This is a genomic window from Flaviflexus equikiangi (assembly GCF_014069875.1).
Classification (GTDB): domain Bacteria; phylum Actinomycetota; class Actinomycetes; order Actinomycetales; family Actinomycetaceae; genus Flaviflexus; species Flaviflexus equikiangi.
In genome coordinates, this window is the sequence record NZ_CP059676.1 from 284,289 (window position 1) to 341,959 (window position 57,671).

Consider the following 57,671-nt stretch of genomic DNA (forward strand, 5'->3'; position numbering starts at 1 on the left):
ATGTCCGAACCCAAGATCAGCCCGGTGGGCATCGAATAAAGTGTTGGCACGGTAGGCTTCCACGAGCTCGGTATCGGTGATTGGATTGGCCAGCCACCGGTAGTAGGGCTGACGGGCAAGCTTTAAGACCCGGCACGTGACCGTAACGGGGATCCCGTCCTCGGCGAGCTCGCTCACGAGCAGGTAGTGAATCGCTCTGGGTTTGGTGGAGATTCTGATGTGCCCAGGCTTTAACGGAGTTGGTCTGTTGGAATCTTGGTAGCAGCGCCACCAAGAAGGAGGCCGGCTATGAGCTGTTGCCCGAAACCATTCAGACGCAAGGTCCTCGACCTATTTGCTGACGGTATGCCTGTGAAGCCTGTCGCAGAGGACCAGGGCCTCAGTTAGCAGACTATCTATAACTGGCGCAGACAGAGTCTCAATGACCGAGGTGAGCTTTCGGGTATGACCAGCACCAAGCAGGTTGAACTTGGCAGCGCGAAGCGTCGTATCCGTGAGCTGGAAGAGGAGGTGCGAGTCCTGGTTCGAGCGCGGGAGCTCTTAAAAGAGGTGCCTGACCCGAAAGGGTCTACGCGGCCAGCAAGGTGATGGCCGCGGAACGTCTCCCCGTTCAGCGGCCCCGCCACACAGGCTCTAGGATGGCGTTCTCTTCTTCGGTTGCGACCCGGAACGGAGGATCTGTCGGACTAGGTAGTGCTTTTCGCCCTTGTCCGCGCGTTGCACGGAGGCTAGCAACGATCGAGATGGTGATGATCGTTGCGACAACCGCGAGGGAGAGGGTTGTGGGAATATAGAAGATGTCGATCTTGAGCAGCATCTTGATACCAACCCAGATCAGTACCAAGGCGAGGCCGATCTTGAGGTAGATGAAGCGGTGGATCAGATCGGCCAGCAGGAAGTACATCGCCCGCAGGCCGAGGATCGCGAAGGCGTTAGCAGTGAAGACAAGGAACACTTCGTCAGTCACCGCAAAGATTGCCGGGATTGAGTCAACCGCGAAGACGATATCCGTGACCTCGACCAGTACAAGGACAGCGAGGAGTGGGGTAGCAAGGAGCACGCCTCCGCGGCGTACCAGGAGCTTCTGACCGTGGTAAGCCTTAGTCATTGGAACGAAGCGGTTGAATACTCGCAGAACGGCAGACTTCTCGGGATCCAGGTGTTCGTTGCGCTGGCGAATCATCCGGTAGCCGGTGTAGAGCAAGAATGCGGCAAAGACATAGAGGATCCAGGAGAAGTTCTGGATCAACACGGATCCGGCAGCGATGAAGATGACACGGAAGACGAGGGCGCCCAAAACCCCGAGGAAGAGCACTCGGTGCTGGAACTCTCGAGGGACGGCAAAGTAGCTGAAGATGATTGCCCAGACGAAGACGTTGTCGACCGCGAGCGACTTCTCAATGAGGTAGCCGGCGAAATACTGTTGGCCGAATTCTGCACCCCACGCCATCCAGACGATGACTCCGAAGGCGACCCCGAAGGCAACCCAGATGCCGGACCATACGGCTGCCTCCCGCACACCGATCACATGGGCGTGGCGGTGGGAAAATAGATCAATCGCGAGCATGACGACAATGAAGACGAGCACTGCGGCCCAAACCGACACAGGAACATCCATGATAAGACCTTTCCGATCATTCGATCGGAGGTCTCTCCCGGCCCTGTCAAAGGACCCGCTCGCCGGAACTCCCGTAGGTGGAGCCGTAGTGACGACGAGACGTTGGTGGGATACTCCCCTCCTTGGGGATAAATGAAACCTAATTTGGAGTTTGACGCAAGACCTCATTTTGCATCTGTATCGTCACGTCCCCACGCTGCGACGGTGCGATACTCGAACGGTAAAGTCTTGGCAGAGATGCAGTGGCACGTAATTCAGCATGCCCCACTTGAGGTACTACCATTCGGCTTGAGATTGCTCCCATCCATGCAGGTCCGAGCCAATTCGTTCACCTCAACACTGACAAGTTCTGGAGATTTGCACTGGGGCCTAAGCTTCAGAAGGTCGACCCGCGATTATGGCTACCTATCGGGGCATTGACGGTGATTGGTGACAGAGAAGTTTCTATTATGTGAGCATGCGTTTTCGCATCTTTCTGGCCACCGTGCTCGGGTATGGTGTGGTCATGGCGAAACACTCCTGGCCGTATCGCGACGTGACGGCTTTATACCGATTAACGGTTTCGCGCTATATGCCACAGAACGCGTTGATGATTCTGAACCTTGTTGAGGTGACGGAGTTCTCGCTAGAGAGTCAGAGCGGCGTCAGATCCTATCGATAGTCCTGTCTCTTCTGCTCATTGGACATAGTGCACTCACTTTGTTGATGTCTGCATCGTCCCCCAACGAGCTGCTATTGCCAGCGATTCCGCAAGAACGTTTAACCCTGTCACACTGCTAAAGCTATGGAGGAACCCGTATGAAGGGGAACGTCAAAGACATCTACACCGTTTTCGACGGCACTGACAAGGAGCTAATCATCCCGGTGTATCAGCGCAACTACGACTGGGGTGAAAAGCAGTGCGAACGTCTTTTCGACGATCTTGTCGATGTTGTTAAGAAGGATCGACCAAAGCACTTTTTCGGAGCAGTGGTTGGAAAACCTGAGACGGGATTTTCGTGGGTGGTCATCGATGGTCAACAGCGTTTGACGACCACCAGCTTGCTCATGTTAGCGCTGTCGAACTCGCTATCGCGCGGCATAGTCGAAGCGGATGACCCAGAACTCTCCGCCAAGATCCGACGAAACTATCTTGAAGGTTCCGGCTCGTTCATATCGAAGGAGTCGAAGATCAAGCTCAAGCCGGTTAAGCACGATTTAGAGGCATATCGAGCGCTTCTGGCGGACGAGGAGCCGGTCGAGAAATCGTCGGTGACGATAAATTATCGCTACTTCATGCAGAGAATCGCCGAGAGAGAGCTGACCGGGGATGAACTGTGGGATGCAATTCGGCGACTGGAGGCGATGATTCTTGATTTGGAAGCGCACGATGACCCGCAACGTATTTTCGAGTCACTGAACTCGACAGGTAAGGAGCTCAAAGAGTCTGACAAGATCCGAAACCTGGTCCTTATGGGGATGCCTTCCAAAGAACAAGATCACCTCTACGAACATTTCTGGAACCGTATGGAGCACAATGTCCATTTCGACACGGACTCTTTTGTCCGCTTGTTCCTTGTTTCAAAGACGCGCAAGACTCCGCGTCTCGACACAGTCTACGAGGCCTTCAAGGAATACCTCGAGCTTTCAGATATGCCCGTCAGCGATCTACTGGACTCAATGCGGAGCTTCTCCGAGTACTTCCGGGACCTGAATTCTGCCACGACTGGCATTGCGCGCGCCGATGCTCGCTTGCGTCGATACAACCTTTTGCGGCACGAAGTCACCATGCCAGCCCTCATGCCGCTTCTTGGAGATTTCAGGGCGGGGCAGATCAGTGCGGATGACTTCGCTGACACAATAGAACTTGTTGACGCGTATCTCTTCCGCCGTTTAGTGGTAGGAGTTCCGTCGAATGCGCTGAACAAGATCTTCGCGACGCTCTACAGTGATGCTCGGCGCTTGCGAACAGAGGGTGCGAAGATTGCTGACGTTATCGCCTACCTGCTACTCCGGCGTGCAGACACGTCAGGCAGATTCCCAACTGATGAAGAGTTTCGGGAAGCATTCTCCACGCGAAGCTTCTTTAGCTTCACGGCGAACAATCGACGGTACCTCTTCGAATGTTTGGAAAACACTTGGTCGAAGGATAACCGGGCCATTGCCACCGCCCTCGAACGAGGAGATCTGAGTATCGAGCATATTATGCCGCAAACTTTGACGAAGGACTGGCGTGAAGAGCTTCGGCCAGATCCAGAAAGAGTCCACCAGACCTGGCTGCATCGCATCGGAAACCTCACGGTCACGGGTTACAATTCCGAGTATTCCAACGCATCTTTCACGGCGAAGAAGACCGTCGAAGCTGGATTTGACAGCTCCCCATATCGGCTCAATGAATACATCAAGCAGACGTCCACCTGGACGGAAGCCGATATTCGCCATCGCAACGAGGCCCTAACGAGTGTTGCGCTCAGCTATTGGCCAATGATCGACACGGAATTTGAGCCTGTTCGAGAGCCTTTGCCGACGTTGCCAATGGGCGATGACATTTCATTCACAAACCGCGTAATCGTCTCATTTGAGTATGACGGTACGACCACCACCGTCAAGAGTTTCAAGGACTTAACCCGACTGGTGATCCGCCAGCTAATGGCGGGAAATCGGGAGTCGATTTACGAGTATGCGGCGGGCGGTGGCCTCGGTTTCACGCTTGGCAAAACAGGCAGTAATCGATACCAGGAAGAACTGGCACCTGAGTTGTGGGTGGCGGTTAGCAATTCGACCAATGAGAAAATGAGTATCCTCCGCGCATTGTTCAATCATCTGAACTTCGATACCGACGACTTGGTCTTTACCTTGCGCCCGTACCAGGATGATGAACTTGAACCTGCCGCCGAGAACCCCTATGGGGAACTGTTGAAGTTCCTTCCCCTCATCGAGTCACTGGAGGGCACCCAAGCCACTGAGAGTGACATCGCCGATCTACGGACAGAGTTCGGAAGGGTGTTCACTGACTTCGAACTCGAGGGCTGGAGAGAAATCAAGGGCAGACGCGGCTATGAGCAACTTGCGGACGCAGGAAGCGTTGAGAGTTTCTCCGTGGAAGAAGCTCTCGCATCAATCATGATGACTAAAGAGATCGAGGACTTAACTCCCGGAATTTTCCATCAAACTATTGTTGAGGGCTCATTGGCGCGCTGGTTGAAGCGGATCGAAGATCTCACGGCTTCAAAAAGAGCGACTGGAGGCCGGAATATTGCCTCAATGTGGGAACAACTCCAACAAATCGTCGAAGAAATTCCCCGAGGTAAATGGGTTAGCTACGGCGATCTGGCGAAGGCGGTGAAATCAGCGCCGCAACCCGTTGGAAACTACATCGCTTCGAACCGCATGAAGAACGCACATCGAGTCTTGCGAACGGATGGAACGATTAGTGATGGATTCTCCTGGTTGGATGAGAACGAAACGCGTTCACCGCGCGATCTCCTGTCACAGGAAGGCATTGTGTTTGACGAGGCCGGTCGAGCGTCTGCTGCTCAGCGATGGTCGATTCCTGAGAAATAACATCGAAATTATGCCGATCGTCAGAGTCGCGACGCAAGCTGCCACATAGTCCAAGCTCAGACTGACAGAAGTGGTAGCCGATGAAGCTATTGGAAAGAGGGGGTCATCCGAGCAGTGCCCGGACGACCCCCTCGAGGTGTCGCGCAGAGGTGTGTTTATCCTTCGCGGCGACGTTGGATGGCTACTAGTGCGATGCCGGCGATGATCGCGATCGCGCCGACAACGCCCGAGGTCGACACGGAAGCACCAGCATTCGGCAGTGCGCTATTTGAATCTTCGCGATCAGCCTCGACCGTTGGCTTGGCCGACTCGGTCGAGTTTGACGGCTCCGACGGATCTGTCGGTTCAGCTGGTTCCGTGGGCTCGGCCGGCTTTGTCGGCTCTGTCGGTTCAGCGGGTTCTGTCGGTTCTGCTGGATCAGTCGGTTCGACCGGGCATTCCTCAGCCAGCGTGAAGGTCTTGGTGGCCTGCTCGCCTTCCTGCTGGAAGTTTCCGTTGTAGAGGAGGCCGTACTTCACGATGTAGGTGCTGCCAGGGGTGAGTTCATCGAAGGTTCCCTTGATGGGCAGTGCGTACGTGGCGCCGTTCTCGCCCTCAGGCAGTTCCTGAGCCGCGATTTCCTTGCCGGTGTAAGAGCCGTCTTCGTTGAAGAGGCGGAGCACGCGCGGGTAGAAGTAGGCTTCAGTGCGGCCGGGAATCCCGCCTGTTACCGCAACGGTGTCGCAGGTTTGTGGGGTTCCCTCAACGTAGCCGCCCCGGACCTGAGTGCACGCGTAAGCGGTTGGCCTGAGAGACCCATCGATCTGAATGGTGATGCCGTTTGAGCCATCGAGGCCCGTGAAGACGAGTGGATCGCCGAAGTTGGCGGGGCCTTCGTGAATGGTTGTGGTCTTGTCACCTGATGGCATATGCCGAGAAGTTGGTGTCGGCGGGGAAGTCGTTTGTTGAGGTGATGGTGAATGTCGTGCAGTTCGCACTCCAGTTTCCGGTGATCGAGGGCTGGGTGTCAGCGTGTGCCCTGCTGCTGAATCCCAGAGCAAAGATACTCACGGTCAGTAAGACGAGAGCGGATACGACGGTGAGGGCATGGTAGCTCCGTCGGCGGCTCATGCTTGCCTTGAGTCCTTTCTAAGCGATGGTTACTGAAGGAGCAATGAGAAATTAGCAGACCCTGACTTCTTTCGCATGCCGAAAGAAACGTGGCCTTGCCCATCGCGTCAATCGCCCGATTCCTCTCTCTGACCGTGCGTTTCGCCGCGACTGTGAACCGTTGGCACTGCGAAATGCCGTCCATACGGTGCTGTGGCGGAGAGAAAGCAAAGAGGGTGGCGCTCGTAGTGCTCTTCGATCGCGGATGATGCGCGCCAGCCGTGCGATTATCTCCCTCTGCTCGTCACCTGGAGAAGTTGCCAGGAAGAGTACAGGGTGTTCAATCCTCTGATGGTTCGTGTGCCTTAAGGTCAGTCTTCTTGGTAGTTCTTCGACAGAATCCAGAATCGGTGCAGCAAGTCATCATCGATATTGTCGTGCACGCCTTTGGCGTCATCGAGGCTTGTGGCGCCGTGAACCTCGGTGTGGAGCTCCTCCATCTGACGATCGAGGCTGCCAGCGATGGTCGCGGCGTTTTTGAGGTCCGTGGCGAGATGAGAAGGGACATCCCCGTCGTATTTGTAGAAGATCTTGTGTTCGAGGCTTGCCCAGAAGTCCATCGCGATCGTTCTGATCTGGATTTCGACCGTGACAGGTACCGGCCCGGTCGAAAGGAAGACGGGTATTTCGACAATGGCGTGGAGGCTTCGATAACCGTTGGGTTTCGGATCGGCGATGTAGTCCTTCATGGCGATCACGCGCACGTCTGACTGAGAGGTGAGTGCCTCGAGGACGCGGTACGTGTCGGAGATGAAGCTGCAGGTGATGCGGATGCCGGCGATGTCGGTGATGTTCTCCTTGATCGCGCTGAGCGACGGCTCGAGTCCGCGCCGGGAGACCTTGTCGAGAATGCTCTCGGGCGACTTCACCCGGGAGGAGACGTGCTCGATCGGGTTGTATCTGTGCAGGTGGAGGAACTCTGTTCGAAGGATCGATACCTTGGTGAGGATCTCATCGACGGCGAACTGGTGCTCCATGATGAGCCGCGTGAAGTCGTCTCGCATTTTGCGTGCGAAGGCGATCTGTGCGGGATCCGGATTGGGTTCGACTACTCTCGCAACGCTGCTTGATTTCACGCCGATTCTCTCTTCTTGTCCGACCGAACCTTCAGTCTATCGAGATGTCGTGGAAGAAGCCCGAACAATTCCTGACCGCAGGCATGGATAGGGCAGTCCATCACCCTATCGCCACAGGGACCACGGGAATCTCGAGCGCCTCCGCGATGCTCCCGCTAAACGGAGCACTCGCCCGCGCCCACTGCGATGTGCCTGTCACGGGAGAGGTGAGCATGTGTGTCAACGGTTCTGCGCGAAGGTGACGTTTTCTGTGCTTGTCTTTTCCTTGGGGGAAGCCTAGGGTAATGCCAAGACCTCAGAGGTCAGAGCACAAGGAAGTGTGGGTAGCAATGGTTCAGAAGAATCTTGATGAGTTGTTGGCGGGCGTTGCGCCCGCCGTGAGCATTCGCGCGGCAGACGTCGTCGAACGCCGAAAAGAAGAAGGCGACAGCGTTGTCTACGTTGTCCTCGATGACGACCCGACGGGGACGCAATCGGTTGCGGACCTGCCAGTCCTGACAACCTGGTCGAGGGACGACTTCGCGTGGGCGTTCTCCACGGGACGCCCCGCCGTCTATGTCATGATCAATTCCCGATCCCTCGCGCCTGCCGATGCGGAGCGAGTCAACAGGGAAGCGGTGACCGCCGCCCTCGCGGCCGCCGGTGAGGCCGGCATCGACATCGCATTCGTCTCACGATCGGATTCAACCCTGCGGGGCCACTTCCCGCTCGAACCGGCCACGATTCGCGCCGAGATCGAGGCCTCGAGCGGAGCCTCGATCAACGGCATCGTCGTCGTTCCCGCCTTCGGTGATGCTGGCCGCATCACCATCCACGGAACGCACTATGCCGGGTCGGCCGCGGCCGGCTTCACCCCCGTGGGGGAGACGGAGTTCGCGAAAGACGCAACCTTTGGCTACTCTTCTTCCTACCTTCCCGAGTGGGTGGCAGAGAAGACCGGCGGTGATATCCCGGCCGACGACGTGCTCGTCCTCGACATCAACACTCTCCGCACAGACAGCGCGGCAACACTCGATCTGCTCCTATCGGCCCAGGACGCAAGGGTCATCGTCGTCGACATCGTGACGGAGGAAGACCTTCTCCTCCTCTCGATGGCACTGATCGCGGCCGAGAAACAAGGCTCCCGGTTTATCTACCGGGTGGGCCCGCCCTTCGTTCGAGCGCGGATCGGACAGGATGTCCACGCTCCTCTCACAGAGGCTGAGATCGCCGCCGCACGAGGAGATCGCGATCTCGCGGTTGGCGGCCTCATCGTTGTCGGCTCCCACGTTGGCCTGACAACACGGCAGCTCAACACTCTGCGCGAAAGGCGGGCCCCCGCCGAGTTCGAGATCGATGTCCGCCAGGTCATCGATTCGGGCGGGGTGGAGGACTACATCGAGAAACTCGCAGCCGATGTCGCGGGCGCTCTCGATGACGGCAACGTTGTGCTGCGAACTTCGAGAACCCTCGTGACGGGAGCCGACGCAGACTCCTCCCTCGACATCTCCCGCCGCGTCTCGGCAAGCGTCGTCGATACCGTCAAGCGCGTCCTTGCCGCGAAGCCGCCCCGCTTCGTCGTGGCCAAGGGAGGCATCACCTCCTCCGACGTCGCCTCGAAGGGGCTTGAGATCCGCCGAGCTGTCGTTGTCGGCCCCATGCTCCCCGGCATCGTCTCCCTCTGGACGGGACAGGACGGACCCGCCGCCGGAATCCCCTACATCGTCTTCGCCGGAAACGTGGGCGATGACTCCTCGCTTGCCGACGTCGTCGACAAACTATCTGCTCAAAACTAACTGCGGTCTATCTATTCATCACTACCTGCGGTGCGACGACGCACCCATTCATTGACTCAAAGGAGAGAAAATGTCGACCACAATTGCCGTCCTCGGCCTCGGCGCGATGGGCCTGGAAATGGCGAGCTGGCTCGCCCAAACGTTCACTGTTATCGGTTACGACATCTCGGATGATCGGATGGCGCTCGCGGGGAGCAGAGGCGTGACCTGCGTTCAGTCCTCCCGCGAGGCCGTGACCGACGCGGACATGGTTCTTGTCGCCGTCCGCAACCGAGCACAGCTCGATGAGCTCCTGTTCGGCACGGAAGGCATCGCCTCCCACATGAAGGCGGGCTCCGCGATCATCTTGACCTCGACGATCGGCATCACCGCCGTCGAGGATGTGGCTGCGCAGCTGTCGGAGCTCACGATCGGCCTTGTCGATGCTCCCGTCTCGGGAGGTCCCGTGCGTGCGGGCAAGGGAGACCTGCTCGTGACGGTTGGCGCCTACGAGGCTGTCTACGAGCAGGCGAAGCCTGTTCTCGACGAGATGGCGTCGACTCTCGTGTGGGTGGGGAAGGCTCCCGGCAAGGGGCAGTGCATGAAGACCGTCAACCAGCTCCTGTGCGGCGTCCACATCGCTGCGGCCGCTGAGGCTCTTGCGCTTGCCGGCAAGCTCGGACTCGACCAGTCCGTCGCCCTTGACGCCCTCATGTCCGGCGCGGCCGCGTCCTTCATGCTCGGAGATCGTGGCCCGCGTGCGATCGAGACCTACCAGGGCGAGAACGCTGAGGTGAAGTCCCGCCTCGACATCTTCGTCAAGGACATGGGAATCGTGACCGATGCGGCGAAATCGGTGGGGATGGCCGTGCCGGTCGCCGCTGCCGCAGAACAGGAGTACCTGCTCGGCTACGCCAACGGCCAGGCCGCCATGGATGACTCCTCTGTCATCCGTGTCGTCGCCCCCGAACAGCCGGTGCAGCCATGAGTGCTGGTGCACTGCTCGGCATCGCCATCGGTGCCATTATCGTCCTCCTGCTGCTTGTCATCAGGATCAAGATGTCGGCCTTCGTCGCGATTCTCCTCGTGGCGTTCGGGACGGCTCTTGCCACGGGAATCCCTGCTGAAGAGATCGTCCCCACCCTCCAGACCGGCATGGGGAATACTCTCTCCTCTGTCATGATCGTCGTCGGCTTGGGCTCCATGCTCGGCAGGCTCATCGAAGCATCCGGAGGTGCGGATGCTCTCGCGACCCGCTTCACCGCCGTGCTGGGGGAGAAGCGGGTGATCGCGGCGGTCACTGCGGCGGCCTTCGTGCTCGGCATCCCCGTCTTCTTCGATGTCGCCTTCATCATCCTTGCCCCGATCGTCTTCGGCTTCGCCAGGATCGCACGGATCAACCCGCTGAAGATCGGCCTGCCTGTCGCGGGCGTCCTGCTCACGGTCCACGTAGCCCTCCCGCCACATCCCGGCCCCGTGGCCGCCGCCGGCATCACCAATGCCGATGTCGGCATGATGCTGATGGTGGGCCTCCCGCTGTGCGCCGTCACTGGCGTGATCGGCTACTTCGCGGCGAAGCGTGTCAACGTCGAAGCGATCTCCCTTCTCGAGTCGCCCGCCACGGCCGCTCCACGAGTCGAGACCGACACGTCTGCCTCGGCGACAACGACGCGCCGGGCAGCCATCGGGGCTGGCACTGTCCTCATCCTCATCCTCCTGCCGATTCTCCAGATCATGGCAGGGACGGTCGGAAACACGATACTCGAGGAAGGATCGACCGGCCAGCGGTGGCTGGGGATGGCGGGAGCATCCGCGATCGCACTCCTCACGGGTGTCATCGTCGCCTACCTCGTGATCGGGCACAAGATGGGGTGGTCGCTCGAGAAGAGGGGCTCGATCCTCGACTCGGCTCTCCCCGATGTTGCCGTCATCGTGTTCGTGACAGGTGCGGGCGGCGTCTTCGCCAACGTTCTCGTCCAGTCGGGCATTGGGGCCGCCCTGTCACAGACGCTCGCCGATCTCGACATGCCGATCATTCTCGCGGGCTTCCTCATCTCCCTCGCCCTGCGCGCCTCCCAGGGATCGGCAACCGTTGCGATCCTGACAGCGGCGGGCCTCATGGCTGAACCAATCGCCCAGGCAGGCTACTCGAGCCTCGAGACCGTCCTCGTCACTCTTGCCATCGCCTTCGGCGGACTCGGTCTGTCCCATATCAACGACTCGGGGTTCTGGATCGTCACAAAGTATCTCGGTCTCACCGTCAAGGACGGTCTGCGAACCTGGACAGTGCTCTCCACCGTCTTCGGCCTCACAGGCTTCCTGCTCACATGGGGTGTGTTCACCCTCGTCTGAGCCCGGCACCAGAGAAGCCCACACCGATATCCCCGCCAGCGGCGGGGATATCGGCATGCCGGGCGAGAACCTGGCAGCCGCTGTAGATTTGTGTCCCACAGGGAAGGGGCTGGTCATGGCGTTGGAGCGTGTTGAACCGGGACGGGGCGGTATCACCCGGAAGAGAGCAGGCCGAGGTTTCAGCTATGTCTCCGCAAACGGCCGGAAGATCACGTCGCGGGCGATCCTCTCCCGGATCGATAGCCTTGTCATCCCGCCCGCCTGGAATGATGTGTGGATCGCGTCGAAACCCAATGCCCACATTCAGGCCACCGGGGTGGATGAGGCTGGCCGGCGCCAGTATCTTTATCATCCGATGTGGCGGGAGATGAGGGACACGGAGAAGTTCACCCGGTCACTGGCCTTCGCCCAGACCCTCCCCACCATCCGCCGCACGATCACGAGGGATCTCAAGCGCGGCGATGGGCGAACGAGGGCCCTTGCCGCCGCCCTCAGGCTGATCGACCGTGCGGGCCTGCGGGTGGGCGGGCAGGAGTATGCGGAGGAGAACGGCTCCTTCGGGGCCTCCACGCTCCAACGCCGCCACGTCACGATCGAGGGCGACATTGTTCGGCTGCGGTTCAAGGGGAAGTCCGCAAACGACTGGGATGTTGTCCTCGACGACGAGCTTCTCCTCGAATTCTTCACAGACATTCCGAAGAGCCCTCGCAGCGCGCCCGCGATCTGCTATTCGATCAGAACAGGGCGGCGCAAGGAATGGCACGGGGTCTCTGCCTCCGATATCAACGCCTACCTGGGAGAAATCACGGGGCATGGTTTCACGGCGAAAGACTTCCGCACCTGGCAGGGAACCGTCGTGGCGGCACGTGCCCTCTGGACTGCCTCGAAGAGCGGATTGACCTCTCCGGAAGCGGAACGCGCAGCCATCAAGGAAGCGGCCGCTGCGCTGCACAATACCCCCGCGATCGCACGCGACTCCTACATCAACCCTCGAATATTCGAACTGTTCCAGATGGGGGAGGTTGCGAACTTCACGCGTCAGTCCGACAGGGCTGTCATCGCTCTGCTGGCCAACAATCCTGCAACGGCAGGCTAGTCCGAGACGCGAATCAGGTGAGACGAGAGATGGTTCGTCATCGATTGCCCCACCGCCGCCATCGCAAAGCTCGTCGTGAGGCGATCCCCCGAGAGGCGGTACTCCCGCTCGGTCGCCTCAACGATCTTCGCGGTTGCCGTGTTCATGACCTTGCCGCGTACCGCGAGAATGAGCTCCCCGCCCTCCATGACCATCGTGCCCTCGGCGAGCTCGGTCTGGCCCGTGGGCTGGGCAAGGGTGAACTCGATGATCCTGGGGGCTGGCAGCCGCAGGTAGCCCGTCTCCATGTGCATGGCCTGCCCTGAGAGGGACCATGTGCGCTGCTCGTACGCGAGGAACGGCTTACCCACGTTCGTGAACGTGAGCTCCTCCGTATATTCGAAGGAGGTGATCGTCGGGTACCGCCCGAAGGCCGCACCCCGCCACGTGCCGATCAGGGGGCGCAGCGGTTCCAGTTGTGCATGCAGGTCCATAGCTCCACTCTAATGGGCGGGGAGGGCGCTTCGCTCACCTGTCCTCCCGCCTGCCCGATGGCTCTTGAGGAATCTTGATCGCCCCGGCACTGCGGGGAGAGCGCACCCGACGGGGCGGCGGGGGGCTGGATACGCTGGTGGCCCCGCTGACTGCGGGGCCACCAGGCCCTATCGCTTCGTGACTGGGCTCGTGTCCGGGTGGATCACTGGCAGGGACTCATCGCCGGATCATTGTCGTGTTGACTGTGCCTTCTCCTCGCGAACCCGAGGTTCGCTCATGATTCCTCCGAGTTCTGAGGTCCGAACGTCGAGATGTCGTGCCGGAAGGCTCTCCTCCGAGCGTACTCGTGAACCTCGTCCAATGTTGCGATTTGTTGCCATGCTTCTTCCTGGAGGGTGGCGAAGATGGTCGGGTCGAGGCCCATCGTCTCCGCGTTGTCATGGAGGGCCTGCCAGCCGCCGAGCTTCCCCATGACTGCGCTTCGCATGAGTTCCGCCTCGAGGACGAGCGTCATGGGTGAGCGGGAGATGATCCGGTTGTTGAGCTTGACCCGCCCGGCGTGTTCGCCGAGCCAGGCCAGGGCCTGCCGGTAGGGCTTCCGTTTGAGCCCCAGATCGTCGATGATCTGTACGAGCAGTGCCCGTTCCCGGCGGATCTTGTCGGCAACCTCGGAGATCTGGGAGAAGACTGGGGTGTCCGCGAACGCTTCCTCCATGCGTTCGATCCGCTCGAGGCCGGCGGTCGCTCCCGTCAGGTGATCAGAGAGATAGAGCTCGATGAGCTTCCGATCAGCATTCTGGTCTGTGTGGCGGCCGAACTCTCCATCAGCCCCATCCTCTGTGCTGGACTGCCCAGCATTCGACTCTCCGCCGTGGCTGATCGGAGTGGAGGTGCCGGGAATCGTCGCATGGTCGCGATCGCGTGCCCGGAGGGGGATGGAGTGCCCGCCCGTGCCCTTGACCATCCCGTCGATGAGTTCGCGCAGAGCATCGGCCGCGGAGTGTCGGGGCTGCCAGCCCAGCTCCGTCTTGGCACGGCTGTTGTCCATCACCGGCACCGAGACGCCCATGTCCAGCCATCCCTCGTCCATCGCCACCATTCCCGTCTTGTGGCTGGCCGCGAGTGCGGTGCGAACGAGTGCCGTGGGAAGCCGCACGATGCGGGAGCGACCGAGAATGGTGGCAACGCTGTCGGCGGTGAGAGTGTCATCGGCGCAGATATTGAACGCTCCCGGGGCCCTCGTGACGACTGCGGCTGCGAAGGCGGTGCCGAGATCGTCTGCGTGGACCGCTTGGATCGTGTCGAGATCTTCTGGGAGCGGCAGGACTGGGGGAGTGCCCTTGCTGAGGAGATGGACGGGAACCTTGTCGCCGAAGAAGTACCTCTGGATTTCCGAGGATGCGAGAGCCTGGAAGATCAGGGCGGGTCTTATCCGTGTGACTGTGATCTGGGGGTAGGCGAGAGAGAAGTCGTCGAGGAACCGCTCCTGGGCGGCCTTGTCCACGCTGTAGTGGGAAGTGGGTATGCCCCCTGTCGGCCACGACTCATCGCGCGGCTCCCCGCCCGAATCGGGGGAGTACGAGGCGATCGAGGTGGCGACGATGAGATGGCCGACCCCGGCCTCGGCGGCCGACTGGGCAACGTGAGCGGTGCCCAGGACGTTGACTCTGCGCAGCAGGTCTCGCTGCGAGTTCGGCTGAATCAGCCAGGCAAGGTGGATGACAGTGTCGGCCCCGTCGAAAGCCGCCCGCAGGTCGGCTCTCGCCTCGTCCTCATCCACAGCCCCGCCGATATCGATCGAGGCCCAATCGCACGCGTTGTATGGAGCCTTCTCGACGTCAGGGGCCCGCCGTGCGATGGCGAGAATGGAATCGACCTCGCGGGTTTTGTGCAGGGCTGAGAGGACGGCCGTCCCTGCGTTCCCTGTCGCTCCGACAACTGCGACGTGCATATGCTCTCCTTCGGTTGATGGAAAAGTAACCCTAGTCACATCTTGGTGGGGAAGCGAGAGGTCGGGCACGTCGTGTGAGCGCACACGCTGCGACCGTGGGCAGGATGCTTAGACACGCGTGCTTCGCACCCGATCGTCCTCTCCCGTCTCCCTCATCTGCATCTGGCGCTGGCGCGCCTGCTCGACGCGGGCGGCCAGCTTCACCCGCACAGCCTCGTCGCTCAGGGCGCGGTCGCGCCGGCGCACGCGCTCCGTTCGGTCATACTCCCGGCGGTCGTCGATCTCTTGCGGTGCGCTCGGTGGCATGGAGACACGATCGAGGAGCCGGCGGTATGCGTCCTCTGTTGCTCCGGCCACGGTGCCCCACGAGTATCGAGTGCGGACGCGCTCGACTCCATTGGCTCCCAGCCCGCTGGCGAGCTCAGGGTCGTCGAGGAGGAGTGCGGCCGCCTTCGCAATCGCATTCGGGGCATGAGGGGGAACGAGAAGCCCCGTCACGCCATCGACCACACTGTCGGCAACTCCTCCCACTTTGGATGCGACGACGGGCACCCCGCATGCCATCGCCTCAAGGGGGACGATCCCGAACGGCTCATACCAGGGCGTGTAGGTGACGAGCGCCGCCGAGCGGATGATGGCGGGCATGGCGGAACGGGGGACCTGCCCGCGGAGGATCACCCGTTCTCTCAAGCCGAGCTCGTCTGCGACCTCTTTCAACCGCAGTGCCTCGGGATCGTCCCCTATCGAACCGGCGGACGATCCGCCCACGATGTGCAGGTCGACATCGTCATAGCCTTGGCGGGTGAGATGTGCGAGAGCGCTGATCGTGAGGTCGATGCCCTTCCTGGCCACGAGCCTGCCGACGGTGACGATGCGGCGGCGTCCCTGCGTGTCCTCCGGCGTGCAGTCCGGCCGGAAGAGTCGCAGATCCACCCCGCTGGGGATGACGACTGTCTTCGCGGCATCCACTCCCATCGCCTCGATCTCGCGCACCTCGTCGTTGCAGGTGGCCACGAGAAGGGCCGCGTCGAGAGCGACGGACGGTTCGAGCCGTGCCCGCTCCGGCGGGCTCGTGTCGAGTGCTCCCTGATGGCGGCGCTTCACGGTTCCAAGAGCGTGGAACGTGTGAACGAGCGGGACTCGCCCCAGTCCGCTGCCGTCCAATGCTTCACGGGCTGCAATGCCCGACGTCCAGAAATGGGAGTGCACGATATCGGGGAGCGCCTCGGGATGCTGCCCCCAATAGGCGGCGATGCCGCGGCCAAGGGCAGGCATGAAGGGAAGGAGAGCATCGCGCGGCACGTAGGCGCGGGGGCCGGCCTCGATGTTGACGATCGTGACGCCGTCACGCAGGAACACGACGGGCGGCAGGGCGTCGTCATCGCATCGGGTGAAGACCGTGACGCTGTGTCCGCGGTCGGCAAGGGCTGTCGCGAGCGCTGCAACGTGAACGTTCTGTGCGCCGGCATCGACGCCTCCGAGAGCGGCAAGCGGGCTCCCGTGCTCAGAAACCAGTGAAATCTTCATGGACGGGCTTTCCGAAACCCGATGCCCTTGTGGGGCTGAGGTCTCTGTGTTCGGGGCGCTGTGAGCGTCGTCGCTCCCCACCATCTGACTATCATTTCCCCGGAAAATCAAGTGCATTTTTAGTGAAAGCAGTGGTCAGAGCCTTGTTTGGGGTTGTCGGATCCGATGTAACTCCCGGTATCGTCCCATTCCCGAGAACCCAGAAGGTGTCCAGGATTCTCCCAGATTCGTAAAGTCGATGCTCGTCACTACGATGGTCATGACAGGAAGGGGAGACGTGGTGGATACTGCCATGACGGTCGAGGACTTTTCGCGAAACATCGATGCCGTTCGCACCCGCATCGACAACGCCGCTCTCAGAGCGGGCCGCGACCCGGCGGAGATCCGCCTCCTGCCCGTCTCGAAGACCGTCCCCGAGGACCGGCTGCGCCTCGCGATCGCCGCGGGCTGCCACGAGCTCGGGGAGAACAAGGTTCAAGAGGCGCGGCGCAAGCACGCAGCCCTCATCGATGAAGACGTTCGCTGGGCCATCATCGGCCACCTCCAGACCAACAAGGCGAAAGACGTCGCAGCTTTCGCAAGCGAGTTCCATGCGCTCGACTCCCTCCGCGTCGCGGAGGCGCTCGATCGTCGACTGCAGGCACTCGGCCGGAGCCTCGACGTGTACGTCCAAGTCAACACGTCCGGGGAGGAATCGAAGTACGGCCTCGAGCCCGACGAGCTCATGGGAGTCCTGTCCGAGCTGAAGAACTGCACCGCGCTCAACGTCCGTGGGCTCATGACTCTCGCGATCTTCACCGACAATCGCCGAGAGGTCCGTGCCTGCTTCTCGCGTCTGCGGACCCTCCGGGATCGAGCGAGAGAGACCGACCCCGATCTTCTGGGCGCTGAGCTGTCGATGGGAATGTCGGGAGACTTCGAGATCGCGATCGATGAGGGCGCGACCGTCGTGCGGGTCGGCCAGTCGATCTTCGGACGCCGCCCCACGGCAGACAGCGAGTACTGGCCCACATCCCCCTGAGGGCGTACCAGGCCCAGCCCCACCGATCTGACAGCTTCTCTCGGTCAGGCCCAGACACGACCTGGATATTGCCGTCCTTCGTCCACTCCAAGCGAATGTGCCAGGGTGAATCCTTGGGGAGGGACGAATGTGCGTGTCGTCGCCCCCGCCCGGGCCGTGCCTGTAACGTGAGCGGTGACACGTGAGTAACGTGGGCTGAACGATGCGAGAGCCACCGCATCGCCTGACAACAATGAGGTAGTCATGACTCAAGCAAAAAAGATAATGAACGATCCGGAGAACCTTGTCGACGAGACCCTTGATGGTCTGGTCGCAGTCTCCAACGGGCTGCTCGTGCGCGATCCAGGATCACGCGTCGTACGCAGTACGAAAATCGAGAAGGGCAAGGTCGGCCTCCTCGTCGGCGGCGGCTCCGGCCACGAACCCATGTACGGTGCCTTCGTCGGCCCCGGACTCGCCAACGCCTCCGTATCGGGAGACATCTTCGCCGCCCCCGCACCCCAGCACGTCCAGGAAGCCATCGAAGCGGCAGACGCCGGCGAAGGCGTCCTCATCGTCTACGGCAACTATGCCGGGGATGTCATGAACTTCGACATGGGTGCAGAGCTGGCAGAAGAGGACAGCGATATCGTCTCGAAGACCGTCCTCGTCCGCGACGACGTCGCAACCGATGACTACGAAGGACGCCGAGGCATCGGCGGAGCCTTCTACGTCGTCAAGGCGGCTGGCGCCGCCTGCGCCAAGGGGCTCTCCCTCGAGGAAGCCGCCGCGGTGACAGAGCGCGTCCAATACAACACCCGCACGATCGGTGTTGCCGTGCGTGCCGGCATCCTTCCCGACACGGGCAAGCGCACCTTCGAACTCGGCGATGACGAGATGGAGATCGGTTTGGGCATGCACGGGGAGGTTGGAGTCGAGCGCTCGAAGATGATGAGCGCGGACGAGCTGACCGAGAAGATGGTCGAGATGGTGACAACCGATCTGCCGTTCGAATCCGGAGACCGTGTCGCCGTCCTCATCAACAACCTCGGTGCAACGACCCAAATGGAGCTCCTCATCGTCTACCGCAAGGTCGCGGAGCTGCTCGAAGCGAAGGGCCTCACGGTCGAACGCACCGACATCGGCGCGCACTTCACGTCCCAGGACATGGCAGGCCTATCCCTCACGCTCCTCAAACTCACGGACGAGATCGCCGAACTCATCGACGCCCCCTGTGAGTCCGTCCCCTTCACCCAGGGCTGAGCGATGGCAATCACGGTCGAACAGCTGCGAGAGATCCTCTCGACAGCCTGCCAAGCCATTGTCGATGCGAAAGAGGAACTCGGGGAAGCTGACCGGGCCACCGGAGACGGCGACCACGGCACCGGCATGTCCCGCGGCTTCGGAGCCGGCCTCGACGCTTTGAAAGATGCTGAACTGGCCACCGTCGGAGACGTGTTCAAGACTGTCGGAACGGCCGTTCTCAACACGAGCGGAGGCGCCTCTGGCGCCGTATTCGGCACGATGTTCCGGGCACCCGCAAAAGCACTCTCGGGAGACACTCTCGACGATGCTGGCTATGCCGACGCTCTCGAGGTCGCGGCAGAGAAGGTTGAGGCCCGGGGCAAAGCATCACCGGGTCAGAAGACCATGCTCGACGCCCTCATCCCTGCCGCAGAAGCAGCTCGAGCAGCCGTCGGCCAGGGCCTCCCGGCCACAGCCAGGGCCGCTGCCGACGCAGCCGAGAAAGGCTCCGAAGCGACCAAGGACATGATTGCGAAGGTCGGTAAAGCCAAATCTCTCGGCGAACGCAGCCTCGGACACCGGGACCCCGGCTCGATCTCGGTCACCATCCTCCTCACCACCATCGCCGATGGCATCGAGAAGGCGGAAGGCGGAAACGCCTAACGGGACCCTTCGTGGGCGTCCAGTGGAGGGGTGGCGCTGCCACCCCTCCACTCACGGTTCGACGAGGACCTTGAGATTGTCTCCGCCCCGCGCGGCCTCGAAGGCGCGATCGGCCTCCGTGAGCGGGAATGCTGCCGTGATGAGAGGGGCAAAGAGGTCCGGCTCGGCGGCGAGAAGGGCTAGCGCTTCCTCATTGTCGGCAGACGTATTCGCCGTTGAACCCGTGACGAGAAGCTCGCCGTAGTGAATGAGATTCGCGTCCAGCAGTATCTCGCCCTTGCCCGATGGCAGGCCGGCGAAGAAGTTGATCCGGCCGCCCTTCGCGCAGGCCCGCAACGCCTCCGTGAAGACCTGGCCGACCGGGGTGGCGACGATGATGGCATCCGCCCCCGCACCATCCGTCCATTCCGCCACCTGCTCCGCCAGATCGCGCTCGCGGGGATTGATCGTATGATCCGCGCCTAAGTGTTCGGCAATGTTGCGTCGATGTGGGGATGTTTGGCTGACGATGACGCGGCCAACCCCGCGATGCTTGGCGACGAGGAGAGCGATGAGACCGATCGGGCCCGCCCCACATATCAGCAGCGTGTCATCCGGTGTGAGAGCGAGCGGGCGCAGCCCGCGGATCACGGCAGCAATCGGCTCTGTCAGGGAGGCGATCGGGAGGCTGAGATGCTCGGGCACAACCAGGACGTTGCCGTTCGCGACAGCGGCGGCCGGCACGAGCAGCTGCTCGGCGAATCCGCCGTCGAAGGTCAGGCCAACGGACTCATAGTTCTCACACAGGTTCCCGAGACCGCGCCGGCACGGCCGGCAGGTGCCGCAAGCAATATTCGGGGCGATTGCAACCGGTGTCCCGGGAGCGAAGCGATCATGGCCGCTGCGGTTCTCTCTCACCACGCCGACCGTCTCATGCCCTGGCACTCGGACCGTGCCGGGCGGGAAGAGGCGGTGCTCCCCGCGGGCAATCTTCAGATCGGTTCCGCAGATGCCAACGGCGGCAACGTCGATAACGATGTCTCCCTCGCCCGCCACCGGATCGGGGCGGTCAACAAACGCCAGCTTCCCATCGTCCTGGTATTCGTACGCCAGCATGGACGCCTCCACTTTCATTTCAGCCGTGCCGCGAGCTTGCGGCCCTTCACCAACCGTACCGCCGGAGCGAGTCAGAGAGCACGGCGGTGCGCCGCAGAGCGGGTCCACGGATAACGTCACGGCCACGTACCCTATCTCGGCCGTACTCCCGGGACGATTCCTTACAAAGTGGGACCTTTGGGACGTTAACCAGGAGTTTCCCTTCTTAGAGCTGGAGCAACTATAGGAAGGTGGGACGAAATGTCGGAAACACTCAGTCGTCGATCATTTGTGAAATGGTCAGGCGTGGCCGGGGGCAGTGCCGCCCTCGTGGCGACAGCAGCCCTGCTCGGCATGCCTCAGGCGCGCAGCGAGGCGGGCGATGGTGTCGCCGATGCTGAGGCGACGGTATGGTCCGCCTGCGTCGTGAACTGTGGATCCCGATGCCCGCTGAGGCTCCAGGTCAAAGACGGCACGGTCGTTCGGGTCCTTCCCGACAACACGGGCGATGACACGCTGTGGAATCGTCAGATCCGTGCGTGCGTGCGAGGCCGGAACATGCGGGAGAGGATCTACAACCCCGACCGCATCAAGAAGCCTCTCAAGCGAGTCGGTGCCAAGCGCAGCGACGGCGAGTTCGAAGAGATTTCCTGGGATGAGGCGATCGACCTCATCGCCGAGAAGCTCCAGTACACGTATGATACGTACGGCCCGGAGGCCGTCTACCAGCAGTATGGTTCCGGCGTGTGGAACGCGCACGTGGCCAACTCCGGCGGCTGGGCCCGCCTGCTCAACCTGCTCGGCGGCCACCTGAACTACTACGGCAACTACAGCTACCTGCAGATCTCGCAGTGCACACGGTACTTCTACGGCTCGCCCGATGAGCAGATCTCCAACTCCATCGAGGATGCGATCGAGAACTCGAAGCTGCTCGTGCTGTGGGGCAACAACCCGCTCGAGACGAGAATGTCCGGCGGCGGCAACACCTACACGGCCACGTTGGCGAAGAAGGCCGGGCTCAAGATCATCGTGGTCGATCCCCGATACTCGGACTCCGCATCGGTTCTCGCCGATGACTGGATCGCCCTGCGCCCCGGCACGGATGCCGCTCTCGTTGCCGGCATGGCGCACGTCATGATCACCGAGAACCTCCACGACCAGGATTTCCTGGACACGTACTGTGTGGGCTTCGACGAGAAGCACATGCCCGAGGGTGCACCGAAGAACGCCTCCTACCGCTCCTACGTGGAGGGCAAGGGAGAGGACGGCATCGAGAAGACGCCCGCGTGGGCGGCCGATATCACCGGCGTCCCAGCCTCAAAGATTCGCTCCTTCGCACGCGAAGTGGCGACGGCGAAGCCCGCCAACATTGCTCAGGGATGGGGCCCGCAGCGCCACGCCAACGGCGAGAACAGTGCGAACGCCATCTACCTCCTGGCCGCCCTGACAGGGAATGTCGGCATCCCCGGCGGCGGCACAGGCGGCCGTGAAGGCTACCTGTGGCCCTACACCCCGTGGATCGACGACGGCGTCAACCCGGTCACGACAGCGATCTCCTGCTACAAGTGGACGGACGCGATCTCGAGAGCCGAGGAGATGACAGCGACAAGGGACGGCGTCCAAGGGAAGGACCGCCTCGAAGTCGGCATCAAGTTCATGGTCGTCTACGGCTCGAACATGCTGGCCAGCCAGCACGGCGACATCAATCGCACGCGTGAGATCCTCGATGATGACTCGATGTGCGAGTTCATTGTCGGCATGGACAACCAGATGAATGCGTCGATGAAGATGTGCGACCTCGTGCTGCCTGATACGACGACCGCGGAACGGTGGGATATCGTTCCCTCCGAGTACACGGGAGACATGGCGTACGAGATCATGATCGCCCGAGCAATCGATCCTCTCTACGAGTCGCGCTCATCGATCGAAGTGACCGGCGCTATTGCCGAACGCATGGGAATCGGCGACGAGTTCGCGGAAGGGAAGAAGACGACGGAGGACTGGGCGCGTTGGGTCCAGGACACGGCCCGCGAGAACAATCCCGGTATGTTCCCCACCTTCGACGAACTCATCGAACAGGGCGTGTTCCGCTACACAAGCCCTGACGGTCCAACCGTTGCCCTGAAAGAGTTCCGGGACGATCCCGAAGCCAGTCCCCTCGCAACGCCCTCCGGCAAGATCGAGATCTACTCGAGCACGCTCGCGCAGATGGCGAAGGAATGGGAGTTCCCCAATCCGCTGCCGGGCGATGAGCTGACACCGATCCCCGCCTATGTGGAGACGTGGGAGGGTCAAGCGGAAGCACGCACCAACGAGAAGTACCCGCTGCAGTGCATCGGGCACCACTTCAAGGGACGCACCCACTCAACATACGGAAACCTTGAGTCCCTGCGAGATATTCACCATCAGCGTGTGTGGATCAATGATGCCGATGCTCGCAAGCGCGGCATCGTCTCCGATGACAGGGTGACCGTGTCCAACGATCGCGGCACGATCTCCCTGCCTGCCATGGTCACGCCCCGCATCGTCCCCGGTGTCATCTCCGTGCCACAGGGCGCCTGGATCGAGATCGACAAGGACGGAGTCGACCACGGCGGAGCGGTCAACATGCTGACCAGCCTCCATCCCACACCCCTCGCAAAGGGCAACGGACAGCACACCAACCTTGTCGAGGTGGCAAAGGCATAACCGGAAGAACGAGGTGCCTGGGGGCCGGTGAACAGCCGGCCCCCAGGTGAGCAACGCGCGTCGATGTCAGTACGCGCTTCAGGCGCACAGATAGGGGAAGAGGGATACTCTGGGACGATGATGAAGCGAGTCCTGGCGATGGTGGGGGCATCCCTCCTTCTTGTCAGTGCATGCCAAAACACAGGGGATAGTGAACCTCCCGCTTCCAATGCGCCCGAAGGTGGTACGACAGCCACCTGGCAGCTGCTGAGCGAGAATCTCGACGCAGAGTCGACTGCTCTCAAGATCGGGGTGATGAGAGTCGAGTGCGCCGGGGGTGAGACCGGCACCGTCCTCCCACCGACGATCACCTACAGCGATGAGCAGATCGTCATCGAAGCCCTGGTGGCGACACTGCCGGATGGTGCCTATACCTGCCAGAGCAACGATGTTGTGCCTCTCGAGATCACCCTCGAACAGCCCATCGGGGATCGGGAACTCATCGACGGCATCTGCCAGCCCGCCGGAGGAAACTGCACAGATGGTGGGGTGCGCTGGCCGCTACCCTAGTGTCGAATCGAGTGGCGAGATTCATGTCTGGCTATAAGGGGCATTGGCGCCACGCGAAGTAGCCGCACCGGCGCGATACCTGCGGAGCGCAGGACGCCGCAGAAACCGTAAAGAAAGTCACGGTCAACTATCTTTGCGCCACATCCTCAGTTCCTTCGCCTCGAAGGATCAGGGCGGCGTTCTCCACGGCGGGAATCATCGTGTCGGATGCTACCGAGGCGAGATCCTCCACCATCTCTTGGAGTAGACGCGGAACAATGGCGGATTCAGAGCCGTAGAAGTGTATTTCGCGCACCACCTCATCAAGCATCGTGCTGATGTTCTGCGGCCGGTGGACGACCCTCACGTGGCCGTCTTCGTCCGCGATATAAGGGCTCGGTTCAACGACGGTGACGAGATAGCGGAAGATCCGATGGAGCTCTTGGATGCTCTGCGCTGCTGTCGCGGGATCGTTGATGCCGGGGGAGAGGGCACGATCGGCGATGTCGACAAGCTGTCGGAGGCCGAAGGCGACATCCTGATGGAGTTCACGTTCGGTGCGAAGTTCACAGGCCGAGTAGATCGTGGTGAGATCACTGTCCTCCAGCTCCCCATCCCACCAGACGCGGAGGAGAGGCTGGCCGGTCACGACAAAGTCGCCGACTGCTCGATCGACAGTGATCACCGCATCGTGCTCACGCGCCCATCGAACGAGCTTCTTGTAGTTGATCCACACGAGAGAGCCGTGTGTGCGGGCCGAGAGGGCGATCCGAGGATCCCCGGGCCGCGGAGACCACCCAGGCCCCTGCACGGGGCCAGCATCGTCCGTGCGGACGGGATAGAGCCTCTTCGCGAGATCCAGGGTCTCCTCACCGATATCGGAGATCGCGTTAGCGACTCTCATCGAGGCCGTGATGAGACGGATGAAAGCCAGAAAGAAGCCGAGACAGCTGAGGACGAGAAGGAACGCGAGGGGAGACGGATGCTCGTGGGACGAAAGAGGTGGTCTCCTCGTCCTCGCCTCCACACATATCGGATGACGGTGAGTGAGAAGACGAAGGTTCCCAAGAACATGGCGAGCGTGGCCTGGACGATTCGGTTGCGCAAGAATCCAGAGAGCATGCGGGGGCTGAACTGGCTGCTCACCAACTGCAGGACGACGAGAGTGATCGAGAAGATCAGCCCCGTGACGGAGATAGTCGATGAGGCGATCGTGCCCAGGACCTCCCGCGCAGCATCAGGCCCGCCCTGGAACACGAACGATAGCGTGTTCTCATCCAATCCACGTTCCCACGCCGGCAAGAGGAGCCCCAGAACGAGTGCAGCGGTGACACCCGCGGCCGGTATCGCCCAAAACGGGCTCCACAATCGATCCCAGCGCGTCCGGCTCGGAATGTTGGGGATCGAGCCGCGAATGCGATGGGTACTGGAAATCTGGTCGTTGTCATCCACAGCGCCATTGTGACACTGGTTCGACCGTGGAACATCGCCAGGACTGGGATGAGCGGAGCTTGATGACGTCACGTCGTCTTCAGGGCCCAGATCCGCAAGCCCAGACGAATGTCGAGAAAGCGCGGTGATCCCTGCCAGTTCGATCCGAGGAGCTCGGAGATTCGGACGAGACGTTGACGGACAGTGTTTTCGTGGACGACGAGCATGCCCGCGGTGATCTTGATGTTCTCGTGGTTTTCCGAATAGAGCCAGGCAGTCCGCGTGAGTTCGGTGCCGTGTGCCACGTCGTAATCGATCAATGCTTGGATCTCTGAGAGGGGCGTGTAGGCGTGGGGGTCGGCGTTCTGCGCGGCGAGAATGATCCCGAGCGAGCCGAGATCGTCGGCTCTATAGATGCGATTCGTGTGCCCGAGAGCTCTGAGGGCAGACATGGCTGTCAGCGCGATAGCGTGAGCCTGGGCGAAATCTGTCGCATGGTCGACTCTGCCTCCGAGCGCGCACTGAACATCCGCGGCGGCCGATTTCATCGCACTGATGAAGCTCCGGAGGATATCCTCCGATTCCTGAGCCGGGAGAAGGATGCAGATGTGGTCGTGGTGTTCGACGGATAGAAATCTCCGGCCGTCTATACCGTGACGCTCGGCGCTGAAGGAGAGAGAATCCCTCGTCTTTCGGTCTAGTTGCGTTCGAGAGTCTCCAACGGTTCTCAGGACGGCGACAGAGAGCGGCCCCGTGTGAAGAAGAGCCTCGAGGCGCTGCGCGCCTGACGGCGTGAGCTTCCGACGCTGTAAGAGATCGTCGATGAGTGCCTGGTCGCGTTGCCGCTCCTCGCCCCGCTGAGTTCTTTCGAACAGGAGAAGAATCCCGAGAAAAACCGCAGTTCTGGTGACGCGGGGTAGGAGTTGTTCAGGAACAGGATCGAAGACGATGACGCTTCCCAAGTGTTCAGAGTTCGACGTAGCCGCAGTTGCGGTGATCCTGTCTCGGATGGCGGGCCGTCCCGAGATGAATGCCTGTCTGCCGAGTTCGGAAGCGAAGGCTGGCAGTTCCGGTTCCCCGTGAATACTGCCTCGGGCGGCAAGCTCACCTTGAGCGTCAAGAATCGCGAGGTCGGAGCCGAGGGCCTTCGCCGCCGTGTGGGCAAAGTGATCGAGCCCGCGTCGCTGAGCCAGGCTCTCGCTGAGCAGGGCGTCCAGGTCGACAACGGTTTGGAGGGCTTGAAGCCTCTCGGCACTGTCATCGAAGCTTTCTCGCAGACCCGCAAGTGTTGCGCTGACTGCGCGAAAGCGACGGGATTGGTCAAGTGCAACGGCCGTGTGGTGGGCGATTGTCGTGACGGTATCCACGATTGTGGGGGAGAAGACGCCCGGCGTCCGGTTCGCGAGGAGGAGCGCCCCGTGCAGTGCTCCGTGGACTCTGATCGGCACGCCGAGAATCGCCCTGACGCCTTCGGTTCGCACGATTTCGTCAATGTTGTCGAGGTGAATGATGCTGGGATCGATGAGATAGTCGGCTGTTTGGACCGTCCCGCGACCGATTGCCGCCTTGCCGAGCACCCCAGTTCCGAGCGGCATGCGGATGTGACGGTAGCCCTCTGTCTGGACGCCGGTTGAATACTGGATGAACGTCTCTTTAGCGTCATTGAGGGAGATGTACGCCATATCTGAGTTCGTCAGATCTCGGGTGAGGGCCGTGATTCGATCGAGGACCATATCGATGTCGTGATTCGCTGCCATGAGGGACGCGATCGCTGTGACGGCCTCGAGTACGCGATTACGATGCTCGAGCCACTCGACGCGAGTGGAGTATTCTCCAGTGGCCATGAATAAAGAGTGTACGTTCCTCCATGGCGTGTGGGCAAGATCACCTCTAGGGTGAGGTTCACGGATCGTTTTCTGCGGTCCCGGATCAGGGAGGATCACCATGAAACTACATTTCCTATCGACCGGAATCATGGAGTGTGACCACACGTGGCTCTTGCTCCAGGCAGGCAACACCATTAAGGATCGCCATCACAAGCATGAACCGGCGGCGTGGGGAGAATGTCCGACACATGCCATTCTTATCGAGACGGATGAGGGGCGCGTTCTCTGGGACACCGGTGTTCCACGAGACTGGGAGTCCCGCTGGGCCCCGACAGGCTTCCAAGACTTCTTTCCCGTCCAAGAGGACCCACAGGGGCCGGGTTTCCTCGACTCCGCGCTAGCAGATCTCGAGCTCACCCCAGACGATATCGACATTCTCGTGCTCTCCCACCTCCATTTCGATCATGCGGCAAACGCAAAGATGTTCGACAACGGCAAGACGCGCATCCTTGTCCAAGCTGACGAAATCGAGGGAGTCAAAACGATTGATGGCCTGTTCAAGGGCGCACACCTCGTCTCCGACTTCGACGGGCTCTCCATGGAGGCGGTCCACGGAGATCAAGAGATTGTGCCGGGAGTATCTGTCATTTCGACCCCGGGACACACGTGGGGGACGATGAGTCTCCGAGTCGATCTGCCGAACGATGGAACGAAGATCTTCACGTCAGACGCTGTGTACATGGGAGCGTCCTGGGGTCCGCCCGCCATTGGTGCCGGCATCGTATGGGACTCCGTGGGTTGGCTCGAGTCGGTCGAGAAGTTGCGCCGCATCCAGGAGGAGACCGGTGCCGAAGTGATCTTTGGCCATGACGCCGAGCAGCGGAAGGCAATGAAGATCGCTCCCAATGGTCATTACAGCTGAGCAGGCCGAGACGATGAGGTGTGCCGCTGCGGCGGCACGCCTGTGAGGAGTAAACGGTGATCAGATACGACGTGAAATGTTCAGGGGGCCACCGGTTCGAGGTAGCGCTCCCCTCGATGTTCTCCGAGAACCCCCTGTGCCAGTGCGGGGCGGAGACAGCGCGGATTCCCAGCAGAGTGAACACCGCGGGGGCAGCGTCTCCAGGGCCGTCGAGGGACGACATGCCCATGACGTGGCGGGGAACCAACAACGGAGACCGGGAGCTCATCCGGTCATGGCATAAGAAGATGGTCCAGCGCGAGAAGTTGGAAGAGAAGTATCCCGAGCTGGCAGGGGACCGGAGACCGGTTCTCGCGCACGAAGGAGCCTTCGCTTCCGCACCGGTCAGGGCGGGTGATGCCATCGCTGGCGATCTCGCGAAAGAGACGTTCGGCAAGCCGCCAGTAGACGAGGCCAAGAAGTCTTAGCGTCACCCAGCAACTATCGACCCCTCAATTGGGGTCCCTTCAGCAATCCATAAAACAGCCTCGCGAAAGGCAATCAGATGAAGATCCGTGGAGCAGTCCTTGAAGAAATGGGGCTTGCGCGTCCCTATGCCCAATCACAGCCGCTCAAAATCGTTGAACTCGATCTCGCAGGCCCAGGCCCTACCGAACTCCTGGTGAGGATGGACGCGGCGGGCGTCTGTCACTCCGACCTCTCCGTCGTGGAGGGAAACCGGCCACGGCCAGTCCCCATGCTTCTGGGCCACGAAGCATGCGGGACGGTCATGGAGGTGGGCTCCGATGTGAAGGGCTTCGACATCGGTGACCAGGTTGTCATGAGCTTCCTCCCCCGGTGCGGCGAATGCCAAGCATGTCAGACCGACGGGAAACTGCCCTGTTCGGTCGGATCGAAGGCGAACAATGACGGAGTGATGATGTCGGGCGAGATCTCACTCGACCGTGACGGAGAGAAGATCTACCATCACCTGGGCGTCAGCGCATTCGCCACCCACGCCGTTGTCGACTACCGTAGCGCGGTCGTCGTCGACAGGAGGGTGCCACCGGAGATAGCGGCAGTGCTCGGATGTGCGGTGCTGACGGGCGGAGGCGCCGTCCTCAACGCGGCGAAACCGTCTCCGGAAGAAACCATCATGGTCGTCGGGCTCGGCGGCGTTGGCATGGCCGCACTGATCACTGCCCTGGCACAGGACGTCAAAGAAGTCATCGCAGTCGACTCCCTTCCCTCGAAGCTGGAGCGTGCGAAAGAACTCGGAGCTCATCGTGTCTTCACTCCGCAAGAGGTCGCAGAACAGGGTATTACGGCTGACAAAGTGATCGAGGCGGCCGGCCATGTCAGAGCCTTCGAGACCGCCTACAACGCCATCGGCTTCGGTGGCACCCTTGTCACTGTCGGGCTCCCGCCCGCACATGCGACATCCGAGATCGCGCCGCTCAATCTGACTGCGGCCGCGCGAACCGTCATCGGCAGCTATCTAGGCTCCGCTGTTCCCGCTCGCGATATCCCGGAGTACGCAGACCTCTATCTCGAAGGGAAGCTACCGGTCGGGGAGCTCATCTCATCAACCATCCGCTTCGAAGACATCAATGAGGCGATGGATGAGCTCGCCGACGGCAATGCCATCCGCCAAGTCATCGTCTTCGACCGTCAGGGAGAATAGCCCATGCCACTCACACCTCCGATTGCACCCGATACCATCTCTAGTCTTCTCGACCGGATGCCAACCAGCTCCTTCATCAACGGGGAGTTTATCGGCGGGGATCGAAACCTCGCCGTTGAGAACCCGGCAACAGGGGCCCAGATCATGACGATTGCTGGAGCCGACGCGGCCACAGCAGGAATGAAGGCTCTCGATGCTGCGTCTGCGGCCGCCGCCTCATGGGCGGCGACAACGCCACGGCATCGGTCCGATATCCTCCGCCGCGCCTACGAACTCTGTCTCGAGCGAGCAGACGATCTTGCGGTGACGATGACGATGGAGATGGGAAAGCCGCTTGCCGAAGCATACGGAGAAGTCAACTACGGGGCAGAGTTCCTCCGGTGGTTCTCCGAGGAAGCGGTCCGCTCGAGCGGCAGATTCAGGCCAGCTCCCGCAGCCGCTGGCCAGAACATCCTCGTCTATTCCCAACCCGTTGGACCGACGCTGCTGATCACGCCCTGGAACTTCCCGTTCTCGATGGGGACCCGCAAGATAGGGCCGGCGCTCGCGGCAGGGTGCACTGTTGTGCTCAAGCCTGCGAACCTCACTCCGCTCAGCTCCCTTCTCCTCATGGAGATCCTGCACGAGGCCGGTGTGCCTTCCGGAGTCGTCAACTGCGTCGTGACGGAAGACTCGGCGGCGCTCTCGAGCACGCTCATGGACGATCCCCGATTGCGCAAGATATCTTTCACGGGCTCCACGCCAGTCGGCAGGACCTTGCTCTCCCAAGCGAGCCGTAATGTTCTTCGAACATCGATGGAGCTCGGCGGCAACGCTCCATTCCTTGTCCTTGAATCCGCCGACGTCGACAAGACTGTTACCGCTGTCATGGCAGGTAAGTTCCGTAACAACGGGGAAGCCTGCACGGCGGCGAACAGGATATATGTTCACAGGAACATCGCGGAGGAGTTCACGGCAGCTTTTGTCGACAAAGTGAAAGCACTCGTCCTTGGAGATGGTCTCGACGGGGGAACAACTCTGGGTCCTCTCATCGATCAAGCGGCAGTCCAGAAGTGCCAAGATCTCGTGGATGATGCAGTGTCGAAGGGAGCTGAGGTCCTTCTCGGGGGACGGGCGCTAGAACGTGCCGGGCACTTCTTCCCCGCAACCGTGTTGACGAACGTTCCACGAGTCGCCCGAGTCAACAAAGAAGAGATCTTCGGCCCCGTTGCTCCCATCATCGTCTGTGAGACCGTCGACGACATGGTGGAAGCGGCCAACGATACCGAGTTCGGGCTCATGGCATACGTGTGCGGCCAGGATATCGACCAGGTGCGAGACGTTGTCGGCAGGATCGAATCTGGCATGGTGGCCGTCAACGTCGGAGTTGCCTCCGACCCTGCTGCGCCGTTCGGCGGGGTGAAACAGTCTGGCATCGGACGCGAGGGCTCCCACGAAGGGCTCGACGAGTATCTCGAGCTGAAGTATGTGCGGATCGGCTGACCAGAAACGACGCGGAAGGAGACTGGGCGTGACCGCGGTGAAATAAAATCGGCCAAATTCTGTCCGGACCGCCTGGCATTCTTATCTCAGGCACACATCGTGCCAAGAACTACCCCCGTTCATTCGACTCTCAGTCGAGTGTGCGGGGGTCGTGCTTTAGGTAAGGAACGGTCAACTGACTCGGCCGTGTTATCTCGAAAGGGGAGTGGGAATGAGGGGGCTGAGGGAATCGTCATGGGTATCGCGCGATGGGCATGCGGTTCTTCGACGCTGCGTGAGTCGGTCAGATATCTCTCCGACGCGGGCGCCAATGCAGTGTTGATCGACCGGCGTTGTCCTGACGGGTGACAGTCATTGTCCTATCGGAGTGAGAAGAGGACGTCCTCTCTCACTCCTCTTTTGTATCCACATGCCCATCGCTCCCGATGGGTTTCGTGCTCAGGTGAGCAGATTGTCGGTGGCACCATCCTCGGCTGCCGACACCGCCCAGCGGCGGTTGTGGCGAGGATTGTTGAACTAGCGAGAAGGAACAGTCATGAGCGAACTGTCGGAACAGCCCAACTTTGATAACGAACAATCTGCCTTCGATGACGACAGGAGCATCGAGGACTGCGTGCTGACGGAGGATGGACACTCTCTCACTCCGGAGAGGTTTCATGTTGCCCACCTCGGAGCATGGCAGCCTGTCCTCCTCTGTCGAGCTATCGGCCATTACGTGGAGTTCCTGACTCAGGATGGCTACCGGCGCTACTGGACGCATGACTCCCATGGGATGACTGCCTTCATGTCGACGTTCGAGGAGACAGAGGGCGCCCGGGCTGACTGGTCGGAATCATCCAAGATCCTCAAGGTGCAGTTCGGTCAGCATCTGATCGTCGCCGCTCTCCACGATGGTGAGATCACGCCCTGCAAATATGACTTCGCACTGTCGGAACCATCGGCCGGCGAGTAGTCCACAGCTGTGAGATGCGGGGTGGTCTGGGGACAGGTGATCAGACCACCTGCCCCCAGAACGTCCGTCGTGTAGGGTTTCTGACTTAGCCGATACGAAGGAAGTTCAGCCTTGCCGATGAAGCTCATGAGTGCCCTGCTGGTGGTGAGTCTTGTTTCCCTTGCGGCCTGTTCCGCTTCTACGGAGACAAGCTCGAGTGCTCCGGAGATAAGCTCCGATGTTCCTGAGTCCGAGGAGAGGGTAGCGGTTGCCGCTGTGCCCGATGCTGCCGTGATCTCGGGGAATGACGCGAGTGAGGTCTCTCTCGAAGCCAGTCAGCAGTTCTTCGAATCATCGCCCGGCGCAGTCGTGACGGATGAGGGGATGCAGGGCGAGGCCGCGTCCCTGGGACCCGTCTACAGCGTCCCTGTTCTCGTCGACGGAGAGGGCGTGAATGCTGAGCTCGAGAGGCTGGGCGTGCAATGGGTGATCGCAGTCGGTTCGGATGTGACTCTCGACGGCATCGACGTCGTTCCAACAGTCCCCCCTGCCGGAGGGGAACTGACAACAGGCAGTGAATCGAGCGCAGGCTCCTCGGCAGACGAACAGGCTCCTGCCTCGGAGTCGCCGCAGGATTCCGATCCTGCTGATCCACGGGTGACTGTCGTCGAGCCGCAGGGAGAGGGCCTGGATGCTCTCCTTGCACTCGATGACGGGCAGGCCTTCCTTGCTCCAGAAAGCCATGACTTCGACCATCGTCTTGACCAGGTCGATGGCGTTGTCGTTCTAACGGATGGAGCGAACCTGGCGGCTGTCGGCACTGCCCGCGCCGCCGGAGCCGACATTGTCGAATCACCTGCCGATCCGCGTGGATCTCGTGAGGCGATAGCGGCGGCAGCTTCAGCCGACACGGTTGTCGGCGTATTCGCTGGAGAGCATCCCGATGTCGAATGGCAGCTGTCGGCGGCCGCAACCGGAGTCGAGCTGCCCGGCGGCCATCAGCTCATCTTCGAGGGAAAACGTTACATTGCCATGTATGGCTCTCCCGTCACCCCGGCGCTCGGAATCCTTGGCGAACAGGACGTGGCGGGAACTATTGCGCGTGCGGAAGAGATCGCGGAACCCTATCGGGCGCTGACCGAGGACACGATTGTTCCTGCCCAGGAGATCATCGTGACCGTGGCGGCAGGGCAGGCGGGTGACGATGGGAACTACTCCAACGAGGGTCCAATCGACTGGTTCATCCCCCTAATCGAGGCAGCCGGCGAGGCAGGACAGTACGTGATCCTCGACTTCCAGCCCGGACGATCGGACTTCCTCTCCCAGATCCAGCAGTACGAAGAACTGCTCGCCTACCCTCACGTGGGTATCGCTCTCGATCCCGAGTGGCGCCTCGGCCCGGACGAGATGCCGCTCACCCGCATCGGCCACGTCGAGATCGAGGAAGTGAACGAGGTGGCGCACTACCTGGCTGACTATGTGAGGGAGAACGATCTTCCGCAGAAGATGATCATCCTTCATCAGTTCCAGCTCCAGATGATCCGCGACCGTGACCAGCTCGATCAGTCCCGTTCAGAAGTTGCCTTCCTCATCCACGCTGACGGGCAGGGAAGCCAGGGCGCGAAGAATGCGACGTGGCGTGCCCTTCACGAGAACGCGCCGGATGTGGCGTGGGGATGGAAGAACTTCCTGGACGAGGACCTCCCCATGTTGACGCCCGAGCAGACCTTCGCTGTGGAGCCCATGCCCGACTTCGTGTCCTACCAGTAGATGTCGAGTCCGATCAGGAGATAGAGACTCAGCGGGGGCCGGTCACCGGTGGGCCCTTCGCTCGCTGAGGCGTGCGGAGGCGGCGCTCTATTCGCAGGCTATTCCGTCTTTATCCCCGTCCATCCCCGTCCGGTAGCCGGGATCTCCCTCATAGAGGGGTGTCACGCCTGCGGCACGGGCTTCCGTACAGTTCGCGTAATACACATCGGTTGGGGCCACCGGTGCGGGGGCTGGAGTCGGCGCCGGCGCTGGAGTCGGCTCCGGTGTGGGAACGGGGGCAGGTGCCGTGTCCTCGTCGGCTATCGGGGCGACTGTGATCATGTCATCCCCGTCGGGTAGCGTCTGCCCGGGGCAGGTCTCGAGGATCCGGATGATGGCATCCTTCTCCGCCTGGGTCACCCAGAGCCCGTAGGTTGCTTTGACCGCGACCTGGCGTGATACGTACTCGCACCGGAACGACTTGTTGCTGGGAAGCCACGTGGCAGCATCGCCCGCACCTTTTTGGGAGTTGCTTCTTCCATCCACTGCCAGGAGATTGAGCGGATCGTTCGCAAACGTCTCCCGCAGCTCGGGCGAGAACTGCTGGGCACCTTTCTGCCACGCATCAGACAGTGCCACGACATGATCGATCTGGACCTCTGACGAGGTTGCCTGGCCGCGTTCGAAGGAGATGAGATCTCCCGTGTATGGACTGACGAGAGTCCCGGTGAGAACGACGCAGTCGTGTGTGCCTGGCTTGAATGTCGTGTCCGTGAGATCCCGGTCGAGGATGTCGTTGCGAGTATCGCAGCCGTTCCTGTCGATATCAGCCCAGCGCTGCCCGAACTGGTCCCTGTCATAGCCCGTCGTGGGGGCGCGCCCCTTCACCTCGAGGCTCTGGGCAGCCTCGATCGCGAGACTGCCCTGCGTGGGTTCGATGGTGGTCGGTTCTTCTGTCGGTTCCGGGCTGGCGGCCTCCGCCTCTTCCGTCGCCTCATCGACGACGGTCTCCATTTCGGGTTCGACAGTGGGCGCCGACGTTGTTGCGGAAGGAAGCTCGACCCCCTCATCGGCCGGGATCTCGTCCATGAAGAACGTCGGAACGACACCCACGGCAACGACTGCACCGATGACCCACCAACGTGTTTTCACTCTGTGTCCCCATTTGTTTCAAGCAGAAGAATTTGACCAACTCCAACGTACCTGTGGATAGGGGCAGATTCGTGGGTTCGAAGGCCCGCACGTCTCTCTCAGCGTTTTTGGCACATGTGGCGTCATCGCGGATCCGGATGGCCGGCGACTGGTTGCCGATGGCTGGAATTTCGTGCCGTAGCCAACGAGTAGGATTGATCCCTGTTGACGTTGAAGTGCCGACTTTGTCGATGCCGCTGTTCCCGCAGCATCACTGGCCGGACAGAGCTGTGTGGAAGGCAGGCCCAGAGCCTATGCGCGATCCGTTTGTCCCTTCGGGTGATACGACTGTTCTCGAGCAGAGCTATGGCTTGCTCCAATATCTGTCGGCGGTGGCGAGGGAAATCGGGCCCAAACCTGTCCGCGATGTCAATCAACACGACTTCACGCTCTGGCCAGATGAGGTGGGGGACCACTCTGCCATTACGATCGGGCCTGCCGGTGGTGGCCAGTGCTGGCTCGAAGTGCGCCGAGTAGCGCAGCCAGCACCTGCCACCATCCCCGACTCCCTCCGCCCCTTCCTCCGTCACGAGGATTCGCTCTCGTCGCCGCTCGTCCCGCCGGTGATCGATGAAGAGGCGCTGCGTGAGTATGTTGCGGCAGAGCTCCGTGCCCAGTTCGGAGAAGGCGGCGATGAGGATCGCTCGTCTCGCGAGCAGGCGCTGACCGAGGAAGTCACGGCCGATTTCGAAGAGTGGAGGGAGTCGTGGAACCGGTGGGCGGAAGACGTGCGCCCCGCCTATATGGCACGAGAGCTCTACTCCAGGCTCTACGATCTCCACATTCGTTCCGAGGCTGAATCGGCCACCCATGAGGTTGTCTGGGGGCACATCGTTCTCTCCTGCAGGGCGGGCGGAGAGAGGATCGTCGCACCCCTGTTCACAACCCCCGTCTCGGTCCAGATCCATCCGACAACTGGCGCCTTGCGGATCGAGCCGGAGCAGGCACTGTCAATGGAACTCGACGCTCTCGAGGGCGTCGGCTTCGTCGGACTCGACCGCCTGGTCGGGATCCAGGGCGAACTGCGGGACAATCCCCGGAACCTGTGGTCGGACACGGAACGATACGAGATCCGGCAACAGCTTGTTGCGCCTCTCGGTGTCGATGCCACCCTCGTCGATTCACCGGCACGCATCGAACCTGAATCATTCCCGCGGATCAATGACGGATGGGTACTGTTCAAGCGCAAGCGTGCACTGCGGCAGGAACGGTTCTACGACGAGCTGGCCCAGAAGATCCAGAAGGAATCCTTCGTGCCCGAGGCACTGGCCTCAGTCGTGTCCGATGAGGAGAGCGTCGATCGGACGCTCGAGGCCCTCGGGTTCGATGTTCGGCGCGACGATGGGACGGCAGAGCGCCTTCTCATGCCGCTGCCGGCGAACCAGGAGCAGGAGCGCATCGCCCGCCAACTTGCACATTCTCGCGGAGTCACGGTCCAGGGACCCCCTGGCACCGGCAAATCCCATACGATCGTCAACCTCGTGTCCCATCTTGTCGCGCAGGGCAAGCGCGTTCTCGTCACGGCGGAGAATGAGCAGGCGCTGTCCGTGCTCCGCGACAAGATCCCCGAAGAGCTGAGGGACCTCTCCATCGCCGTTCTCGGCTCAACCCCGGCTGCGATGGAGGATCTTCGCAGTGCGGTCCAGTCGATGCAGGACTCCCTCTCGTCCCTTGACGAGAGGCGCGAGACTCGCCGTATCGATGAACTCGCCGGACACGTCGACGCCTTGCGTGAAACCCTCCAGAGAATCGATGCGGATCTCGTCGAGGCACTGCTCAGCGAACAGCGGGTATATTCGTTGCCGGGCGGCCCGAAGAGAGCACGCAAAGTCGCATCCTGGCTCTCGGCGAACCGCGACAAGACCGTGATCGCCGATCCTGTCCCGTCCGATGCTGGGCCGTTCCCGCTGTCGATGGACGAGTTCGCGGACTTCATTGCCGCGGTGGAGTCGATCTCGTCGGACGATACTGAGGCGTCCGTCAAGATCCTGCCCGAGGGTGAATGGCTTCCTTCGAGCGAGGAGCTGGCCCAAAGCTTGGCACGCCAGAGCGACCTCGCATCGAAAGTCACCGCCCTCGAGGAGAACGGTCTTCGGGTCGAGGCTCTCGACGATCTGAGCCTAGACGCCGTGCGGCAGCTTCTGTCGGAAGTGCGAACATACTCCGACATGCTTCGAGACCTGTCGGGCGCGTGGGAAGAGCGCTTCGCGCAGGCGATACGGGAGTCTCATGCGGCGGTTTCCTGGGTTCTGGAGAACAACAGCGCCGTGCTGGAGAAGCTCGGGGCTGTCGATACGTGGGCGAAGTCGCTGGCAGGCCGCGAGGTGACTGTCCCGGCGGGAAATCCTGCCATGCACCTGCAGCTGCTGGGGCAGTGGCAGGAGCGTCTCGCCATCGGGAAGAAGATTCCTCTCTTCGGTGCGAAAGACTTGAAGGAGTTCGCCGCTCACGTCCATGTTGACGGATATCCCGTGACGACGGTCGAACAGCTCGATCTCGTGCGGGCAAAGATCCATGTCGATTCCCTGCTTCGCGAGACGAGAGTCCTCATGGAACAGGCCTATTCACAGCTCGCCATTCCTGTCCCGGATCTTGATGCGAGCTTCCGCTTCCATGCCGAGAACGCGGCGCAGCGGATCATTCGCATCGCCGCGCTGTGGCGCGAGGACTACGTGGCGATGACCGAGAAGCTGTCGCCGTTGGTGACACTCCACGATCCGGCGAAGGATTCGGAGACGCTCGGACGCGTCGCCGACCTGCTGACCGGTGCGGCCGCTCGCCTGGAAGAGCGGGAACTGGATGCGGAACTAGCCGCACTCAAGGCTCGAGTACGCGGAGCCGCCCTCGAGGCGGATGCGTCTCCTCTCTGGCACAAGCTCTCCGCAGCCCTCGACATGGGACGCGTCGATCAGTGGGCTGAAGCCCTCGAGGAGACTCAGCGTCTGCTCGGAATCCGCTCACGCGTGCTTTCCATCCAGGACTGTCGGGAACGAATCTCGAAGGCCGGTGCACCCCTGTGGGCGGCCGCCATTGTCCAATCCGGTGCCAGCTCCCACATTGTCGGCGAACCGGCGGATGTCGGGCTGGCGTGGGAGCTTGCGAAGGCGCGCACGTGGTTGACAGAACTCCATGGCCTGTTCGATGTCGACTCGCTCATGAAGAAGTCCCACGAAGCCTCGCGCGATCTCCAATCGTCCATCGTCGAGCTCGCAAACAGGTCTGCCCGTGTCGCGCTCAAGAACAACATGAAGGATGTTCAGCGGCGTGCGTTGGAAACCTGGATGACGGCCGTGAAGAAGGTCGGGAAGGGCACGGGGAAGAACGCGGCACGATACCAAGCCGCGGCCCGTGAGGCGCTCCCGGAAGCCATGGGAGCGGTGCCGATCTGGATCATGCCGATCTATCGAGTGATGGAGAACTTCGACCCGCGAGTCTCGGAGCTCTTCGACGTTGTCGTCGTCGATGAATCATCCCAGGCTGATCTTCTGACACTCGGAGTCTTGGCACTCGGGAAGAAGGCTGTTGTCGTCGGCGACGATAAGCAGACCACCCCGGAAAGGGTGGGCACGAAGGTTGACCGGATCGCGTCCCTCCAAGACCTTCACCTCAAGGACCTGCGCTCCACCGAGGCGAAGCTGTTGACCCTCGACGAATCGCTCTACTCGATCTCCAGCAGAGCCTTTCCCTCCACGATCGCTTTGAAAGAGCACTTCCGCTGCGTGCCGGAGATCATCAACTTCTCCAACCGGTACTACAACCATGGTGTCCTGCCGCTGCGAGAAGTGGGTGTCCCCGAAATCGGAGAACCCCTCCGGGCCGTCAAGGTCGAGGGCGCGATCTCCGAACTGAATGGCAGTAGCCGCATCAATCGTGATGAGGCGAAAGCCGTCGCTCATCGCATCGCCGAATGCGTGAAGGATCCGGCCTACGACGGCCTCACCTTCGGTGTGGTGACGATGATGAGCGGGCGTCAATCGGACGTTCTGCAGAGCTTGATCCGAGATGCTATCGGAGATGAAGAGTTCGAGAAGCGCCGCCTGAGGGTCGGCAATCCGCCCCTGTTCCAGGGCGATGAGCGCAACGTCATGTTTATCTCGATGGTCGCCCACGACAACTCGTTTGCGGCGACGACCCAGCGTTATTCGCAGTGGGTCAATGTTGCGGCCTCGCGTGCTCAGGATCAGCTGTGGGTGTTCTACAGCATGGACCCGGCCACACTCAATCATCACGATGAGCGGAGGGCGCTGATCGAATACGTGCAGGGCCACTCGAAGAGGGAAGATCGCAAAGAACTTTTCGAGTTGACGGAATCGAAGTTCGAGGGCGACATCCTCGTCGATCTCTTGAGCCGCGGACTTACCGTCCAACCGCAGCACAAGGTCGGCAGCTACCGGATCGATTTCGTTGTCGAACTCAGCAGGGGCAACCGCCTGGCGATCGAGTGCGACGGGGACGCGTTCCACGGCCCAGACAGGTGGGATGATGACGTACGCCGGCAGCGCGTACTCGAACGCCTGGGCTGGACCTTCTGGAGAATCCGTGCCTCGGAATACTATCTCGACCGGGAGAAGAGCCTCGTTCCCCTGTGGGAGCTCCTGGACGAGATGAAGGAGCGTGCAGAACAGGCCGAAGCGATCAATCGAGCCCGGCAGCAGGCACGGGAGCAGGCTCAGCTGGCCGCCCTGCGGGCCGAGTTGGCTGAGGGCGTCCGCGTGCCTGACGAGAGCGCAGAGTCCAGCGACGAGGACATTGTCGCAATGCCAGAGGATGAGAATGGGCTGATAAGCACGTCTCCTGAGGCGCCTCCAGTGTCGGACGATCATCGCCAACAGCATGGCGCTTGGGAGAGAGCTGGAGAGCTCTCAGACCAGGTGTTCGGCTCAATGCTTATTGCACCGAACAGTGTGCCGACACCGACACCGTCCGAGGCGGCAGGTAACGCGAAACCGCATGAGGCTCAGGATGCTATCAAAGCGACCGAGGAGATTCCGGCCTCGACCACACGGGACGATATCTCAGCCGAGCTTGATGAAGAGAGCCCCCGCTCGGTTGTGAGCAGCGATGATTCGACGACCACTTCTTCTCTAGAGAATCAGGCTTCGAAGTCGAAGGAGGACGAGGAGCCGAAAGAGACTCGATCATCTCGCAGAGCCTTGCGGGTGACGCGCCGACCAGGCATCCCTCCCCAGACGATTCCCCGTGTCAGTGAAGCGTTCGATACGGAGCAGAGTGGCAACGCGGGTTCGCACAGCGCGGTCTTCACGACAGTCGAATCGCTGGACGCTAGAGAAATCGACAGGATTTGCCTGCGCGGCGAACCATACCATCTCGACCTGGGCGGCGAGATCATCGATGGTGCATCAGGGCGCACATTGTCTGAGGTGATCGGGGAGAGACGAGCGAGCGAAGTCAGCAAGGTGATGAGGGAGGTCCGACACTTCGGCGGACGTTTCAGAGTCGATGACAAGCTGCGCCTGGTGACAACACACAACAGGAGACCCGTCTATCTCGGAACCCTCCATCCAGATTATTGGTTCCCGAAAACCTGATCTTCAGTGAGTGGGGGCGCTGACCATGCCAGTCAGCGCCCCCACTCTATTCCGCTCTTCCGTATTAGAGCCCGCGTCGTTCGAGGAGAGCCTCAGCGCGAGGCTCCCGACCGCGCACAGCAACAAAAGATTCCATCGGGTTGCGGGAGGAACCGCGTGACAGAAGCTCGTGGCGCAGCGTGTTGCCCGCTTCGCGGTTCAGGCCACCATCACCATCTTTCGAGCCGTCGGAAGCGAACCACTGCTCGATATCGGCCACGAGAACTTCGGCCCACATGTAGGCGTAATAGCCAGCATCGTAGCCGCCCCCGAAGGTGTGCTTGAAGTAGGCGGTGCGGTAACGGGGCGGAACCAGCTCGTGAAACACGCCCAAGTCAGTGAGTGCCTTCTTCTCGAACTCCTCAATGTCATGTGATGAGGGGACATCGACCGCGCTGATCCGGTGCCATGCCTGGTCGAGGAGGGCAGAGGCAACGAACTCTGTCGTCGCGAAACCCTGCCCGAAGGTCTTCGAGGCCGAGAGCTTGGCTGCAAGATCGGCAGGCAGCGGATCTCCGGTCTCGACGTGCACGGCATAGTTCGCAAGAACAGCCGGATGGTAGGCCCACATTTCGTTGAGCTGGCTCGGAAGCTCCACGAAGTCCCGGGGAACCGACGTGCCGGAGGTGGACACGTAGTACGTATCGGAAAGCAGGCCATGAAGGGCGTGCCCGAACTCGTGGAACACGGTCTCGACCTGATCCCACGTGAGGAGCAGCTCCTGGCCGGCAAGGGGCTCAGGGAAGTTCGAGTTGTTCATGATGACAGGCTTCGTGCCAGCTCGGCGAGACTGGTTCACGATGGGATTCATCCAGGCACCGCCGGACTTGCCGGGCCTGGCATAGAAGTCAGACTGGAACAGGCCGATCGGCTCCCCAGATTCGTCGAAGACCTCCCAGGTCTGAACCGACTCGATGTAGCCGGGGATATCGGTGCGGGGGACAAAGCTGATCCCGAAGAGCTTCTCTGCCGCGAAGAAAATACCCTTCTCGACAACATTGGACAGTGCCAGATATGGCTTGAGAGCAGCATCGTCGACAGCGACCTGCCCGCGAATCTGCTCCTGGTAATACGTCCAGTCCCCGGCCTGCAAACCAGCCCCCGCTTCGTCACCCTCGGCGAGAGCGAGAAGGCCCGTGCGCTCGCGGTCAACGGCCTGGATGGCCTGCGTGGCGACAGAGGTGAGGAGATCAATAATGTTCTGCGAGTCAGATGCCATCCCGCGCTGGGCAACGACATGTGCGTGGTGGGGCTGACCGAGGAGCGCTGCGCGCTCCGCCCGAAGACGGGCGATATCGACAACGAGCTGGCGAGTATCCGACGATTCGTGTGCACCAAGACCACGACTTGTCGATGCGTCGAGGAGTGCGCGCCGCGTCTGCGGATTCGTCAGTTCGACCTGGAGGGGCTGATTCGTGAAGTTGAGCAGTGGCAGAAGATAGGAGCCATCCTCCTGGCGGAAGCTGTCGATCTGCTCATCGCTGAGACCGGCAAGATCTTCTCGCTTCTCAACCCTCAGGGAGTTGTCGCTCATGGCCTTCGTGGCGCGCTGGCTGAACAGAATCTCCAGCTTCGACAGCTGGGAGTCGATCTCCTTGATCTTCTCCTGCTCACTCTCAGGCAGGTCAATGCCCTCGAGGCGGAACTTCTTGAGCGTATCGGTCACGAAGTAGATCGTTTCTTCGTCAGCATCTGTGAGATCGACAGCGTTGAAGCGCTCGAACATGCGGCGATCCAACCAGAAAGCAGAGGTGTGCGCCGCAAGCTCCGGGCCAAGCTCCGCCTGGATCGCTTCCAGCTCGGGACCTCCGATGGAGGAGAACAGGGTGAATGCGGGGATCAGAGCGCGGTTCACACCATCGTTCGACTCGTCGTAGGCAACAACAGTGTTCTCGACAGTCGCAGGCTCAGGATTCGTTGCGATGCGCTCCCAGGCGCGGCGCTGTTCTGCCATCGCCTCACGCGCGGCTGGCAGGATGTGATCCGGAGCAATCGCGCCCCAATCGGGCACACCATAGGGAAGGGTGGACGGGGTGATCAAAGGATTCGTCATACCCTCGATGCTAAGCGAGGAAGGGGAGTGAGGAGGAATGGTGGCAGCAGTTTCCTTGATTCACGGCAGTCCTTGTGGCTAAACGTTTGACTCCCCATGGATGCAAGCAACTGGTGGGTTTAAGGAAGTGATCTCGTTGGCCAAGTTCCACGTTGAAATGTCCGTAAAGATCTATCGATCGATGCGAGGTATAACCTGCGACATTTTTTAGTCCGCATGGGTGGGATACTTGTTGTGGAGTCATTGAAGATTCTCTGTGGTTTTCCTTTTTTTGGGGATCGCTGGTGTGTCTTTGCTGATGTCGTAGTGTCATGTTGAGATGTGCCTGCTCGGTTTGAGTGGGTTGTGGAGCGCGCTGTCGGCGCGGGAGATGAGATGTATTTTGGTGCCTACAACGCGTGAGGCTCAGCGTGCTGAGTTACACAAGTCAATTTGGCGAATTGCGGACGAGCTGCGTGGTTCGGTTGATGGCTGGGACTTTAAGTCCTATGTGCTCGGGACACTGTTTTATCGTTTCGTGTCCGAGAATCTGACGTCTTATGTCAACGATTGGGAGCATCGTTCGGGGAACACCGATTTCGATTACGCCCATCTCAGTGATGAGGATGCTGAAGCGGTTCGTGATGATCTGGTGGCAGAGAAGGGCTTCTTCCTTGCCCCGTCGCAACTCTTTGACAACGTCCGAGCAGGTGCCGACAAGGATGAGAACCTGAACGAGACACTCCAACGAGTCTTCCGCAGTATCGAGGGATCTGCTGTCGGCACCCAGAGCGAGAACGACCTGAAAGGTTTGTTCGACGATTACGACGTCAACAGTTCAAAGCTTGGCCCCACGGTTGCCACACGTAATCAGAACCTGGTCAAGTTGTTGAAAGCGATTGGTGAACTCCCTCTTGGTGACTTCCAAGACAACGCGATCGACTTGTTCGGTGATGCATACGAGTACCTCATGACCATGTATGCCTCCACGGCAGGTAAGTCGGGCGGTGAGTTCTTCACCCCTCAAGAAGTGTCGGAGCTTTTGGCCCGAATCACCGTGATTGGGAAGACCTCGGTCAACAAGGTTTATGAAACTTCCCGAGCAGAATGGATACAAATTCGCGGCGGCTACGCGCTCGCCGCTTGAGTGGTGCAAACTTGAAGTGGTTGGTGCACAGACTATTCCCGGAGCATTGAGCAAAGTGCACGGACGTTCAGGAGGGAGGACTCGCAATGAGTGATGAAGTCGAAATTGTCAGCGATGGCGAAGGAGCGCTCGTGGTCGGCTCAAACAAAGCCGTGCGGCGTTTCCTGAAGCAGCATGGTCTTGCGAAGGTCGCCGACAGCTTCGATCTTGAGCGGCTACGCAAAACGCTTGGCGTCAGTTCAGATTTGCTCGATAGCGTTTCAACTATTGCGGAACAGTCCGCAATGTACCTGAAGCTTACGCCTGAGTCGGCACAACGCTTGAAAGACGCAGGCGGTCTGATGTCAACGAAGACCAAGGGAATCAGTCATGCGATGCTCGGTAAGACGGGCGACAGTTCGATGAAGTGGCTGCAAGTTGACACGAAAGCTTCGTCGCTAGTCACCAACCCTGCGGTACTAGCCGGTGTCGGTGGCCTCATGAGCCAGGCTGCGCAGCAAGCTGAAGCGCAGGAGTTTCGAGAGTTTCTCGTCAGGATCGAGGGCAAGCTCGACGACGTTCGTATAGGTCAGAGGAACGCAATTTTTGCTCGGATGCATACAGCAGCGGGTCAGATCGAAGACGCACAGACGTTGCGTGAAAATGGTGGAGATCCTCGGACTCTTTGGGACAAAGTTCAAGGAGCACACGCGGCCATCATTAACGTGCAGGAAGAAACGTTGCTCGCTTTAGGGTTACTCGCTGACAAAGCTCAGTCGGACGATAAACCAGGCGCGATCAAGAGAGCGACTGGCGAGATCGAGCAAGAAGTTGTGATGCACCTAGCTGTTCTTGCTAGGTGCTTTGAACTTGAAGATCAGTTTCGAATCATCGAACTGGATCATGTCATGGCAACTGCCCCTGACTACTTGGAAGGTCACCGGCAAGGTGTGACCGAGAACCGAGATAAGAGACGTGGCGCTGTTCTAGGGAAAACTCAGGCGCTGATGCAGCGGTTGGATCGCTATGGAGCCATTGCGAATGAGAACATCCTTCTCCATTCCAGGGCAGCACGAGCCATAGTGAAATCGTTGAACGCCACTGCAGAGAGCATTGAGAGCTTTCACCAGCCGCTCGGAGTAGCCATTGCCAGAGAAGACATCAGTGCGCTCCCTTGGCGGGAAGCATGGCGAGATCCCGAGCAGCGGAAGACTGCTGGGAAAGAAGCAGGGCAAAAGGCTTTGGGATACGGAACCGCAGCTGCCGGATTGGGGCTAGTGATAGTCAAGCGCCTACGTAAATGAAACCAAGTGACGTGCTCAAGCTCTTGCGCTTCCGTTACCGGATGGCTACGCGCTTGCAGCGTGAGTCGTGCAAACGAGGGATGATTGGTGCAGGGAGGTTCGGTAGTGGTCGACTGGGGTTCATTGGTCGCCGGATTCGGGTTTAGGTTTCGAAGCCTGGTCAACCTGTTGATCTCTGGCTACCTGCTCGCGGTTGTTCTGTCCTTATTTGGGATAGGGAGCCATGGCTTCACGAACTTGGGCGAAGCCGCAGGTTTCGTCGGGCTGACGGAACTCAGAACTTGGGTGGTCGATGCTTACGCCGCTCTCGGTGGTGGAGACGCGCCTGCTCCCTTGATTATCGTTCTGAGCGTTTGGCTGCTGCTTACGTGCCTCGTTCTGGGCGGCGGATACAAAGATGGTTCGCCCTCAAACCTCATGCCGAACAGCGCGCTGGCCTCCGCCACGACCTGGGCCCTCTGGGTTGATTTTGTTACTCCTGGATCAGTTCTCAACTGGGCATTCTGGGCGATTTTGGCCACCCTCGTATGGATTTCGTGGTCGAACACACACTTCACGACAACGGACGGGCTAGACGTCCCTCTGCTTGCCCTGTGCGGGATCCTAACCTCATTCGTGTACGCAGTGATCGCTCCACCACTCTGGCTTGCAGGTGCCGACAACGAGCGCTCATCTGACACTCAGTTTGAGAGGGGCTTCAACGCTGGTCAACGTAGCAGTTGATCGGTTGGTCGTTCCATCCCTGAACGTGAATGTGATGGTGCCGTCGGTGTCCACTTCGGCGTGGTCGGTGAGTGTGTGCCAGAGGTAGGGCGTGAACTCGATTGCGTGTGCGTCTAGCTCGGAGACGTTGAGTTTGTAGTGCTCGTAGGCGTTGAGTCTGTTCTGCTGAACTGATTCGGCCTGGGTTTAGTTCCGGCCGTTTTTCTGTCACCGGACTGGTGTCAGGCGGGATTCTTGTTCAGTGTAGTAGGCGGTCTCGACCTCGAGCGGGCTGCGGTAGCCAAGTTCACCGTGGAGGCGTTTGTTGTTCCACCACCACACGTATTCCAGGGTTGCCAGCTCAACTTCTTCCACGGTCTTCCACGGCCCGCGCTGACGAATCAGTTCGGCCTTGTAGAGAGCATTAACCGATTCAGCCATCGCGTTGTCAAAACTATCGCCGACGGTCCCGGTAGAGGGCTTGGCGCCGAGTTCATTGACCCTGCTGGTGTAGACCAGGGACATGTAGTTCGAGCCGTGATCGCTATGATGGATCACTCCATCAAGGTCACCGTCGTTTTGCCAGGCAGCCATCTCCAAAGCTTGCAGTGGCAGCACGTCAGCTTTCAATGTCGAGGCAACATTCCAGCCGGCGATACGACGAGCGAAGACGTCGATGATGAAAGAGACGTAGGCGAACCCGGACCAGGTGGCGACATAGGTGATGTCGCAGACCCACAATTGGTTAGGTCGGTCAGCAACAAACCGGCGCTCCACCAGGTCCCCGGGCAGCGCTAAGCCGGAATCAGGGATCGTGGTGAAAGCCTTCTTCGACCTGCGAACACCTTCAACGTCGGCGAGTTTCATGAGCCTGTGAGTCTGATCGCGGCCGATGTCCCAGCCCTGTCGTTTCAGGAGCGCATGCATCTTGCGGCGTCCGTAGACGCTGTAATGCTCTTCGTGCAGGCGCTGGATCTCTGGAATCAGCAGCTCGTCTTTCAGCTGACGGGCTGACGGGGGCCGGCTCTTCGCGGCACGGTATCCACGGGAGGTGATAAATCCACGGACTGCCCCACGAAGCGTGGCGCAGAGGAACTCAACTCCGAAACGATCACGATAAGTATCGATGAAAGCGATCATTTCGTCCGTGGCCGGTCGAGTTCCTTCGCGAAAAATATACTCGCAGCTTTAAGCACCTCGTTAGCCTTGCGCAGCTCAGCGTTCTCACGCTCCAGTCGTTTATTCTCTGCGGCTAAGTCGGTCGTCACGCCGGGCCTTTTACCTTGGTCGACTTCGGCCTGCCGGTGCCAGGTTCGCAGGGCCTCTGCGCCTACCCCGAGCAGGTCCGCGACATGACGGACCGCGGCTGTGCGAGTGGGGTGATCGGGAAGAGCCTCGGAAACCATCCGCACCGCACGCTGCTTCAGTTCGGGGTCATACTTTCTGGGCATAGTGTTCCTATTCTGCTATAAAACTCGGAACTAAACCCAGGCCGAATCAGCTTGGTGCCGCTCCCGATTGCGCCCGCAAGGTTCGCGCGCATGCGAGGTTCGACGATGGCTGCACCTGCGGTGAGAGCATCTTTGGCGAACTGCCCAAGCTGGGTGTCGGCTGCGTTCAAGGCGTCAAGGAAAGTTGTCGGCAGGTTGATTGTTGCCTTGGCCATGTGTTTCTCCTTCCGGGGCGTGGTGGTGAGCGAGTATCTCGATGTAGCGGTCGTGGAGCACTTCGAGGGAGTCGATGACGAACCTGCCCAGATGGCAGTTGATCTCCATCGCAGTGGTTATTTCGGTGCCGGGGATAATGCGGATTCGAAAAAGTGCGGTGGCTTTCGTATAGGCTGCGCGGTTCACCCACGCGGCAGTTGCGTGCCGCAGCTCGATAGAGGCACGAGGTGCGGCGATGACGCGGTCGGTGCCCTGCTCGAACCCGGCATCATCCGTCGTCATCTCGGGCAGCACAATCTGCACCCTGTGGCGGAGGTTCCCAAACGACATTTAGCACCTCCCAGAGGGTCAGATTTTCCAGTTGCGATCCAGGATCAGCAGCCGATGGATGGATTCCCACACGGCACGCGCGGCGTCGGGTTTGTCGTTCCACACCCCACCGGTTGACCCGTCACGTGACTCATACAGGTGTGAGGCCAGCATCACCACGCCCTGCCTGTTCGAAGCTGACATCGGCGCGATGTCGTAGTGCCCGTCGGGCAGGTGTTGATAGGAACACGCGTAGGAGGTGGCAGCGCGGATCAACTCGGCGAGGAGGGCGTCGTCTTCGTGGTGCTCGAGAATCAGATTCACTCTGAGCTGTTCGACCAAATCCACGTCGCTGCTACCCGCACTCTCGTTTAGTTCGTCACCGGCCATCGCTGCCACCTCCTTCGATGTGCACGTGGGGACTGGGTTATGAACCGGACTTCTGAGTGAGCACCTTGACCGCTTCTGGCAAGATCAACTTGCCGTCAACGCGTTGGGAGGCAAGGAATCCGACCTGCCCGGTGGTGGCGAACAGTTCATTGAGGCGCTTGAATGAACGTCCCTGCCGGTCAGCAACCCAGTAGTACGACAGGTCACCGAACGCTACGGGTCTGCTGAAGGTTTAGTTGAGTCCAAGACTGCTTTGCTCGAGAGAGCGATGCTGGAAGGATGAGATCATGCCGATCAAGTACAGCGAGGAGTTCAAGCGTGACGCTGTCGCGCTGGTGGAGTCCGGTATCGCGCAGAAAACCGTGTGTAGGGACCTCGGGATATCGAGGACCGCGCTGCCGTCCTGGGTGCGGGACGCGAGGTTCAAGGCTCACGGAATGGCGCCCTCGAAGGACCCTGACGAGCAGCGTGAGATGCGGGCTGCCTTGAAGCGGATCCGTGAGCTCGAGATGGAGAACGAGGTCCTCAGGCGCGCGGCAGCGTACCTGTCTCAGGTGCACATCACGCCCCCAAAATAGTGTTCCCGCTCGTCCGTGAGATGGCTGCGGCAGGTGCCCGTGTTCGGGTGCCTGCCGCGGTGGTGTGCCGGGTATTGGGGTTCAGTGAGCAGGCCTATTACCAGTGGTTGAAACAGCCTGTCTCTGCTCGTGAGGTCGAAGAACAGCACTTGATCGGGGTGCTGGGAGAACTGCATATTGATGACCACGAAGGTGGGTATCGGGTTCTCGCTGATGACCTCCACGACCTCGGCTACGAGGTCTCGGAGCGGCGAGTATGGCGGCTGTGCAACATTGCGGGCATCCAGTCGGTCATTGCGACGCGCAAGCGCCGCTACAGGCAGGCTGGTGCGCCAGTAGGGGATGATCTCGTGGAGCGTGATTTCACCGCGAATGGGATTGACGAGAAGTGGTTGACAGACATTACCGAGCATTGGACCGGTGAGGGCAAGCTCTACCTCTGTGCGTTGAAGGACGTGTGTTCGAACCGGATCGTGGGGTATGCGATTGACAAGCGGATGAAGGCGTCATTGGCGGTTCGGGCGCTTGAGAACGCACTCATGCAGCGCGGCTTCCCGCAGGGCGTGATCGTGCATAGCGATAGAGGGAGCCAGTTCCGAAGCCGGAAATTCCAGAAGGCCCTGAATCGGCACGGGCTGCGGGGCTCGATGGGGCGTGTGGGTGCGTGCGGAGATAACGCGGCCATGGAATCATTCTTCTCGCTGCTACAGAAGAATGTCCTCGACCGACGCCCGTGGCGGACCCGGCAGGAGCTGCGCCTCGCGATCGTGGCGTGGATCGAGGGAAAGTATCACCGCAAGCGCAGGCAGCGAAGGCTTGGGAAGCTGACACCGGTCGAATTCGAGGCCATAATGATGGATGTCGTCGGTCTGGCGGCATAAACCCCGGACTCAACCAAACCTTCAGCAGACCCTAACAAAGGCGAACTCCCTAAAGAGCTGCGCCGTATTCGCCGTTTTAAGCTCATCATCATCGACGAGCTCGGCTACCTTCCCATTGAGCCCGAAGCAGCGAATCTGTTCTTCCAGCTCATCTCAGACCGATACGAGCAGTCATCAATCCTGATCACCTCGAACCTCGCTTTCGGTAGCTGGTCAACGATTTTCCACGACGAGACCATCGCCACAGCCATCATCGACCGGCTTGTCCACCATGCTCAAGTACTGACCACGAAAGGAACCTCGTACCGAATCAGACACCGACAAGAACAACAAAATGTAGACTGAAACTGCTCAGTTTTCGATTGCCGGAAGTGCACCAAATTCAATTGCCGCCGACACCAATGCCGTAGGCCGTAGGCCGAGGGGATTTTCTTCTGTATCTACAGACGGAGTCTTCGTATCCCTTCGGTTCTTACAGTGCTTCGTGGTCAGTGAGATCTTCCGCGCCTCTCTCGCGGAACCTTGACCTTTTCTGTCCGCAGTCCCCGCTAGACTCAAACCACAATCAAGAAGTTCGACGTGAAGCCTCTCAGCTTGTCGACTGGCAACCGCTTATCGCTAGCGGTGCCCCTGGGAGAAGATTGGCCCTCGATCAAAAGATCCGAGTGGAAGACAGCGACATTCAAGGGAAATCTCATGACGAACCCGGACTTTTCTTCGGACAACGACGCCCCTCACATCCCCAGCGAGCTCCTCCTGCGCAGCGAATATATCGGCACGTGTGACGACTATTCGCCAGGGCACAAGATGCACTACATTCGCGGCATCAGATCGGCGGGGAGCGATGACTGGGAAGATGCGGAGATCATCGCCACGACTGGGCACCACATCTGTTTCGCCACGGACAGCGGCATCCACTGGAAGTGGAACCACGATCCGCTCTTCCTGTGGAGCCGGGTCAACCTGGCGCTCCACTCATCAGATGTGAAGGTCAGGTGGTCGGACAGCTTCAACATGCTCAAAATCAGTACCGGAGGCAAAGAGGGAGGCCACTGCATCGGTCTCCAAGGCGGCCCGGTCACGCCCTGTAAGTTCCCGAACGGTTGATGACTCGAAGAAACTGTGCCATATGGCTATGATGTAGGCCACCCGCCGACTTATGTTGGTGGGTGGTTCTCGTTCTAGTCAGCATGATGGGGGATGGGTGAAGACTTTAGGAGATCGGCCGCCGGAATCCCTCCTCGAGGACGTCGTCCACGACAGTGATAAGGCGTGGCGGCGGTGGGCACGATCGGGCGTGCTGGCATTCTTCGCGCTTGTCCTCCTTGCCGCTGCCCTCGGGGCTTTTGATCTCGGAACGCAGCGCACCGCGGCTCTCGGAACGGCCGAAGTTGGGGTGGACTATCCAGTGACAACGCGAGCCGGCCTGGACCTCAAGGTGATCGTCAAGGTCTCCGACCGGGATGGATTGCCCGAAACCCTCCGTATCGAGATCGATCAGGAATATCTCGACATGTTCGAAGATCTCCTGCTCGTGCCAGAGCCCAGTGATCAGACGGCACTGCGGGGTGGGATCGTGCGGTTCGAGTATGAGCTTCCCGCGGGCTCCACTCACGCTCGTCTCTCGATCGAGGGACGAGCCTCGGACCGGTGGGAACCCAGCACGAGTGGAACGATCCGGCTCGTCGGCTCTGACGGCTTCGATGTGGGGGTTCCTGTGACGACATGGAGGTTGCCCTGATGGATATCGTTCTCCGCGCTGCCATTGCCTTTGTTGTGCTTTGGCTCCTGACGAAAGCAGCGGGCAGGGCCACGCTTGGGGAGCTCAGCTCCTTCGACCTTCTCCTCTTCATCACCATGGGGGACTTGATCCAGCAGGGGATCACGGGAGAGGACCGCACGCTGACGGGCGGGCTCGTAGCGGTGGCGACATTCGCTCTCCTTGCCGTGACATTCAACCTCGTCGTGTCCAGGTGGTCAAAAGCGAGCAGGCTCCTCGAGGGTCCTCCCATCATCCTCGTCGCCGATGGTCGGGCACGGACGGGGGCGATGCGGCGCCAGCGAGTCTCTGTCGCCGAGATTCTCAGTGCAGGGCGTCAATCCGGGTACGAGAACATGTCGGACATTCGCCTCGCCGTCCTCGAGCAGGATGGGAAGATCTCCTTCTTCCCCTACACGGCCGAGCACGCGCAATCAGCCGATCAGGAATAGCGTCCTTCCATCGCGCGCAGGTTTTGGCTCGCGATAGTCGGCGGATGGTGGGCCCGGTTGATCTTTCCCCTTCCGTTGCCAACCGGGAGCACCCAGGGGAGGGGCGGTTGTCCGCCCATAGCCTCATGATCTGGGGTCGAGAACGACTTTGATGCAGCCGTCTTCCTTCTTCTGGAACGTCTCGTACATGGCAGGAGCCTGCTCGAGAGGCGCCCTGTGGGTGACGAAGTCCTCGAGGCCGAGCGGATCGGACTCATCCTCGACCAGGGGAAGAAGATGATCGACGTGGGCATGGACGTTGGCCTGTCCCATTCTCACCTGGACCTGCTTGTCGAAGAGAGACAGCATGGGGATGGGGTCGGCCTGCCCGCCGTACACGCCGCTCAGCGAGATCGTGCCGCCGCGCCTGACAAGATCGATGGCGCCGTAGAGAGCTCCCAGCCTGTCGAGACCTGCTGTCTCGAAGACCTTCCGTCCCACCGCGTCGGGCAGGAGGCCGACGATGCTGTGGGCGGCTGTGGTGACGGGGGAACCGTGCGCCTCCATGCCCACCGCGTCGATCACGGCGTCAGGGCCCCGGCCTTCCGTGAGATCTCTGATCTGCTCGACAGCGTCCGAGTCGAACGTGGTGATGCCGTGACGCTCTGCCATGGCACGCCGCTCCGGAACGGGATCGATCGCGTACACGGTCGCCCCGAGATGGGCTGCTATCCGCGCCGCGAACTGTCCGATCGGTCCAAGCCCAAACACAGCAAGGGAATCGCCCCGCTGGACGCCCGCGTAGGCCACGCCCTGCCACGCTGTCGGCAGCACATCGCTGAGGAAGAGATAGCGATGGTCTGGGAGATCGGTGCCGACAGTGATAGCCCCGAAGTTCGCGTGGGGAACACGCAAGTATTCGGCCTGACCGCCGGGAACGGAGCCGTAGAGACGTGAATATCCGAAGAGAGCGGCGCCTGACCCGTGTTCGCGCACCTGGGTTGTCTCGCATTGGGTGACGAGTCCGCGCGAACACATCCAGCAGTGCCCGCAGGCGATCGGGAACGGGATGACGACACGGTCGCCTGCCGACAGTTCCGACTCGGAGCCCGCCTCGACGATCATTCCCATCGTCTCGTGGCCCACGATGTCTCCCTTGTCCATGAAGGGCCCCAGCACCTCGTAGAGGTGCAGGTCCGACCCGCAAATCGCCGTTGAGGTGACCTCGATGATGACATCGGTCGGTTCGTCAAGGGTGGGATCGGGAACGGTCTCGACACTCACGTGCCGCTTGCCCTGCCATGTCACAGCTCTCATCTCGTCTCCTTCGGTAGGTGCCCCATCCTTCCAAGGGTCTGTGTGACGCACAAGACATATCGGACATTCGCTGCTATCTTCCGGGCCGTCTCCGCCTTCGATTTCTATTCTGACGATCCGGGTGAAACCCGTGGCCACAGGGGTTGTGGGCGATCCGTGGGCGGTGCTGGCACCCTCGATTCCTCCCCGAAGATTCCCAGCTTGGGAAGGGGCGAGTCCGGGGGTGGGGCCTGGGATGGTGTCGCACGATCGGGGATACTGGTGGGGATGATGGAGAGTGGATTGAAACCAGAGCTGTGGACGACGATTGAACCTGGACAGGACGTGGCGCTCGTTGTGTGCGACATGGACGGGACGCTGCTGGACGGGGAGGGCCGCGTGCCGGACGCCTTCTGGTCTCTCGTCGACACGATGAGCGAGCGGGGGATCATGTTCGCTCCCGCAAGCGGACGCCAATATGCCACCCTGGCCAAGATGTTCGCCGGCCGTGCCTCCATCCGGACATTTATCTCCGAGAACGGCGCCCATGTCGTCCAAGACGGCGAGTCCGTATCGGTCACCCCGGTCGAGAAAGACACCGCCGAGCGTGTCATCCGCCTAGTCCGCGATGTCGACCATCGCGACATCGGCCTTGTCGCGGGAGGCGCGAAGAGCGCATACGTCGAGCGGCGCGATGATCGCTTCACCGAGCAGGTCGAAACCTATAATGCGGCCCTCACGATCGTTGACGATCTGACCGAGGTCGAGGACGATTTCGTCAAACTCGCCACGTTCGACTTCAACGGAGTGGACGACATTGTCGAGGATGTCTTCCCGGGCTCATGGGATGGTCATCAGGTCGTCGTCTCGGGAACCCACTGGGTCGATATCATCTCCGACCAGGCGAACAAGGGCAATGCCCTGCGGGACCTGCAGAAGCATCTCGGCATTTCGCCCTCCCAGACCGTCGTCTTCGGCGACTACCTCAACGACCTGGAGATGCTCGACCAGGCAGACCTGTCGTTCGCGATGGCGAACGCCCACCCCGATGTTCGCGCGGCTGCACGATACGAGGCGCCCGCCAACACCGAGCACGGCGTGGTCAGTGTCCTGGAGCGGCTCCTCAACCTGTAGCGGCCACGCCGCGAAAGGTGGTCCTCCCGCCCCCTCATCATGGGATCATGGTGGAATGAGTCACATTCCCTACGTTCCAGCATCAACCCGTTACGACGAGATCCCCTACCGGCACTGCGGCACATCCGGCCTCCAGCTTCCCGTGATCGCCCTCGGCCTGTGGCACAACTTCGGTGACGACCGGCCCTTCCAGACACAGCGCGATATCGTGCGCCGCGCCTTCGATCGCGGGATCTTCCACTTCGACCTGGCCAACAACTATGGCCCGCCCGCCGGAAGCGCGGAAGAGAACTTTGGGCGGATACTCGCGAAAGACCTGGCCCCCTTCCGGCACGAGATCATCATCTCGACGAAGGCGGGCTGGAACATGTGGGACGGTCCGCACGGCTTCGGCGGATCCCGGAAATACCTCCTCACCTCCCTCGATGAGTCCCTCCAGCGCCTGGGAACCGACCATGTCGACATCTTCTACCACCACCGCCCCGACCCCGACACCCCGGTGGAAGAATCCATGCTCGCCCTCCATCACGCCGTCACATCGGGCAAGGCCCTCTATGCCGGGATCTCCTCCTACTCGGCGGAAGCGACGAAGGAAGCCGCCGCGATCATGCGCGACCTCGGCACACCCCTCGCTATCCACCAGCCCTCCTATTCGATGCTCAACAGATGGATCGAGGAAGGGACGCCGTCCCTGCTCGAGGCCGCCCAGGAAGAGGGCATGGGTGTGATCGGCTTCTCCGCCATGGCGCAGGGAATGCTGACCGACAAATACCTCGGCGGAATCCCGGACGATTCTCGTCTCGCAAGCGGAAAGGTGAACAAGGACTTCTTTACGGACGAAGCACTCGGACACGTGCGTGCCCTCAACGACATCGCGGCAGAGCGCGGCCAGAGCCTGGCACAGATGGCAGTCGCGTGGGTCCTGCGAGACCAGGGTGCCTCCCTCACGACCGCTCTCATCGGAGCCTCGTCCACGAGTCAGATCGACGAAGCCGTCGGTGCGGCACAGAACCTCACGTTCACGCCCGCCGAACTGGCGGCAATCGATGAGCACGCCGTCGATTCCGGCATCAACCAATGGTGGGGCGCGACAGCGTCGCGCTAGCATGACACACCTATCGGAAGGCCCCAGGGGCCGCAGGTTCCTCTACGAGCTCCTCGTCGCAGGAGGCGCCGAGGAACTGTCCCGTGCCGTCTGGGACTTCGAGTGGAGGATCGCGAAAGACGACGGCAGCAGAGCCTATCTCGTCATGGTCGAGGAAACAGAGGCTCCCGCCCCTCGAAGGTTCAAGCTGCCTGCCCTTCCGTGGTTCACACGCGTGAGGATCAAGCATCGTTCGATGCTCTCCCGGAGAAGCACACCCCGGGCCGTCCCGACGTGGAAGGAGAACGTCCCGCCCGGGGACAGCCTCATCACCTCGGCAGGCGTGGCCGACCTTATCCGCGCCGCAACTCCCGACCCGTCCCATGCCAGCCATGCCCTGACGGAGGCGGTCGCCGCCGCCAGATACTGGCAGGAGCCAGACGCGACCGATCTCATCCTCAGCGACCCGGTGATCGTGGCAGCGCTCGCGGAGATCGACGACCGGCCCCTCCTGGAGGCTCTGGAGAAGGATCGCACGGAACCCTTCGCGGTGCTGGGGGGTGACTGGCGGGGGGATGCTGGGACGGTCCTCGAGACGTGGCTGGCGGAGATTACCGCCGCGGTCGAGCGTGCACAGCGGGAACGTCCCGCCGATGTTCGAGCGAACTGGTCCGGCATGTGGCACTCCACTCCGCCCTATCGGCTGCTGAAGAGCCAGGATCGGATGGTTGACGGTGTTCCCACCGGTTTGACGGATGTCGAGGACGGTCCGCCGAGAGACAGGGCCACGGTCCTCTCCGTGCGGGTCAAGGACGACAAGGTGTATGTGGTCGACAGTGCGCAGGCGTGGGTCGCGCTCTGCACTGTCTATCCTCTCGACGTGACGGCGGAAGTACGCCACGACTGGTATCGCGTCACCGGACGAGACGGGACCTGGATCATTCCGAACTGGCGCGATGTGGCACGAGACTGGGATGGTGTCCTCGTCACGCCCCGCGGCTACCTCACGGCGGCCGGCAGGGCCCTCCCCGCAGGCGAACACGCCAGTGTCCTGGCGGGCTGGAACCCGGGCGAGACTTTCTGGCTCCGGGACTGCGATACTGCCGGGCCCGAGGAGTGGCGTCTCCTGGATGATCGATGGGAGCCGGTCAGAGCGCAGCCCTGAGCGCGGGGACAGCATCCCCGGGAGCATCGTCCACAATCGTGATCGTGGACGCCCCCTGCCATCGGGCCAGCCTCTCCAGCTCGGCCGCAAGGACGGCGCCAGCCTCGCGGGCTCCCGGCTCGAACCATGCCCCCATGACCTTGAGCGTCTGGCTCGGCCGATCGAGGGCGAGATCGACCCGTGCAGGGATCGTGCCGTCGTGCAGGAGCGGGAGCGAATAGTAGCCCCTGGTCCTCTTCGCGGCCGGGGTATAGATCCCGATCCGGTAGTCGAGACCAAACAAGGCCAGGGCTCTCTTGCGTTCGAAGATCAGCGGGTCGAAGGGAGACAGCAGAGTCGTCCCCGTGACACTGCGAGGAACGGGGATCGCGGCCCACATGATCGCCCCCGGCAATCCCTCCACGTCCACGCGGCACGCCTTCCCGCAGGCCACGAGATCATCGAGCACAGGGCGAACGTCCGCGAGTTTGAGGCGGAAGAAGTCGGCAATCGTCGCGGGCGTGCCGATGCCCACCTTCTCGAGAGAGATCTCGGTAAGGGCACGTATCGCCTCCTCGCGCGGGGGAGTGGGAGGGAGCCCTGCGGGGAGCACGCGCTCCCGTGCGCCGTAGATGCGGTGGAAGTGCTGGGTGCGCCCGGCACCCGCCACCATGTCAGCATCGAACAGGTTCTCGAGGATCACCTTGACAGCCGTGCGAGACCACTCGAACTCCGTTGACTGGCCGATGAGCTCTGCCTCGGCAGGTGTGAGGTGGCGGGTGTCGAGCCAGGCGCTCACCTCGCGTGCGGTAGCCGTCGTACCCTCGAGAAATCCCATGATCCGTTCCGCCAGGGCCTCCGCACCGGGATGCTCCTCGATGGTGCGCCCTGATGACCAGCGGCGCCGGAACCCCGCGAGGAGACGATGCGTCGTCGGGGGAACATAACAGGCTTCGTGCCCCCACTGTTCGACGATGAGGCGGGGCGGCTGAGAAGCCGCCGCGTCGAGCAGACCGGTGTCGTACGGGCCCAGCCTGGAATAGAGGGGGAGATAGTGGGCTCTGGCCAGGATGTTGACAGAGTCGATCTGCAGCACCCCCATGCCACGCACGGCACTGCCAATGTCAGCTCGTGTCCGGGCCGGCGAGACGCGGTCGAGGCGTTGGGCGCGAATGGCTACCGCGGCCGCCTGGGAGCGGCTGAGACGGCGCGGCCCTGTCATCACGAACGCTCGATGTGGGCAGGTGCGTGAGGATCGTCTGGCGACTGCGGATCATCCGGAGTCTGCGGAGAGGCCGCGGAGACGATGTCGT

General features: G+C 60.9%; 47 protein-coding genes, 5 pseudogenes and 1 riboswitch (2 of these 53 cut by a window edge). Of the genes and pseudogenes, 29 read left to right on the forward strand and 23 right to left on the reverse strand.

What is annotated here, in order from left to right:
* Positions 1-186, reverse strand: a pseudogene (locus H2O75_RS01345) (IS3 family transposase); its annotated part reaches 711 nt to the left of the window's first position; the annotation flags it as partial.
* A gap of 424 nt (positions 187-610) precedes the next feature.
* Positions 611-1,606, reverse strand: a complete 996-nt coding sequence (locus H2O75_RS01350) for a TerC family protein (RefSeq protein WP_220462751.1) — start codon at positions 1,604-1,606, stop codon at positions 611-613.
* Between the two features lie 469 nt (positions 1,607-2,075).
* On the opposite strand from H2O75_RS01350, the gene H2O75_RS01355 reads away from it, so the two are divergent.
* A complete protein-coding gene (locus H2O75_RS01355) occupies positions 2,076-2,279 on the forward strand; it encodes a hypothetical protein (RefSeq protein ID WP_182172630.1) in 204 nt (67 codons plus the stop codon).
* A gap of 137 nt (positions 2,280-2,416) precedes the next feature.
* Positions 2,417-5,161 carry a GmrSD restriction endonuclease domain-containing protein gene (locus H2O75_RS01360; RefSeq protein WP_182172633.1) on the forward strand — a complete coding sequence of 915 codons (2,745 nt, stop codon included), beginning with the start codon at positions 2,417-2,419 and terminating at the stop codon, positions 5,159-5,161.
* 155 nt (positions 5,162-5,316) lie between these two features.
* Here H2O75_RS01360 and H2O75_RS10770 read toward each other — a convergent pair whose 3' ends face one another.
* The 3 genes from H2O75_RS10770 to H2O75_RS01375 form a co-directional block, all read right to left on the reverse strand.
* The gene (locus tag H2O75_RS10770) at positions 5,317-6,069 is read right to left on the reverse strand and encodes an LPXTG cell wall anchor domain-containing protein (RefSeq protein WP_220462752.1); all 753 of its coding nucleotides are present in this window, start codon (positions 6,067-6,069) and stop codon (positions 5,317-5,319) included.
* The gene (locus H2O75_RS01370; protein ID WP_182172636.1) at positions 6,056-6,271 is read right to left on the reverse strand and encodes a hypothetical protein; all 216 of its coding nucleotides are present in this window, start codon (positions 6,269-6,271) and stop codon (positions 6,056-6,058) included. The genes H2O75_RS10770 and H2O75_RS01370 overlap by 14 nt, the downstream gene beginning before the upstream one ends.
* Positions 6,272-6,621: 350 nt before the next feature.
* Positions 6,622-7,386: a GTP pyrophosphokinase gene (locus H2O75_RS01375; protein WP_259365274.1), complete on the reverse strand. Its 765-nt coding sequence runs from the start codon at positions 7,384-7,386 to the stop codon at positions 6,622-6,624.
* Positions 7,387-7,670: 284 nt separating this feature from the next.
* On the opposite strand from H2O75_RS01375, the gene H2O75_RS01380 reads away from it, so the two are divergent.
* From H2O75_RS01380 to H2O75_RS01395, 4 genes are all read left to right on the forward strand, one after another.
* Positions 7,671-9,161 (forward strand): four-carbon acid sugar kinase family protein, encoded by a 1,491-nt coding sequence (locus H2O75_RS01380; protein WP_259365275.1) that lies wholly within the window; start codon positions 7,671-7,673, stop codon positions 9,159-9,161.
* A gap of 70 nt (positions 9,162-9,231) precedes the next feature.
* A complete protein-coding gene (locus H2O75_RS01385) occupies positions 9,232-10,128 on the forward strand; it encodes an NAD(P)-dependent oxidoreductase (RefSeq protein ID WP_182172642.1) in 897 nt (298 codons plus the stop codon).
* A complete protein-coding gene (locus tag H2O75_RS01390) occupies positions 10,125-11,492 on the forward strand; it encodes a GntP family transporter (protein ID WP_182172645.1) in 1,368 nt (455 codons plus the stop codon). The genes H2O75_RS01385 and H2O75_RS01390 overlap by 4 nt, the downstream gene beginning before the upstream one ends.
* Before the next feature lie 115 nt (positions 11,493-11,607).
* Entirely contained in the window at positions 11,608-12,588 is a 981-nt protein-coding gene (locus H2O75_RS01395; protein WP_220462753.1) for a DNA topoisomerase IB, read from the forward strand.
* Here H2O75_RS01395 and H2O75_RS01400 read toward each other — a convergent pair.
* The 3 genes from H2O75_RS01400 to H2O75_RS01410 form a co-directional block, all read right to left on the reverse strand.
* Positions 12,585-13,061: a heme-binding beta-barrel domain-containing protein gene (locus H2O75_RS01400; protein WP_182172648.1), complete on the reverse strand. Its 477-nt coding sequence runs from the start codon at positions 13,059-13,061 to the stop codon at positions 12,585-12,587. The genes H2O75_RS01395 and H2O75_RS01400 overlap by 4 nt on opposite strands.
* Before the next feature lie 275 nt (positions 13,062-13,336).
* Entirely contained in the window at positions 13,337-15,013 is a 1,677-nt protein-coding gene (locus H2O75_RS01405) for an NAD-dependent epimerase/dehydratase family protein (RefSeq protein ID WP_182172651.1), read from the reverse strand.
* 108 nt (positions 15,014-15,121) lie between these two features.
* A complete protein-coding gene (locus tag H2O75_RS01410) occupies positions 15,122-16,540 on the reverse strand; it encodes a glycosyltransferase (RefSeq protein ID WP_182172654.1) in 1,419 nt (472 codons plus the stop codon).
* Positions 16,541-16,799: 259 nt separating this feature from the next.
* Here H2O75_RS01410 and H2O75_RS01415 point away from each other — a divergent pair, with 259 nt between their 5' ends.
* The 3 genes from H2O75_RS01415 to dhaL all read left to right on the forward strand — a co-directional run bounded on the left by H2O75_RS01415 (position 16,800) and on the right by dhaL (position 19,448).
* On the forward strand, positions 16,800-17,561 hold the full coding sequence (locus H2O75_RS01415) for a YggS family pyridoxal phosphate-dependent enzyme (protein WP_182172657.1): 762 nt from the start codon (positions 16,800-16,802) through the stop codon (positions 17,559-17,561).
* A 243-nt stretch (positions 17,562-17,804) separates the two neighbouring features.
* Positions 17,805-18,803, forward strand: coding sequence for a dihydroxyacetone kinase subunit DhaK (locus H2O75_RS01420; RefSeq protein WP_182172660.1), 999 nt, complete (start codon positions 17,805-17,807; stop codon positions 18,801-18,803).
* A gap of 3 nt (positions 18,804-18,806) precedes the next feature.
* The gene (dhaL, locus tag H2O75_RS01425; RefSeq protein ID WP_182172663.1) at positions 18,807-19,448 is read left to right on the forward strand and encodes a dihydroxyacetone kinase subunit DhaL; all 642 of its coding nucleotides are present in this window, start codon (positions 18,807-18,809) and stop codon (positions 19,446-19,448) included.
* 51 nt (positions 19,449-19,499) lie between these two features.
* On the opposite strand, the gene H2O75_RS01430 is transcribed toward dhaL, so the two are convergent.
* Positions 19,500-20,543, reverse strand: coding sequence for a zinc-binding dehydrogenase (locus H2O75_RS01430; protein ID WP_182172666.1), 1,044 nt, complete (start codon positions 20,541-20,543; stop codon positions 19,500-19,502).
* Between the two features lie 240 nt (positions 20,544-20,783).
* Here H2O75_RS01430 and H2O75_RS01435 point away from each other — a divergent pair, with 240 nt between their 5' ends.
* Positions 20,784-23,210 carry a DMSO/selenate family reductase complex A subunit gene (locus H2O75_RS01435; protein ID WP_182172669.1) on the forward strand — a complete coding sequence of 809 codons (2,427 nt, stop codon included), beginning with the start codon at positions 20,784-20,786 and terminating at the stop codon, positions 23,208-23,210.
* 117 nt (positions 23,211-23,327) lie between these two features.
* Complete coding sequence (locus H2O75_RS01440; protein ID WP_182172672.1) at positions 23,328-23,759, forward strand: hypothetical protein; 432 nt, start codon at positions 23,328-23,330, stop codon at positions 23,757-23,759.
* Positions 23,760-23,886: 127 nt separating this feature from the next.
* On the opposite strand, the gene H2O75_RS10775 is transcribed toward H2O75_RS01440, so the two are convergent.
* The 3 genes from H2O75_RS10775 to H2O75_RS01450 all read right to left on the reverse strand — a co-directional run bounded on the left by H2O75_RS10775 (position 23,887) and on the right by H2O75_RS01450 (position 27,013).
* Entirely contained in the window at positions 23,887-24,672 is a 786-nt protein-coding gene (locus tag H2O75_RS10775) for a DUF2254 family protein (RefSeq protein ID WP_259365324.1), read from the reverse strand.
* Positions 24,639-25,190 (reverse strand): DUF2254 family protein, encoded by a 552-nt coding sequence (locus H2O75_RS10780; RefSeq protein ID WP_220462754.1) that lies wholly within the window; start codon positions 25,188-25,190, stop codon positions 24,639-24,641. The genes H2O75_RS10775 and H2O75_RS10780 overlap by 34 nt, the downstream gene beginning before the upstream one ends.
* Positions 25,191-25,258: 68 nt before the next feature.
* Positions 25,259-27,013 carry a helix-turn-helix domain-containing protein gene (locus H2O75_RS01450; protein WP_182172675.1) on the reverse strand — a complete coding sequence of 585 codons (1,755 nt, stop codon included), beginning with the start codon at positions 27,011-27,013 and terminating at the stop codon, positions 25,259-25,261.
* Positions 27,014-27,113: 100 nt separating this feature from the next.
* On the opposite strand from H2O75_RS01450, the gene H2O75_RS01455 reads away from it, so the two are divergent.
* From H2O75_RS01455 to H2O75_RS01480, 6 genes are all read left to right on the forward strand, one after another.
* Positions 27,114-27,917 carry an N-acyl homoserine lactonase family protein gene (locus H2O75_RS01455; protein ID WP_182172678.1) on the forward strand — a complete coding sequence of 268 codons (804 nt, stop codon included), beginning with the start codon at positions 27,114-27,116 and terminating at the stop codon, positions 27,915-27,917.
* Between the two features lie 56 nt (positions 27,918-27,973).
* Positions 27,974-28,384: an FmdB family zinc ribbon protein gene (locus H2O75_RS01460; protein WP_204736212.1), complete on the forward strand. Its 411-nt coding sequence runs from the start codon at positions 27,974-27,976 to the stop codon at positions 28,382-28,384.
* A 77-nt stretch (positions 28,385-28,461) separates the two neighbouring features.
* Positions 28,462-29,580: an alcohol dehydrogenase catalytic domain-containing protein gene (locus H2O75_RS01465; protein WP_182172681.1), complete on the forward strand. Its 1,119-nt coding sequence runs from the start codon at positions 28,462-28,464 to the stop codon at positions 29,578-29,580.
* A gap of 57 nt (positions 29,581-29,637) precedes the next feature.
* Positions 29,638-31,062: an NAD-dependent succinate-semialdehyde dehydrogenase gene (locus H2O75_RS01470; RefSeq protein ID WP_220462755.1), complete on the forward strand. Its 1,425-nt coding sequence runs from the start codon at positions 29,638-29,640 to the stop codon at positions 31,060-31,062.
* 535 nt (positions 31,063-31,597) lie between these two features.
* Positions 31,598-32,014, forward strand: coding sequence for a hypothetical protein (locus H2O75_RS01475; RefSeq protein ID WP_182172687.1), 417 nt, complete (start codon positions 31,598-31,600; stop codon positions 32,012-32,014).
* A 117-nt stretch (positions 32,015-32,131) separates the two neighbouring features.
* Positions 32,132-33,763, forward strand: coding sequence for a hypothetical protein (locus tag H2O75_RS01480; RefSeq protein WP_182172690.1), 1,632 nt, complete (start codon positions 32,132-32,134; stop codon positions 33,761-33,763).
* An 87-nt stretch (positions 33,764-33,850) separates the two neighbouring features.
* Here H2O75_RS01480 and H2O75_RS10950 read toward each other — a convergent pair whose 3' ends face one another.
* Together H2O75_RS10950 and H2O75_RS01485 are read right to left on the reverse strand one after the other, a co-directional pair.
* On the reverse strand, positions 33,851-34,084 hold the full coding sequence (locus H2O75_RS10950; protein ID WP_220462810.1) for an excalibur calcium-binding domain-containing protein: 234 nt from the start codon (positions 34,082-34,084) through the stop codon (positions 33,851-33,853).
* A 24-nt stretch (positions 34,085-34,108) separates the two neighbouring features.
* Positions 34,109-34,831: pseudogene (locus H2O75_RS01485) on the reverse strand (HNH endonuclease family protein); the annotation flags it as partial.
* Positions 34,832-35,187: 356 nt separating this feature from the next.
* Here H2O75_RS01485 and H2O75_RS01490 point away from each other — a divergent pair.
* Entirely contained in the window at positions 35,188-40,482 is a 5,295-nt protein-coding gene (locus H2O75_RS01490; RefSeq protein WP_182172693.1) for a PDDEXK-like endonuclease domain-containing protein, read from the forward strand.
* Positions 40,483-40,546: 64 nt separating this feature from the next.
* Here the strand turns inward: H2O75_RS01490 and H2O75_RS01495 are convergent, their stop codons facing one another.
* The gene (locus tag H2O75_RS01495; RefSeq protein ID WP_182172697.1) at positions 40,547-42,574 is read right to left on the reverse strand and encodes a M3 family metallopeptidase; all 2,028 of its coding nucleotides are present in this window, start codon (positions 42,572-42,574) and stop codon (positions 40,547-40,549) included.
* Positions 42,575-42,944: 370 nt separating this feature from the next.
* On the opposite strand from H2O75_RS01495, the pseudogene H2O75_RS01500 reads away from it, so the two are divergent.
* From H2O75_RS01500 to H2O75_RS01510, 3 genes and pseudogenes are all read left to right on the forward strand, one after another.
* Positions 42,945-43,646 (forward strand): annotated as a pseudogene (locus H2O75_RS01500) (type I restriction-modification system subunit M); the annotation flags it as partial.
* Positions 43,647-43,786: 140 nt separating this feature from the next.
* The gene (locus tag H2O75_RS01505; RefSeq protein ID WP_182172700.1) at positions 43,787-44,983 is read left to right on the forward strand and encodes a hypothetical protein; all 1,197 of its coding nucleotides are present in this window, start codon (positions 43,787-43,789) and stop codon (positions 44,981-44,983) included.
* A 105-nt stretch (positions 44,984-45,088) separates the two neighbouring features.
* A complete protein-coding gene (locus H2O75_RS01510) occupies positions 45,089-45,706 on the forward strand; it encodes a hypothetical protein (protein ID WP_182172703.1) in 618 nt (205 codons plus the stop codon).
* 207 nt (positions 45,707-45,913) lie between these two features.
* Here the strand turns inward: H2O75_RS01510 and H2O75_RS01515 are convergent.
* The 5 genes and pseudogenes from H2O75_RS01515 to H2O75_RS01535 all read right to left on the reverse strand — a co-directional run.
* Positions 45,914-47,136 (reverse strand): IS3 family transposase gene (locus tag H2O75_RS01515; protein WP_182172706.1). Its coding sequence is split into 2 segments (ribosomal slippage): positions 45,914-46,851 and positions 46,851-47,136, totalling 1,224 coding nucleotides; the frame shifts between segments, so codons are not numbered across the junction.
* Complete coding sequence (locus H2O75_RS01520; RefSeq protein WP_182175304.1) at positions 47,109-47,351, reverse strand: hypothetical protein; 243 nt, start codon at positions 47,349-47,351, stop codon at positions 47,109-47,111. Before H2O75_RS01520 ends, H2O75_RS01515 begins: the two co-directional genes overlap by 28 nt.
* On the reverse strand, positions 47,311-47,682 hold the full coding sequence (locus H2O75_RS01525) for a head-tail adaptor protein (RefSeq protein WP_182172709.1): 372 nt from the start codon (positions 47,680-47,682) through the stop codon (positions 47,311-47,313). Before H2O75_RS01525 ends, H2O75_RS01520 begins: the two co-directional genes overlap by 41 nt.
* 18 nt (positions 47,683-47,700) lie before the next feature.
* Positions 47,701-48,051 (reverse strand): head-tail connector protein, encoded by a 351-nt coding sequence (locus tag H2O75_RS01530; protein ID WP_182174808.1) that lies wholly within the window; start codon positions 48,049-48,051, stop codon positions 47,701-47,703.
* Between the two features lie 37 nt (positions 48,052-48,088).
* Positions 48,089-48,277, reverse strand: a pseudogene (locus H2O75_RS01535) (phage major capsid protein); the annotation flags it as partial.
* 61 nt (positions 48,278-48,338) lie between these two features.
* Between H2O75_RS01535 and H2O75_RS01540 the strand changes: the two are divergent.
* From H2O75_RS01540 to H2O75_RS01560, 5 genes and pseudogenes are all read left to right on the forward strand, one after another.
* A protein-coding gene (locus tag H2O75_RS01540; protein ID WP_182172712.1) for an IS3 family transposase occupies positions 48,339-49,510 on the forward strand; the annotation gives its coding sequence in 2 pieces (ribosomal slippage) (positions 48,339-48,615 and positions 48,615-49,510; 1,173 coding nt in all).
* Positions 49,511-49,552: 42 nt separating this feature from the next.
* Positions 49,553-49,855: pseudogene (locus H2O75_RS01545) on the forward strand (ATP-binding protein); the annotation flags it as partial.
* Between the two features lie 218 nt (positions 49,856-50,073).
* A riboswitch (SAM riboswitch) is annotated at positions 50,074-50,190 on the forward strand.
* Positions 50,191-50,206: 16 nt separating this feature from the next.
* The gene (locus H2O75_RS01550; protein ID WP_182172715.1) at positions 50,207-50,617 is read left to right on the forward strand and encodes a hypothetical protein; all 411 of its coding nucleotides are present in this window, start codon (positions 50,207-50,209) and stop codon (positions 50,615-50,617) included.
* A 97-nt stretch (positions 50,618-50,714) separates the two neighbouring features.
* Complete coding sequence (locus H2O75_RS01555; RefSeq protein WP_182172718.1) at positions 50,715-51,251, forward strand: hypothetical protein; 537 nt, start codon at positions 50,715-50,717, stop codon at positions 51,249-51,251.
* Positions 51,251-51,721: a DUF421 domain-containing protein gene (locus H2O75_RS01560; protein WP_182172721.1), complete on the forward strand. Its 471-nt coding sequence runs from the start codon at positions 51,251-51,253 to the stop codon at positions 51,719-51,721. Before H2O75_RS01555 ends, H2O75_RS01560 begins: the two co-directional genes overlap by 1 nt.
* Positions 51,722-51,844: 123 nt before the next feature.
* Here H2O75_RS01560 and H2O75_RS01565 read toward each other — a convergent pair whose 3' ends face one another.
* Positions 51,845-53,017 carry an alcohol dehydrogenase catalytic domain-containing protein gene (locus H2O75_RS01565; RefSeq protein ID WP_182172724.1) on the reverse strand — a complete coding sequence of 391 codons (1,173 nt, stop codon included), beginning with the start codon at positions 53,015-53,017 and terminating at the stop codon, positions 51,845-51,847.
* Between the two features lie 42 nt (positions 53,018-53,059).
* On the opposite strand from H2O75_RS01565, the gene H2O75_RS01570 reads away from it, so the two are divergent.
* From H2O75_RS01570 to H2O75_RS01580, 3 genes are read left to right on the forward strand one after another with little or no spacing between them, the layout of a single operon-like run.
* Entirely contained in the window at positions 53,060-54,130 is a 1,071-nt protein-coding gene (locus H2O75_RS01570) for a Cof-type HAD-IIB family hydrolase (protein ID WP_259365277.1), read from the forward strand.
* Positions 54,131-54,185: 55 nt separating this feature from the next.
* Positions 54,186-55,235, forward strand: coding sequence for an aldo/keto reductase (locus tag H2O75_RS01575; RefSeq protein ID WP_182172727.1), 1,050 nt, complete (start codon positions 54,186-54,188; stop codon positions 55,233-55,235).
* Position 55,236: 1 nt separating this feature from the next.
* Positions 55,237-56,379 carry a hypothetical protein gene (locus H2O75_RS01580; RefSeq protein ID WP_182172730.1) on the forward strand — a complete coding sequence of 381 codons (1,143 nt, stop codon included), beginning with the start codon at positions 55,237-55,239 and terminating at the stop codon, positions 56,377-56,379.
* On the opposite strand, the gene H2O75_RS01585 is transcribed toward H2O75_RS01580, so the two are convergent.
* Positions 56,363-57,580, reverse strand: coding sequence for a winged helix-turn-helix domain-containing protein (locus tag H2O75_RS01585; RefSeq protein WP_182172733.1), 1,218 nt, complete (start codon positions 57,578-57,580; stop codon positions 56,363-56,365). The two genes, H2O75_RS01580 and H2O75_RS01585, sit on opposite strands and share 17 nt — an antisense overlap.
* Positions 57,580-57,671: the final stretch of a trimeric intracellular cation channel family protein gene (locus tag H2O75_RS01590; protein WP_182172736.1), read on the reverse strand. The gene runs 730 nt beyond the window's last position; 92 of the gene's 822 nt are visible here — the last part of the coding sequence; its start codon lies beyond the right edge, outside the window; its stop codon occupies positions 57,580-57,582. The genes H2O75_RS01585 and H2O75_RS01590 overlap by 1 nt, the downstream gene beginning before the upstream one ends.

Excerpts from the sequence above, each read along its gene's own strand:
- H2O75_RS01420 (WP_182172660.1), top strand. The coding sequence starts at position 17,805 with ATGACTCAAGCAAAAAAGATAATGAACGATCCGGAGAACCTTGTCGAC.
- H2O75_RS01560 (WP_182172721.1), top strand. The coding sequence starts at position 51,251 with ATGGATATCGTTCTCCGCGCTGCCATTGCCTTTGTTGTGCTTTGGCTC.
- H2O75_RS01465 (WP_182172681.1), top strand. The coding sequence starts at position 28,462 with ATGAAGATCCGTGGAGCAGTCCTTGAAGAAATGGGGCTTGCGCGTCCC.
- H2O75_RS01395 (WP_220462753.1), top strand. The coding sequence starts at position 11,608 with ATGGCGTTGGAGCGTGTTGAACCGGGACGGGGCGGTATCACCCGGAAG.
- H2O75_RS01565 (WP_182172724.1), bottom strand. The coding sequence starts at position 53,017 with ATGAGAGCTGTGACATGGCAGGGCAAGCGGCACGTGAGTGTCGAGACC.
- H2O75_RS01575 (WP_182172727.1), top strand. The coding sequence starts at position 54,186 with ATGAGTCACATTCCCTACGTTCCAGCATCAACCCGTTACGACGAGATC.
- H2O75_RS01360 (WP_182172633.1), top strand. The coding sequence starts at position 2,417 with ATGAAGGGGAACGTCAAAGACATCTACACCGTTTTCGACGGCACTGAC.
- H2O75_RS01470 (WP_220462755.1), top strand. The coding sequence starts at position 29,638 with ATGCCAACCAGCTCCTTCATCAACGGGGAGTTTATCGGCGGGGATCGA.
- H2O75_RS01440 (WP_182172672.1), top strand. The coding sequence starts at position 23,328 with ATGATGAAGCGAGTCCTGGCGATGGTGGGGGCATCCCTCCTTCTTGTC.
- H2O75_RS01525 (WP_182172709.1), bottom strand. The coding sequence starts at position 47,682 with ATGTCGTTTGGGAACCTCCGCCACAGGGTGCAGATTGTGCTGCCCGAG.
- H2O75_RS01455 (WP_182172678.1), top strand. The coding sequence starts at position 27,114 with ATGAAACTACATTTCCTATCGACCGGAATCATGGAGTGTGACCACACG.
- H2O75_RS01415 (WP_182172657.1), top strand. The coding sequence starts at position 16,800 with ATGACAGGAAGGGGAGACGTGGTGGATACTGCCATGACGGTCGAGGAC.
- H2O75_RS01505 (WP_182172700.1), top strand. The coding sequence starts at position 43,787 with ATGAGTGATGAAGTCGAAATTGTCAGCGATGGCGAAGGAGCGCTCGTG.
- H2O75_RS01495 (WP_182172697.1), bottom strand. The coding sequence starts at position 42,574 with ATGACGAATCCTTTGATCACCCCGTCCACCCTTCCCTATGGTGTGCCC.
- H2O75_RS01390 (WP_182172645.1), top strand. The coding sequence starts at position 10,125 with ATGAGTGCTGGTGCACTGCTCGGCATCGCCATCGGTGCCATTATCGTC.
- H2O75_RS01410 (WP_182172654.1), bottom strand. The coding sequence starts at position 16,540 with ATGAAGATTTCACTGGTTTCTGAGCACGGGAGCCCGCTTGCCGCTCTC.
- dhaL (WP_182172663.1), top strand. The coding sequence starts at position 18,807 with ATGGCAATCACGGTCGAACAGCTGCGAGAGATCCTCTCGACAGCCTGC.
- H2O75_RS01530 (WP_182174808.1), bottom strand. The coding sequence starts at position 48,051 with ATGGCCGGTGACGAACTAAACGAGAGTGCGGGTAGCAGCGACGTGGAT.
- H2O75_RS01475 (WP_182172687.1), top strand. The coding sequence starts at position 31,598 with ATGAGCGAACTGTCGGAACAGCCCAACTTTGATAACGAACAATCTGCC.
- H2O75_RS01550 (WP_182172715.1), top strand. The coding sequence starts at position 50,207 with ATGACGAACCCGGACTTTTCTTCGGACAACGACGCCCCTCACATCCCC.
- H2O75_RS01385 (WP_182172642.1), top strand. The coding sequence starts at position 9,232 with ATGTCGACCACAATTGCCGTCCTCGGCCTCGGCGCGATGGGCCTGGAA.
- H2O75_RS10770 (WP_220462752.1), bottom strand. The coding sequence starts at position 6,069 with ATGCCATCAGGTGACAAGACCACAACCATTCACGAAGGCCCCGCCAAC.
- H2O75_RS01355 (WP_182172630.1), top strand. The coding sequence starts at position 2,076 with ATGCGTTTTCGCATCTTTCTGGCCACCGTGCTCGGGTATGGTGTGGTC.
- H2O75_RS01490 (WP_182172693.1), top strand. The coding sequence starts at position 35,188 with ATGCGCGATCCGTTTGTCCCTTCGGGTGATACGACTGTTCTCGAGCAG.
- H2O75_RS01400 (WP_182172648.1), bottom strand. The coding sequence starts at position 13,061 with ATGGACCTGCATGCACAACTGGAACCGCTGCGCCCCCTGATCGGCACG.
- H2O75_RS01435 (WP_182172669.1), top strand. The coding sequence starts at position 20,784 with ATGTCGGAAACACTCAGTCGTCGATCATTTGTGAAATGGTCAGGCGTG.
- H2O75_RS01370 (WP_182172636.1), bottom strand. The coding sequence starts at position 6,271 with ATGAGCCGCCGACGGAGCTACCATGCCCTCACCGTCGTATCCGCTCTC.
- H2O75_RS01520 (WP_182175304.1), bottom strand. The coding sequence starts at position 47,351 with ATGGCCAAGGCAACAATCAACCTGCCGACAACTTTCCTTGACGCCTTG.
- H2O75_RS10950 (WP_220462810.1), bottom strand. The coding sequence starts at position 34,084 with ATGATCACAGTCGCCCCGATAGCCGACGAGGACACGGCACCTGCCCCC.
- H2O75_RS01580 (WP_182172730.1), top strand. The coding sequence starts at position 55,237 with ATGACACACCTATCGGAAGGCCCCAGGGGCCGCAGGTTCCTCTACGAG.
- H2O75_RS01430 (WP_182172666.1), bottom strand. The coding sequence starts at position 20,543 with ATGCTGGCGTACGAATACCAGGACGATGGGAAGCTGGCGTTTGTTGAC.
- H2O75_RS01480 (WP_182172690.1), top strand. The coding sequence starts at position 32,132 with ATGAAGCTCATGAGTGCCCTGCTGGTGGTGAGTCTTGTTTCCCTTGCG.
- H2O75_RS01585 (WP_182172733.1), bottom strand. The coding sequence starts at position 57,580 with ATGACAGGGCCGCGCCGTCTCAGCCGCTCCCAGGCGGCCGCGGTAGCC.
- H2O75_RS01380 (WP_259365275.1), top strand. The coding sequence starts at position 7,671 with ATGCCAAGACCTCAGAGGTCAGAGCACAAGGAAGTGTGGGTAGCAATG.
- H2O75_RS01450 (WP_182172675.1), bottom strand. The coding sequence starts at position 27,013 with ATGGCCACTGGAGAATACTCCACTCGCGTCGAGTGGCTCGAGCATCGT.
- H2O75_RS01405 (WP_182172651.1), bottom strand. The coding sequence starts at position 15,013 with ATGCACGTCGCAGTTGTCGGAGCGACAGGGAACGCAGGGACGGCCGTC.